This window comes from Comamonas sp. FG99, from assembly GCF_057808605.1.
The window spans coordinates 1-56,357 of record NZ_JBMDII010000026.1; the positions used below are offsets into that span (position 1 = coordinate 1).

The window sequence follows — 56,357 nt, forward strand, 5'->3', positions numbered from 1 at the left end:
GAACGCTCAGCCGGTCCGATTCCAGTGGAAGAGCTTCGACTTTCAAATGACTTGATCGTTAATGTTTTGATGAAACGATGTACTAGGTCGGATTTTTCCTGAAAACCCGCCGCCAGGCCAGCGCCGCATAGCCCGCCAGCCCCTGCGGGAACAGCAGCACCAGCGCCAGCATCACAGCGCCCAGCGCGGCGCGCCAGTAGTCGGTGTTGCGCGCCAGCGCATCGTGCAGCCAGGTGAAGCCGAACGCGCCCACAATGGGCCCGGCCAGGGTCTGCACCCCGCCCAGCAGCACCATCACCAGAGCGTCGACCGACTTGGCCACGCCCATGGCCTCGGGCGAGATGCTGCCCTTGGAGAAGGCAAACAAGGCCCCGGCCAGCCCGGCCACCGCGCCCGCCAGCACAAAGCCGCGCCACTGCAGGCGCGCCACGTCGATGCCGATCGCCTCGGCGCGCAGCGGCGAGTCGCGCCCCGCGCGCAGCGCATAGCCGAACGGCGCATGCAGCACGCGCCACAGCCACAGCACGCCCGCGGCCGCCAGCGCCAGGGTCAGCCCATAGAACCAGCGCCTGTCCGACAGCCATGCGGCCGGCCAGATGCCGGTCAAGCCGTTGCTGCCGCCGGTGACCGAATCCCACTGGAAGGCGGTGGCCCAGGTGATCTGCGCCAGCGCCAGCGTGAGCATCGAAAAATACACGCCCGACAGCCGCACCGCGAACCAGCCGAACACCCAGGCCCCGAGCGCGGCCACCAGCGGCGCCAGCAGCAGCGCCGCCTCCATCGGCAGGGCGCGCAGCAGCAGCGCCGCGCCGTAGGCGCCCAGCCCGAAATAGGCCGCATGGCCAAACGAATGCAGGCCGGCCGGCCCCATCAGGAAATGCAGGCTCACGGCGAACAGCGCGGCGGTCAGCAGATCAATCAGCAGCACCAGCGTGTACGACTGAGCTCCCGCCAGCCAGGGCGCGGTCGCCAGCAGCAGGGCCAGCAATGCACCGGCGGCCATGGCGCTGCGGCTGGGCGCGCGCAGCGGCTGCTCGGGCAGGCCCCGGTGGCGCTGCGGCGGCTGCGGCCGGCCCAGCAGCCCCCAGGGCCGCAGCACCAGCACCACCGCCATCACCAGAAAATCCGCCACCAGCGTGAGCTGCGGAAACGCCACCGCCACGCCCGCGATCTCGACCACGCCCAGCCAGATGCACAGCGACTTGACCAGCGACACCAGCAGCGCCGCCAGGTAGGCGCCAACCAGCGAGCCCATGCCGCCGACCACCACCACCACGAAGACCGCGCCTATGACCTGCAGGTCCAGCTCCAGCATCGCCGGCTCGCGCGGCAGCTGCAGCGCGCCGCCCAGCCCGGCCAGCAGCGCGCCCAGCGCGAACACCGCGGTGAACAGCCAGGCCTGGCGCACGCCCAGCGCCGCCACCATCTCGCGGTCCTGGGTGGCGGCGCGCACCAGCACGCCAAACCGGGTCCTGTGCAACAGCAGCCAGATCAGGCCCAGCACGCAGGGGCCGGCCGCGATCAGGAACAGGTCGTAGCTGGGAAAGGCCCGGCCCAGGATCTGCACCGCGCCCGCCAGCCCCGGCGCTCGCGGCCCGAGCAGCTCGTCGGGCCCGCACAGCCACAGCACCGCATCCTTGATGACCAGCACCAGCGCAAAGGTGGCCAGCAGCTGGAACAGCTCCGGCGCCCGGTAGATGCGCCTGAGCAGCACGATCTCGACCGCCGCGCCCAGCAGGCCCACGCCCAGCGCCGCCAGCGGAATCGCCAGCCAGAAAGCCCAGCCCTCGCCCAGGGGCAGCAGCGCCTCGGCCAGGCTGTAGGCCGCATACAAGCCCACCATGTACAGCGAGCCGTGGGCAAAATTGACGATGCGCGTAACGCCAAAGATCAACGACAGCCCGGCCGCCACCAGAAACAGCGACGAAGCCCCCGCCAGGCCATTGAGCAATTGAACCAACAGCCCCGAAAAGCTCATGGCGCGCCGACTCTTTTCAGCCCATGCGCGACAACATCACTCTCCACAGCCCTGGCACGCATGCAGCTGGCACAGCGGAATCTGCGGACACCGAGCAAGGGCCGCCCCGCAGCGGCGGTGTCGTCGGTTGCCCGCATGCCCCCCTCCCGCGCAGCGAGAGAGGGGGAAGCCGCGCAGCGGCTCAGGGGGTGCTTCATGGGTTCGGACGCAGCTTCTTGACCTCTTCGTCCGATGGCAGGTAATCCTTGCCGTCGCGGTAGACGTAGTCCACCATCTCGCCCTTGCCCTTGACCTTCTTGAGCTTGCCCACATAGGCGCCCATGGTCGACTGGTGGTCCTGGGCGCGGTAGGTGATCATGCCGAAGGGCGACAGCAGCTGCAGGCCCTCGAAGGCCTTGAGCAGCTTGTCGGTATCGGTGGAGCCGGCCTGCTTGATGCCCGCCGCCAGCGACTTGATGCCGGTGTAGCCCACCACCGAGCCCTGGCGCGGGTAGTCCTTGAAGCGGGCCTGGTAGGCCATGAAGAAGGCCTTGTGCTCGGGCGTGGCTATGGTGTGCACCGGGTAGCCGGTCACGATCCAGCCGTCGGGCGTCTCGTTCTTCAGCGTGTCCAGGTACTCGGGTTCGCCGCTCAGCACGCTCACCACCGGGCGGTCCTTGAACAGGCCCCGCGTGTTGCCTTCGCGCACGAACTTGGTCAGATCGGTGGCGAACAGCACGTTGAAGATCGCATCCGGCTTGGCATCGGCCAGGGCCTGCACCACGCTGCCGGCATCCACCTTGCCCAGCACCGTGGCCTGTTCGGTGACGAACTCCACATCGGGCTGCGCCGCCTTCATCTTGGCCTTGAAGGTGGCGATCGACGACTGGCCGTATTCATAGTTGGGATAGACGATGGCCCAGCGCTTTTTCTTGAGCTTGAGGGCTTCTTCCACCAGCATCGACACCTGCATGTAGGTCGAGGGCCGCAGGCGGAAGGTGTAGGCATTGCCATTGCTCCAGACCATCTTGTCGGTCAGCGGCTCGGTCGCCAGGTAGAAGAACTTGCGCTGCTTGGCAAAGTCGGTCAGCGCCATGCCGGTGTTCGACAGAAAGCCCCCTGCCAGCACGTCGACCTTCTCGCGCGAGATCAGCTCCTCGGCGACGCGCACCGTGTCGCCCGGATTGGCATTGTCGTCGCGGGTGATCAGCACCAGCTTCTTGCCGTTCACGCCGCCGCTGGCGTTGACCTCGTCCACCGCCAGCTCCATGCCGCGCTTGTAGGCCTCGAGGAAGGCGGGCTGGTTCTTGTAGCTGTTGATCTCGCCGATCTTGATCACGTCCTGCGCATGGGCCACGGGGCTGGCCAGGCCTGCGCCAGCCAGGGCGAACGCGGCGCCGGCCAGCCAGGCGCGGCGAACAAGCGATGTCTTCATGCGGATATCTCCAGAGCGATGCCAATCATGCGGCAGAACAGCGGCCGCCAGTTTCAAACCGCGCCATTGTCGCCGCTTCCGGGCTTTTGCGTTGCCCTTGCCGGCTCGTGGTTGTTGGCATGTCTTTTTTAATCTTTATACGATTATATATATTCGTATTTCATCTAATATTGATTTTATTGAGAGCGCTGCATCATGTGGACTTCGAACACATGGCATGGGTAGGCGCATGGAACTGGTTGAGCACTTGGTGGCGCTGCTTGGCGACAGCGCCGTGCTTCGCAGCCGCGAAGACATGGCGGGGCACCTGAGCGACTGGCGCGGGCGCTACCAGGGCCGCGCGCAATGCGTGGCCCTGCCATCCACGGCGGAGCAGGTGTCGGCCATCGCCACCGCCTGCCGGCAGGCCCAGGTTCCCATCGTCGTGCAGGGCGGCAACACCAGCCTGTGCGAAGGCGCCGTTCCGCGCGCCGACCGGCCCGAGACGGTGCTCGTCAACCTGGCCCGCATGCGCCATGTGCGCTCGGTGGATGTGGCCAACAACTCCATGGTGGTCGAAGCGGGCTGCGTGCTGGCCGCGGTGCAGCAGGCCGCCGCGGCGCACGAGCGCCTCTACCCGGTGAGCCTGGGCGCCGAGGGCTCGTGCCAGATCGGCGGCAATATCGCCACCAATGCGGGCGGCACCGGCGTGCTGCGCTACGGCAATACCCGCGAGAACGTGCTGGGGCTGGAGGTGGTGCTGCCCGACGGGCGCATCTGGAATGGCCTGTACGGTCTGCGCAAGAACAACACCGGCTTCGATCTCAAGCACCTTTTCATAGGCTCGGAGGGCACGCTGGGCATCATCACCGCCGCCACGCTGAAGCTGCACCCCCTGCCCACCGCGCGTGCCATGGCCTGGCTGGCGGTGGATTCGCCGCAGGCGGCGCTCAGCCTGCTGGCGCGACTCCAGCGCCGCTGCGGCGCAGCGCTGTCGGCCTACGAGCTGATGAACGATGTACAGCTGAACATCGTGCTGCAACATGTGAACGGCCGGCGCGCGCCACTGAACCCGGCGCATCCCTGGCATGTGCTGGTGGAGCTGTCGGACACCGGCGGCGAAGCCGTGCTGGCCACCGCGCTCCAGGAGGTGCTCGAGGCCGCCGCCAGCGAAAGCCTGCTGCTCGATGCGGCGCTGGCCACCAGCGGCCAGCAGCAGGCGGACTGGTGGGAGGTGCGCCATAGCGTCTCCGAGGGCAACAAGAAGGCGGGCATCGGCATCAACACCGACCCGGCGGTGCCGCTGTCTGCGGTGCCGGCCTTCATCGCGCAGGCCACCGAGGCGGCGCACCACGTGCTGCCGGGCGCGCCGATCATCGTCGTCGCCCACCTGGGCGATGGCAATGTGCACTTCATCCCGCAGGTCCCGTTCGCGCACTGGCAGGCGCTCACGCCCGGGCAGCAGGACCGCCTGTCGCATGCGGTGAAGCAAGCGGTGAACGAGGTGGCGCACACGCTGGGCGGCACCTTCAGTGCCGAACACGGCATCGGCCAGGTGCTAACCGAGGAAATGGCCTTGTTCAAGCCCCCGGTCGAGATCGACCTGATGCAGACCATCAAGCACGCGCTCGATCCCAAGCGGCTTTTCAACCCCGGGCGCCTGTTGCCCGCCCCCTCTTCCCATTGAAAGGAGTCCAAGATGACCGACATCCGCTGTGCCCAGCAAGCCTCCCAGGTTTCCCGCCGCCAGGCGCTCAAGGCCGCGGCCGCCGGCGCCGGGCTCATCGCCGCCCCTGCGGTGCTGCGTTATGCGCGCGCCCAGTCCAAGCGCATCGTGGTGCGCGACGACGGCGGCATCTACACCAAGGCCTATGGCGCGGTGTACTACAAGCCCTTCACGCAAAAGACCGGCATCGAGGTGGTCGCGGTGCAGGCCAGCGCCGAGCCGGTGGCGCAGATCCGCAGCATGGTGGAGACCAGAAACTACACCTGGGACATGGCCAAGATCAGCCAGCCGGCCATCCTGCTGCTGACCTCGGGCGGCAAGGTGATGCTGGAGAAGCACGGGCTGGAGAACGACCCCTTCGTCAAGACCATTCCCGCGCAGTACATGTCGCCCTATGGCGTAGGCACCAACGTCTACAGCACGGTGCTGGCCTACCGCAAGGAAGCCTTCAAGGGCCGGCCCGAGCCCAAGTCCTGGGCCGACTTCTGGAATGTGAAGGATTTTCCCGGCCGCCGCGCACTGCGCAAGCACCCCTTCGACACGCTGGAAGAGGCGCTCATGGCCTCGGGCGTGGCCAACGACAAGGTCTACCCGCTGGACCTGGATCGCGCCTTCAAGGCCCTGGACCAGATCAAGCCCAAGGTGGACGTGTGGTGGAACTCCGGCGCCCAGGTGGAGCAGATGCTCAAGTCTGGCGAGGTGGACCTGATCGCCACCTGGGTGTCGCGCCCGCAGTCGGCCAATGCCGACGGCGCCAACATCGGCATCGTCTGGAACCAGAACATCTGGGGCGTGGACAGCTGGTCCATCCTGGCCGGCACGCCCAATGCCGACGCCTGCCGCGAGTTCATCAAGTTCGCCTCCGAGCCGCAGCGCATGGCTTCGCTGGTGCAGTACTTCGCCGCTGGCGTCACCCAGCCCGAGGCCTTCAAGCACATCAAGCCCGAGTTGGCCCGGCACTGCCCCACCTTCCCCGACAACATCCAGAACGGCCTGCAGATCGACGCCAAGTACTGGCTGGCCAACCAGGCTGCGGTCATTGAGAAATTCAACGGCTGGGTCCTCAAATGACCCCCCCTGAGCGGCTGCGCCGCTTCCCCCCGAGGGGGACGACGGCCTTTGCTGCGGGGCGGCCCTTGCTGGCCGTCCCGCAGATGGGCAACGCCAGTTTCATGCGCCGCGAATGGTATGCAGCGCAATGGAGCAAATGAAATGAAGACTGTGAAACTGTCGATCGCCGGGCTCGCCAAGCGCTATGGCTCCTTCGTGGCCCTGCATCCCACCGACCTGCAGGTCGCCGAGGGCGAGTTCCTGACCCTGCTTGGTCCCTCGGGCTCGGGCAAGACCACGCTGCTGAGCATGATCGCCGGCCTCGCCGTGCCCGATGAGGGCCAGTTGCTGATCAATGGCCGGGACGTGACCTATGGCGCGCCCTACGAGCGCGACATCGGCATGGTGTTCCAGAACTACGCGCTGTTCCCGCACATGACCATCGCGGAGAACATCGCCTTCCCGCTGAAGATGCGCAAGCTGGACCGCGCCACCGCGATGCAGCGCGCCCAGCAGGCGCTGGAGCTGGTGCACCTGCCGCATGTGGCGCAGCGCTTTCCCAAGGAGCTGTCGGGCGGCCAGCAGCAGCGCATCGCGCTGGCGCGCTGCCTGGTCTACAAGCCCTCCATCGTGCTGATGGACGAGCCGCTGGGCGCGCTGGACAAGAAGCTGCGCGAGCACATGCAGCTCGAGATCAAGCGCATCCACCGCGAATCGGGCACTACCATCGTCTATGTCACGCACGACCAGGAAGAGGCGATGACCATGTCCGACCGCATCTGCCTGATGAACGGCGGCCGCATCGAGCAGCTCGGCTCGCCGGCCGAGCTGTACTTCCGCCCACGCACGCCCTTCGTGGCCGACTTCCTGGGCGAGAGCAACCTGCTCAAGGGCACAGTAGTGCAGGCCGCGGGCGGCCAAGCCGAAATCGCGCTGGCGGGCACGGGTGCGGCAATCCGCGCTTCGGCCCACCAGCCCTTGTCCGCCGGCTCGGCCGTGCAGGTGATGGTGCGGCCGCAGAACATCACCGTGGGCTGCGCCCCAGGTAACGCCCAGCAGTCTTTCACCGGCCAGGTGATGGACACCATGATCACTGGCGGGCTGACCAAGCTCTACCTATCGTCGGCGCAGCTGGGCAACAGCCCCATCGTGCTGTCCTTTCCCACCTCCGCCAGCACCCAGGGCTTTGGCATAGGCGCCGCCGTGAGCTTCGGCTGGTCCTGCGCCGACGCCGTGGCGGTGCCCGAGCCATCATGAGCCGCGCCGCCGCCCCCCGCCCCGCCTGGGTCAAGCCCGCGCTGATGGCGGCGCCGCTGGTGCTGCTGTTCCTGGTGCTGTTGGTCTACCCGGTGGGCCAGCTGCTGCTGCTCAGCATCTACAGCAACGGCGCCTTCACGCTGGGCAAGTACCAGCAGCTGTTCGCCTCGTCGGTGTACCTGGACACCATGCTGATCACGCTGAAGATCTCGCTGATCACCGCGCTGCTGTCCATCGTCGGCGGCTACCCGGTGGCCTACCTGGTCTCGTCGCTTGGCAAGGAGCGCAAGAGCCGCTGGGTGTTCTGGGTGCTGCTGTCGTTCTGGACCAGCTTCCTGGTGCGCGCCTTCGCCTGGATCGTGATGCTGGGCCGCAACGGCGTGGTCAACCAATTGCTGCTGGCGCTGGGCCTCGCGGATGCGCCGTCGAACATGCTCTACAGCTTCGGCGCGGTGCTGGTGGGCATGGTGCACGCGCTGATGCCGCTGGCGGTGCTGACCATGCTGTCGGTGATGGAGAACATCGACCGCAACCTGCCCCGCGCCGCGCTCACGCTGGGCGCGCGCCCCGGCACCGCCTTCTGGCGCGTGTACTTTCCGCTGTCCATGCCCGGCGTGGCCGCGGGCGCCATCATGGTGTTCGTGACCGCGGTGGGCTTCTTCATCGTGCCGCAGCTGCTGGGCGGCCGCAAGGAGACCATGATCACCCAGCTCATCATCGAGCAGGTGCTGCAGGTGATGAACTGGGGCTTCGCAGGCTCGATCTCGGTATTGCTCCTGGTGGTGGTGCTGGCGGTGTTCGCGCTCTACGACAAGGTGCTGGGCCTGTCCACCATGACCGGTGCGCAGTCCACCAAGTCCAGCCACGGCAGCGGTGCCATGCGCAACCTCTGCGACACGCTGCTGGGCTTGCTGGGCACGGCCAGCGACAAGCTGCTGGCACTGGTGCCACGCATCCCCGGATCGCGCCGCCGCGAGGTGCAGCAGGGCGACTCCACGCCGCTGCGCCTGGTGGTCATCGTGCTGTTGTTCTTCCTGAGCGTGCCGGCGCTGCTGATGATCCCGATGTCGTTCGCCGGCAAGTCGGGGCTGAACTGGCCGCCGCAGGGCTTCACGCTGCAGCACTACCAGGACATGCTGGCCTCGCCGCTATGGCTGTCGGCCACGCTGCGCTCCTTCACCGTGGGCTTCTTCGCGGCACTGGCGGCACTGGCGGCCATGGCCGTCGGCACGCCGGTGGCCTTCCTGCTGGTGCGCGGCCAGATGCGCGGCAAGGCGCTGGTGCTGGGCTTCGTGCTCGCGCCGCTGATCATCCCGCGCATGATCATCGCCGTCGGCATGTTCTATTTCTTCGCCAAGGTGGGCTTGGTGGGCACCTCGCTGGGCCTGGTGCTGGGCCACACGGTGATCGCCATCCCCTACGTGGTGATGACCATGATGGCCGTGCTGCGCAACTACGACACGCGGCTGGACCTGGCCGCGCAAAGCCTGGGCGCACGGCCCTGGCAGACGCTGCGCTACGTGACCTTCCCCATCATCGCCGCGGGCCTGACCTCGTCCTTCCTGTTCGCCTTCGCGACCTCGTTCGACGAGCTGACGATCTCGCTATTCGCCTCGGGCGGCCTCAGCTCCACGCTGCCCAAGCAGTTCTGGGACGAGGTGACGCTGCAGATCTCACCGGTCATCGCCGCGGTCTCCACCTGCCTGTTCGCCTTCATCGGCATCCTGATCACCTGTGCGGACTGGCTGCGCCGCCGCACCTCCGCTTGACGCAAAGAACCACCATGACCCAACGCATCACCTCGCAAACCCTCAAGGGCATCTTCCCGGCCCTGGCCACGCCGGTCACCGCCGACGGCCGCATCGACGCCGCCGCGCTCAAGGCCTTGCTGGCCCACCTGGCGGGCAGCGGCATCCGAGGCACCGTGCCGCTGGGCGGCACCGGCGAATACGGCGCGGTGTCGCGCAGCGAGCGCGCCCGCATGGTGTCGCTGGTGCGCGAGCACCTCGACCCCGGCCTGCCGGTAATCGCCGGCGTGCTCGACCCGGGCTTTCATGACGCGATGGACGCGGGCCAGGCCCTGGCCGCCGCCGGCGCCGACGCGCTGATGGTGCTCACGCCCTACTACACCACGCCCACCCAGCAGGGCATACGCGACTACTTCCTGCGCTACGCCGACGCATCGCCGCTGCCGGTGGTGATCTACGAGATCCCGTACCGCACCCGCATCGCCATCGCTCCCGAGGTGCTGCACGAGCTCTCGCGCCACGAGAACATCATCGGCATGAAGGCCTGCAACACCGACATGTACCACTTCCTGAAAGTGGTGGCCGGCGTCTCCAGCGACTTCTCGGTGCTCAGCGGCGAAGACACGCTGCTGCCCGTGCACATGGCAGCCGGCGCCCAGGGCGGCATCGTCGTCACGGCCAACCTCATTCCCAAGACCTGGAACGCCATGTACCAGCTGCTGGCCCAGGGCAAGACGCCCGAGGCGCAGCGGCTGCACCGCGAGCTGATCCCGCTGATGGACATGGCCTTCGCCGAGACCAACCCCGGCCCGATGAAAGCCGTGTGGGACCTGGTGGGCGTGCACGCGCCGCACCTGCTCGCACCGCTGGTGACCTGCGATCCCGCACTGGCCACGCGGCTGCGCGCCGAGCTGCAGCAGCGCCTCGCACATGAGCAGACACTCTGAGATGCTGCCCGCCGTCAAGGACTACCGTGCGCTGGCGCGCCGGCGCCTGGCCCGCTTCGCGTTCGACTACCTCGAAGGCGGCGCCGAGGACGGCCACGCCATGGCGCGCAACCTCGCCTCCTGGGGCCGGGTCACCTTTCAGCCCCGGGCGCTGGTCGATGTCTCCGAGGTCGATACCGGCATCGAGCTGTTCGGCCGCCGGCAGGCGCTGCCGGTCTTCGTCGGCCCCACGGGCCTCAATGGCCTGTACTGGCCGCGCGCCGAAGAGGTGCTGGCCCGCGCCGCGCAGCAGGCCGGCGTGCCCTTCGTGCTGTCCACCGCCTCCACCTCGCTGATCGAGGATGTGCGCGCCGCCAGCAGCGGCGACCTGTGGCTGCAGCTGTATGTGCAAAAAGACCGGCGCATCGCCGAAAGCATGATGGCGCGCGCGCAGGCCGCGGGCTTTTCCGCGCTGATGCTCACCGTGGACACCATGGTCCACGGCAAGCGCGACCACGACATCCGCAACGGCTTTCGCATGCCGATCCCGTGGACCATGCGCTTGCTCGCCGATCTGGCGACCCACCCGCGCTGGTGTCTGCGCATGCTGCGCCAGCGCGGCTCGCCCCAGCTCGTCAACCTGGCGCGCAGCTCGGGCATGGCCGCCAACCTGCAGCAGCAGGCCGCCGCGATGAGCCGCCAGATGGACATGGCCCTGACCTGGGACGACCTCGCCTGGGTGCGCCGGCACTGGCAGGGCCCGGTGATCGTCAAGGGGCTGCTCACCGTGCCCGATGCCATGCGGGCGCTAAGCGCCGGCGCTGACGGCATCGTCATCAGCAACCACGGCGGGCGCCAGCTCGACGGCGCGCCCAGCCCACTGGAGCAGCTGCCCGCCATTGCCGGCGCGCTTCATGGCAAGATGCGCATCTTTGTCGATGGAGGCATACGCCGCGGCAGCGATATCGCCAAGGCGCTGGCGCTCGGGGCCGACGCGGTGCTGCTGGGGCGGGCGCCGCTGTATGGCCTGGCCGCGCGCGGGCCGCGGGGCGCGGCCGAAGTCCTGGCCATCCTGCACAGCGAATTCGAAACCACGCTGCGCCTGCTGGGCGCGGTACAGGCCGCCCGCCTGGATGCCAGCTACATCGCCTGAAAAAACATGAGCTGCTGGCGCTTACCCTGATTGAAATTTAGATATTTTTCGCTTTGAATGTATTGATATACAAGCGCCAGCAGCTATGATTTTTAAGAACAACCCTTGCCGATCCGAGCACTGATGCGCCACCCCAGAACCACTGCCACCGCCGAGGCCGACCCCCGCGAATCGTCCCTGTTCGTGGGCTCGGTGGCCAAGGCCTTCCAGGTGCTGGAAGCCTTCCGCGACACGCACCGCGAAATGTCCATCGCCGAGATCGCCCGCGCCGCCGGGCTGGACCGCAGCGCCACCCAGCGCATCATCTACACGCTGGAGCACCTGCACTACATCCGCCGCCTGCCCGGCACCAACCTCTACGGCCTCGCGCCCGAGGTGCTGAGCCTGTCGTACAACTACCTGCGCTCGCGCCGCATCATCGATCGCGCCTCGCCCTACCTGGTCGAGATGACGCATGTGCTCGGCGAAACCTCGAACCTGCAGGAGCTGGACGGCTACGAAATCGTCTTCATCGCGCGCATCCCGGGCCGGCACCTGTTCAACTCCGACTTCACCGTGGGCTCGCGCCTGCCGGCGATCTACTCCGCCTCGGGGCGGGCCATGCTCGCGCGGCTCGACCCGGCCATGCGCGAGCAGATCATCGCCGCCACGCCCATCGCCCGCATCACCGCCCAGACCGAGACCAATCCCGAGGTGCTGATGCGCCACATCGAGCAGGCCGAAAAAGACGGCTTCGCCATCGTGCAGAACCAGACGGTGATTGGCGACATCTCGGTCGGCGCGCCCATTACCGGCCACAACGGCCTGCCCATCGGCGCGATCAACATCTCGGTGCCGTCCACGCGCTGGACCGCGGCCAAGGTCGAAGCCGAGCTGCTGCCCCATGTGCTGCTGGCATCGACCTCCATCTCCAAGATCCTGGACAACTTCTGACACTCTAGGATTGCACGCAGTTTGATCTGGCGCAGCTTCCAACCCGCGGATATTCCCTTATAACATCTATGTTGTAGGAATCGGGAACAATAGCGTTTATAGATATACAACCTGCTTGCTCTCCAGGTTTACCCGGGCAAGCCGTTCCATCCGTTTCACATTGCCAGAGTCACTGCCATGAGCGCTTTTCTCGAAGAACGCGTGCTGTCCGTCCACCACTGGACCGACCGCCTTTTCTCCTTCACCACCACCCGCGATCCGGCGCTGCGCTTTTCCAGCGGCCACTTCACGATGATCGGCCTGAAGGTGGATGGCAAGAACCTGCTGCGCGCCTACTCCATCGCCAGCCCCAACTACGAAGACCACCTGGAGTTCCTGTCCATCAAGGTGGACAACGGCCCGCTGACCAGCAAGCTGCAGCACATCCAGGTCGGCGACACCGTCATCGTCGGCAAGAAGCCCACCGGCACGCTGCTGATCGACTACCTGCTGCCCGGCAAGAACCTGTATTTGATCGGCACCGGCACGGGCCTTGCGCCCTGGCTGTCGGTGGCGCGCGACCCCGAGACCTACGAGAAGTTCGAGAAGGTGGTGGTGGTGCACGGCGTGCGCCATGCGGCCGAACTGGCCTACCAGCAGCTGTTTGAAAAAGAACTGCCCGAACACGAGCTGCTGGGCGAGATCGTGCGCGAGCAGCTCATCTACTACCCCACGGTCACCCGTGAGCCCTTCCGCAACCACGGCCGCATCTCCAACCAGATCAACGCCGGCACCTTCCCGCAGAACATCGGCCTGCCGGAGCTCAACCCCGAGACCGACCGCATCATGCTCTGCGGCAGCCCGGCGATGCTGGCCGAACTCAAGGAGCTGCTCGAAAAGCGCGGCTTCAAGGAAGGCAATACCACCACCCCCGGCGACTTCGTGGTCGAGCGCGCCTTCGTCGAGAAGTAAGCGCTTCGCCCGGCTCAGCGAGCCGGTGCGGCGCGTTCGCCGCGAAGGGCCTCGGCACCTTAACGAGCATGGCCGCGATGAAGTCGTGGCCATCGCCGCGGAGGAATTCCAACGCCTGCAGGGCAAGCGCACCAGACAGCCGCTGGTGGCGACGCTGCAAGTCTCACCGCATCGGGACTTCGCCCCATGTTCGAGAACCGGACGCTGCCGGTCGGCGAAGACACCATGCTCAACCGGCGGATACAGCCCCGGGATTACCCAGATACTTTCACCCAGATTGTTATCGACATCGGAACAATGAGTTCTGATTCAGGTGATTTATCTTCGGCCGTCCCAAATCTATACTTTCTCCATCGTTGAACGAAAAGCACAAAAAGCTCAACGCTCCAGCTCAACGAAGCGATCGACCATGGGGCCGACCGCCACTGTGGAAAGGATTGAAAAATGTTGAACGCACGTATTGCCACCATTGCCGCCGCGCTTGCACTGGGCGCCGCCGCTGCCCAGGCCGGCTCGATCTTCGAAGGCGAAGGCTCCTACGCTCCCCCGGTTGCCACCACCAGCACGCTGACCCGCGCCCAGGTCCAGGCCGAGGCCATCGCCGCCCAGCGCAACGACACGCTGCCGGTGGTCGGCGACCGCATGAACTTCCCCGACACCCGCACCCCCTCCACGCTGAGCCGCGAGACCGTGCGCCAGGAAACCATCCAGGCCATCCGCTCGGGCCACCTGGTGGTCGGCGAAGGCAATTATGGGGAATAATCACCGGGCGCCGCAGCCACGAGCGGCGCACAGTGAAAGGCGCGGGCCCTGCGCACACTCCAAGGGCCCGCGCCGATGAGAAAGAAAAAAAGCTGCTGATGCACTCAGCAGCTTTTTTTTTCTTGCCTGGCCCGCGCTACAGCGGATGCTCGGTATAGAAGCGCCCGCCGTGGTACAGCAGCGGCGGCACGCCGCTGCGGTGGGTGCAGTGCAGCACCTCGCCGAGAAAGATCACATGGTCGCCCGCATCCAGCTGGCTGTGGCTGCGGCACTCGAAAGTGGCGATCGCGCCCTCCAGCAGCGGCGTGCCGCCAGGCCCCGGCAGATGGGCCACGCCGGCCCAGCGGTCCACATCCCGGCGGGCGAACTGCTCGGCCAGCGGCAGCTGCTCGGCCGACAGCACGTTGACCGCGAAATGCCCCACCGCGCGAAAGGCCTGCAGCGAGGACGAGGTCTGCATCAGGCTCCACAGCACCAGCGGCGGTGCCAGCGACACCGAGTTGAAAGAGCTGATGGTCAACCCCAGCTTGTCGCCTGCGGCGGAGACGGCCGTGACCACCGCCACGCCGGTGGCAAAGCGGCCCAGCGCGTCGCGGAACTCGCGCGAATCGAAGGGCGCAGCGGTTGCGGCGCCATGCAGCAGGTGCTTGGGAGGAGGGAGATTCACTCGGAGAGCTCCGCGCTCAAGCGCGGAAGGTTGCGGATAGTGGCGAAAAATACTGGGCTATTATCGACCCTGCCTCTTTGCCTTGGTGCGGGTGGGTGCATACCCGCCGCCGCGCCACATCCGTCCATGCCTCTTCTTCCCACCTTCGCCATGCTGGGCAGCGGCCCCGCCGTGCTGCTGCTGCACGATGCCGACAGCGACCATCTGGGTTTCGCCCCGCAAGTGGAGCTGCTGGCCAGCCAGGGCTGGCGCGCGATTGCCTGGGACATGCCGGGCTACCGCAACGGCCCGCCGCCGGCCAGCGGCTACAGCCTGCAGGCATTGGCGGCCACCGCGGCCGGCCTGCTGGAGACCCTGCAGATCCCCCATGCCCATGTCGTGGGCCATGGGGTAGGCGCGATGGTGGCGCTAGAGCTGGCGCTGCGCCATCCGGCCCTGGTGCGGCGCCTGGTGCTGGTGGCCGGCGGCCCGGCGCTGGATGCCGACAGCCGCGGCCACTGGGTGGACACCCGGCTGCAGCTGCTGGCGCAGCACGACAAGGAGCCGTCGCTGGCCCGTTTTGCCGAGCAGCTGGTGCTGCAGCAGACCGGGCGCAAGGCCCTGCCCGCCGGGCAGGCGCTGGCGCGCCATGCCATCACCCAGCTGCAGCCGCTGGCCTACCAGCGCGTGCTGCAGATGCTGGCCGAATGCCAGGAACCGGTGAGCCGCTACCGGCAGCTGGGCCAGCCGGCGCTGCTGGTCAGCGGCGGGCAGGATCTGTGCATGCCACCGGCCCTGGTGCAGACGCTGGCCAACACACTGCCCGATGCGGTGCACATGAGCCTGCCCGAGATCGGCCACTGGCCGCAGATGGAGAACCCCGAAGACTTCGAAGGGCTGCTGCTGAGTTTTCTGGCCGCCCGCGGCCAGCCCGCGCTGCACTGACGAGGCGATCGCCGCCTGGCCTATGCCAGCGAGGCCTGCTTGCTCCACCGCGCGGCCGGCGGCGGCTCACAGCCGTAGAAGCCGAACGGCATCTCGGGCCTGCGGCCGCTGATCAGCTCGGCCATGGCCTTGCCCGAGCCCGCGCCGTGCGTCCAGCCCAGCGTGCCATGGCCGGCGTTGATCCACAGCTTGCCGATGCCGGTGCGGCCGATGTAGGGGATGTTGGTGGGCGTGGCCGGGCGCAGGCCGGTCCAGAACTGCGGACTGCCGCCCTGCTCGGGCAGGCGGGTGTCGCAGACGCCGGGCATCAGCTCCTCGATGCGGCGCACCAGCATGCGGCAGCGCGCCTGGGCCAGCGGGCTGCTCAGCGAGGTGTCGAAGCCATTGAGCTCGATGGTTCCGGCCACCCGCAAGGAGTTGCCCAGCCGGCTCATCGCCAGCTTGTTGCCATCGTCTATGCACGAGACGAAGGGCGCGGCCTCGGGCCGCAGGATGGGCAGCGTGGCGCTGTAGCCCTTGCCGGGGTAGATGGCCACGTTCACGCCCACCGAGCGCAGCAGCGGCGCGCTATAGCTGCCGCAGGCCACCACCACCGCGTCGCCGCGCAGGGTCCTGGCCTCGCCGCCACCCTCGCCCCCTTCGCCGCGAGCGCGCACCGTGACCGACTCGATCGCGCCGCCGGCCTGGTTCAGCCGCACCACGTCATGGCTGTACAGGAATTGCACGCCGCGCGCCGCGCACAGCCGCGCCAGCTGCTGGGTGAACACGCGGGCATCGCCGCTCTCGTCCGACGCGGTGAAGGTGCCGCCCTTGATGTGTGCCGCATAGGGCTTGAACGCGGGCTCGATGGCCAGGAACTCCTCGGTCGTCACCATGCGGCGGTGCACGCCGTGCTGGCGCATCAGCTCCACCGCATAGGCCGCATCGTCCACCGCCTGCTGCGAGGTGAAGAAGTGGGCAATGCCGCGCTCAAGCCGGTTGAAGCTGATGCCCGTCTCGGCCACCACCTGCTTGAGCGCCGCATGGCTGTACGCCCCGAGCGCCACGATCTGCTGCACGTTGCGGGCAAAGGCCTGGTCGTTGCACTGGGCCAGGAACTGCAGGCACCAGCGCCACTGCGCGGGGTCGAGCTGCGGGCGCAGCAGCAGCGGCGCCTCGGAATCGAACATCCACTTCAGCGCCTTGAGTGGCGCATGCTTGTTGGCCCAGGGCTCGCAATAGCTCACCGAGATCTGCGCCGCATTGGCAAAACTGGTTTCCAGCGCCGCATCGGGCTGGCGGTCGACAACGACCACCTCGTGCCCCGATTGCAGCAAATGCCAGGCGGTGCTGGTGCCGATGATGCCTGCGCCAAGAATGATGACTTTCATGCGCCACAGTGTGCTACAGCGCCATCAAATACAAAAGTAGGATTAAACTTTCAGCAAATTCATCAGATCAGCTAATACTGCAGACGTGGTCCCCGGCCGCTAGCGGCGGCGGCGCGAGGCGGCCGCGCCGGCCAGCAGCAGCGCCAGCACGGCCTGCATCGCACTCGCCAGGCCGGGTACCGGCGTGGGCATGGCGGCGGGCGGGATCGCCGGCCCGTCCTCGGGCAGGCCCACGGCCACCGGGTCCACGATCACGCCATTGGCCTGCAGGTCGCTGTCGCCCAGCTGGCCGTCGGCGACGCTGAACGCCACCGAGCGGCGGTCGGCCGCAAAGCCATAGCTGGCGGCGGGCAGCTGGTACCAGTGCGCGCTCGGCTGATCGGCGGTGGCGCCGAACTTCCACAGCACGGCCTGCGCGGGCGCGGCCTCGGGCAGCTGCAGCGTGACCGTGGCCGTGGAGCCCGCGGCCCCGCCCACCAGCACGAAGCCCAGGCCGCCATACGGAAAGCGCTGGCCCTGGGGCAGCGCCGGCTGGGTGGGCAGCGCGCCGTAGCCGGGCGAGTTGGAGGCAAACTGCCACTGACCACCTTCGCCGCCTCCGCTCACGCTGGCGCTTTGGCCATTGCTGCCGGGCAGGCTCGTGCCTATGGGCGTGGGCGCGGCGATGGCCTGCTGGGCCAGCGCGCTGGCCCAGCCCTCGGGCGAGACGGAGACCGCATAGAGCTTGTACGCCACGCCCACCGCCAGCCCGGCAATGGCCAGCGGCTGGGCGCTGCCCGCCGGCACAGCTTGCGCGGCGCTGGCCCAGGCGGCGGCCTGGCCGTCGGCGCCCTGGCCGGCCATCACCTGCTCCCAGCTCGGCGCGGGTGCGCTGGCGGGCAGGGCCACCGCGCGCAGCGTGCCGGCGGCGCTGGCCGTGGCGGTGAATTGCGCGCTGGTCTGCTCGTCCGCCTGCTGCTGCAGCGCCACGCTGGACAGCGGCGCCATGGCCACGGTGTCGCCGCGGAACTTCTTCCAGGCGGCGTATTGCAGGTCCTTGGCGGCCTGGCCGTCGTTGTAGAAGTCGGCATCGCCGCAGTCGCTGATGATCTGCACGCCGCCGCCCGCAGCCAGGCTGGCCGGCAGCGCGCCTATGCCTTCGGCCGCGCATTCGGTGGCGGGCTTGGTGAAGGCGCCGAGATCGGCGTTGCGCAGGCGCAGGTTGGTGGCCAGGCCGGCGGCGTTGGCGCTGCCATCCCAGCTGTAGAGCTGAAAGCTCAAGCCCGCGCCCGCGGAAGGGCCGGCGATGATGAGGTATTCGCCCGCCGCGTTCTTGCGGATCTCGCGGATGGCGCGGCCCTGCAGGTCGAGCCGGATGGGCGCGCCAAAGACCGCCGCCCCCTTGGTGCCGCCGTTGGCCGCGATGGCGAGATCCCTGTAGTTGCCGACCGGCACGATGAGCGCGTGCGTGCGGCCGCTGGCATCCGCGGGCGTGACCGCCGGGGCGCCGGGCGCGGCGACCATGGGCGCGCGAAAGCCGAACCAGGCGGCCGAGTCATCGGGGCTGGTGCTCATGCCCTCGATGGAAAAGCCCGCCAGCGTGGCGCTCTCGGGCTCCTGGTTGGCGCCGCCGCTGGAGCTGGCCACCAGGCCGAAATAGTCTGCGCCCAGGCCGTGCTGGTTGGCGCTGTCCCAGCTGCGCAGGTCTTCGCGCAGCCACTGGTAGTAGCCCTGCACCTGCAGCTGCGTGTCCCGGCCCGCGCCGCTGGCGTCGGCGGCGAAGAAGCGCCAGCGGTCGGCCCGGCTGTTGCCGCTCTTGCTGTTGGAATGCGAGCCGCTCAGGTAGATGCGCCCACCCAGCGCGAAGCTGGCTTCGATGTCCACCTCGCCATCGGCCTTGCAGCTGGCCAGGCCGGTCGCGCCCGCCGGGCAGCTGCCGCTGCTGATGCCCAGGCCGCTATCCACCAGCAACGGCGCCAGCGGCAGGCCCGACTGGTCGACCGCCCAGCCGAACACCGCATTGCCGTCGGGCGCCATGCCGGCGTTGCCGGAAAGATCGGGGTCTTTGGGGCCTTCGTCGTCGCCTACCAGCATGGTGCTGCCGCCGTCGCGCAGGATGGCGGTGGAGCCGTCGGAGCGGCCCGCGTACCAGCGCGTGCCGTCGCTGTTGCCCACATTGGCCGATGCGGCGTACTTGATGGTGCGCGTGGCGGTGGCGCCGGCGGCATTGCCCAGCGTGACGGTGATGTCCGCATAGCCCACGCCGGCAGGCGTGATCCTGAGCGTGGCCGCGCCATCGTTGTTGCCGGCCTGCAGGTTGGCGTCGGGCACCACCGCCTGATTGCTGGAGGTGGCGCTGATCTGCACCGCGCCCGCGCCCAGCGCGTCGCCAACCGTGAACGACAGCCCCTGGCTGGCCAGCGCATCGTAGGGATCGCCCACCACGCCGGAGTATGCCGACAGCGGCGGCAGCCCGGTGGTGGGCGCCGCCGCGGCGGTGAACGGCTGCGGCGTGGTGCTGGCGCTGCCGCCCACGCTGTTGACGGCGCGCACACGCAGTTGATGCTCACCTACGTCCAGGTTACTCAGCATCGCCTGACTGGCAGCCACCACGGCGGTCTGGCCCACGCCAGTGGTGAAGTCCGTGCCCACCGACACTTCCACCACGTAGTAGGCCGCCCCGGCCATGGCATCCCAGCTCGCGCTGACACTGTTGCCGCCCGGAGTCACCGACAAGTGCGCCGGCGGCTGCGGGCGCTGCGCGGGCGGCTCGGCTTCGGGCGCGAGCGCCAGGCCGTAGAACAGATTGCCGCTGGCCTGCGGCGCGCCGACCAGGGTCTCGAAAGCCCCGGCCAGTGCCTGGCCCTTGCCCGAGCGGTCGAACAGGCGCTGCACCTGGGATGACTTCTCGGTGGTGACCAGCAGCATCACATTGCCCTCGCCCGTATCCACGGCCACCAGGCCGTGGATGCCGCCCAAGGCCAGCGTTCCCGCCGCCAGCCACTTGGACTGGGCCGCGCTCCAGGCGTACTTCACGAGCTGGTCGCCGCCATTGTCCGCGCCATAGAGCGTGTCCAGGGCGCCGTCGCCATCCAGGTCCAGAAAGGCGATCCCGCGCAGGTTGCCCGGCGCCTTGTCGAAGGCCAGCGCCTTGGGCTTGCCCGCAGCCGTGGGCGGCGCGCCATCAAAGTAATTGAGCGTCTTGTCCGCATAGGCATAGAGCTGCCCCGCGGCCATCGTGAGTCCCTGGGCCTTGCTTTTGTATATCTGGGTGCCGCTGGTACTTCCGCTGGCGCCATACCAGGTTCCGCCCTGGTTGGCCGTGCCCTCGTCGCCGCTGGCCCAGGCAGCGCTGCAATCCTGGGTGGCGGCGCTGCGGATAGCCCCTTTGTCGATGGCCGAGGAACCCAGGCCTGCCACCCCGCCGATGCCGCCATCCGCCGCCACGAATGCCACAGCGCGCGGCGCATTGCTGGCAGCTTCGCCATCGAGCGCAGCCTTGGAATAGCTGGCCTCGACCGCATAGCCCGGCAGGGCCAGGCAGCGGCGGTCGGCAGAGCGGTTGAGCAGCCCTTCCGAGCCCTTGGTGCCAGCCATGAAAGCCTTGGCACCGGCGGCATTCGCCGTCGGCAACGCAACCGCCTGTACCCAGGTGCCGTCGGGTTGGTACTCGTCCACATAGATCGGCAGCGGGCCCGATCCCGAGGGGGCGACCCGGTATGCCACGAAATTGCCCTGAGTGAAATCCTTGGCCCCGGCCGCGCCGCACAGCACCATGCAGGCGGCGGCCACCGCGCCCCTGCTCCAGACCATTGCATATCCGCGCATTGCTTCTCCCATCCACGTCCGGCAAATCGCGCGACTGTAGAAGCCCCAGGTGACAGGCCTGTGACAGGCTTGCACACGCCCGCCCCCAGGCGGCCTGCCGCTACACTGCGGCTCCATGAGCAATTTGGACCCCGCCGCGCTGGAATGCTTGGCCGCCATCGTCGAGGAAGGCGGCTTCGAGAAGGCCGCGCTGCGCCTGCATGTGACGCAATCGGCCGTGTCGCAGCGCCTGCGCGCGCTGGAGGCGCAGGTGGGCTCGGTGCTGGTGGTGCGCAGCCGGCCGCTGAAGGCCACCGCTGCCGGGCAGCGCCTGCTCAAGCATGTGAAGCAGCTGCGCCTGCTGCGCGCCGATCTGGAGCGCGACCTGCAGGAGCTCGCGCCGCTGGCCCATGGCGACCAGGACAACGAGCGCATCTCCATCGCCATCAACGCCGACAGCATCGCCACCTGGGCGCTGCCCGCGCTGCAGGGGCTGGCGCAGCAGCGCCTGTCCCTGGAGGTGATCGCCGACGACCAGGATTTCACGCAGGACTGGCTGCGCTCCGGCGAGGTGCTGGGCTGCGTGACCACCCTGTCGCAGGCGCTGCGCGGCTGCCGCATGGTACCGCTGGGCGCGATGCACTACGTGGCGGTGGCCGCGCCGGGCTACGCCGCGCAGCATGTGCCGCAGGGCCTGTCGCGCGGCAATTTCCGCGACCTGCCCTTTCTCTCGTACAACCGCAAGGACGACATGCAGGCCGTGTTCGTGGCCCAGGCCATGGGGCTGCCGCGCGTGGACCTGCAGCACCTGTACCTGCCCAGCTCCGAAGGCCAGCTGCGCGCGGTGGCCGCCGGCTGGGGCCTGGGCGTGGTGCCCGAACTGCTGGCCCGCCCCGGCCTGGCCGACGGCAGCCTGGTCAACATCGCGCCCGCGCACGTGCTGGCGGTGGACCTGTACTGGCACTGCTGGAACCTGCAATCCGGCCTGCTGCAGGCGCTGACCGAGGCCATGCTGAGCACCGCGCGCGCCAGCCTGGAGCCGTCAGGGCAAACAGCCCCGGCGGCATGCTGAAACTCAGCGAATCAACAGCACCGGCACCTTGCTCGCCGCCAGCACCTGGGTGGCCACCGAGCCCACCACCAGCTTGGCCAAGGCACCATGGCCGCGCGTGCCCATGACCAGCAGGTCGTAGCCGCCCTCGTCCGCCACCCGGCTGATGGTCTCGCCGATCGGGCCGACCTTGCTCAGGCACTGCACCGCGACCTGGTGGCCCGCCAGGAACTCGCGCACCGGCGCCAGCACCTTCTGCGCCTCCTCGTCGAAATAGTCGGCCACCAGATCCTTGCTCAGCATCTTGGCGGCATGCGGCGGCAGCGGTGCGCTCACCGTGAGCGCGGTGTATTCGTTGCCCGCAGCCGCCCAGTTCGGATGGCTTACGAGGTATTCCAGCATTTTCTGGGTGTAGGCACTGCCGTCGACAGCCAGCAGAATTCGCATGTTCATGACTCCTGGGTTGGTGGGTGACCCACCAAGCATAGTCGCAAGACGGCGCCGCTGCGTTGATTCACGTCAGCTTCCAAGGGCATAGCATGCCTGATCCAGCCATGCAAGGCTATCGCGGCTCTTCATATGTCTCGAAGGCAAGATTGGCAACGCTGTTATCGGGATAGCTTCTCTTGTAATGGAAGGCCGTGTCTTTCAAGCGCGCCAGCGCATGCGGCCCCAGATGGCCCTCCAGCTCACTTTTGGGGAAGGAGTACATCATTGCGACGATCTCTCGGGGGTCCTCAAGATTATTGGATATAAGATCATTCAAATACACATGGAAATTGGCATCACTTCCATGAAAAACCCTTATCGCCTGCAGCCAGCTTCCATATGTGGAGATGGATGAAATACCCAGCTCACTAACAATGGGAGAAAACTTAGGCCGAGCATTCCCCAATAAATCCAGCACATCCGCGCTTTCTGCCATGGACAGTCTTTCGTATATTCCCATGGGGATCGAAAGATGAGAGAGCAGGACTGTCTTGCCGTATAAATTGTCAGAATTAAATATTTCATCAATAATTTCCTTGGGTTGACCGTAGTCAATTGACAAGACATGCGCCAGCTCGCCATAGTATTCATCGGAACTGATCAGATCCTTTTCATAGGCCTTTTTTATCAAGCCGACCGTGTCTTCGTAATTACCTGAGCGCCAATAATCAAAGAGCACGGCCCGAATTTCCGCGCGATCATCTCCCGTGCTGATTTTTTCGATCCTGTCATTCAACGCCGCCCCATCAGGCCCATCTCCATGGATACCGGAATTGCGCATGTAGAAAATGGCCAATGCAATGGCAGCCCCCATCAATAGGAAATAGATTATTTTCCTGGTCGTCCACATAGCAGTCTCCCTCCCTCGAATATTTCAACTGCGATTGCCCCGCGGGGCATACCAGCCCGCGCATCAATCCACGACCTCCGCCGAGGCGCGGCGTCAAGAACAATCCATCGGCGGCCGTGCGCCGCCCGCGCTCCTCCCCTCAAGGCTCAGACCGCCACGGTGAAGCCTGGCCGAAACCCCTCCTGCTCGCCCTTGCGCGCATAGCCCAGCGGGTTGGCCACCACGCGGCAGCGCCAGGGCCGGCCGTCGGCATGCGTGCCGCTGGCCACATAGTCGCTGGGCGCATGCAGGTGGCCGTGGATCCACAGGTCGGCATGGGGCAGCAGCGCATCGAGCTGGTTGCAAAAACCGGCCGTGCCCGGCGTGAGGCCGTAGCGCGGATCGGCGCTGCGCAGGCTGGGCGCGAAATGGGTGACCGCCACCGTCGGCCCGTCGAAGGGTTGGAGCAGCGCCGCGCGCAGCCAGTCCTGGCACCGCAGGGCCTCGTCGCGGATCTGCGCCGCCAGAAAGGGCTCGCCATGGCGCGTGGTGGCGGTCTTGCCCAGGTAGAAGTTGGCGGCCTTGTAGGCCTTCTCGCGCTGGCGCAGCAGGCTGCCCACGTCCTGCACGCCCGAGTGCAGCGCGATCGCGTCGAAGTCGCTCCACAGCGCGGTGCCGGCGAAGCGCACGCCGCCCAGCACATGCACGCCGCGCTCCAGCAGCACGATGCCCAGGCGCTCGCAGCAGGCGGCAAGCCGCTGGTAGGCCAGATCGAAATCCATGCCGTCGAACTCGTGGTTGCCCGGCACCATCAGCACCGGCACGGGCCAGCGCCCGCCGGCCGAGCGCGGGCTGAATTGCGCCAGCCCGAAATCATCGCCCGGCAGCCGCGAGCCGGGCTGGTATGAGCCGATGTCGCCGGCGAGCACCAGCACATCGGCGCCGGGCGCCGGCACGGCGCGGAAATGCGGATCGGTCTCCAGGTGCAGATCAGAGAGGACTTGCAGCTTCATGCCGCCATGCTAACCGCTGCTACAGCGGCAGCTCCTGGTCGGGGAAAGCGGCCTTGGTGGCGCGCTCCAGCGCCAGCAGCATCCACGCCAGCGCCGGCGCCGGGATATGCCGGCTGCGCGTGCGCCACAGCGCGTCCACGTGCACCGCCTCCACGCGCAGCGGCAGCGGCCGGCAGGCCAGCTGCCCGGCCAGGCCGATGATGGGCACGATGTGCCGCGGCAGCACGGTCAGCAGGTCGCTCTGGGCCGCCACGCGGGCGGCGGTGAAGTACTGGTTCACCGTCATCACCACGCGGCGCTTGCGGCCGATGGAGGCCAGGGCCTCGTCCAGAAAACCGAAGGGCTGGCCCGAGAAGCTCACCAGCAGGTGGCGCGCGCCGCAGTAGCGGTCGAGCGTGAGCAGGCCTTCGGCCAGCGGGTGGTCCTGCCGCATCACGCAGATGTATTCGCCGTCGTACAGGCGCCGGCTTTCGAAGTCGACCAGCGCGCCGGCCTGCGCGCGCGCGGTCATCTCGGCCAGCACGAAGGGGAAATAGCCCACGGCCAGGTCGGCCGATTCGGCGTCGAGCATGCCGCGCGGATCGCGCGTGGTCAGCGGCTGCACCTGGACGGAGACATGCGGCGCCTCGGCCTCCAGGATGTCCACCAGGTGCGGCAGCAGCGTGGCGGTGGTCGCATCGGCCATCGCGAGCACGAAGGCCTGGCGGTCGCGGGCCGCATCGAAGCTCTCGGGCGCAAAGGCCTGCTGCAGCCGGGCCAGCGATTCGCGCACCGCCGGCCACAGCGCATTCGCCAGCGGCGTCGGCGCCACGCCCTGGCCGCTGCGCACCAGCAGCTCGTCGCCCAGCACGTCGCGCAGGCGGCGCATCGCATTGCTGACCGCCGGCTGGGTGATGGCCAGCTTGTCGGCGGCGCGCGTGAGGCTGCGCTCGGTCATCACCTCGTCGAACACGCGCAGCAGGTTCAAGTCCAGGTTGCGGAACTGGTGGGTTTGCATGGCGGGCTCCTGGCGGGAAGGCCTATTCTCCCCTAATCATCACCAACATGAATGACAAGAATTCAAAATATAAATTTGAGATTGCATAGGGTAAACCCTAGAATACTTTCATCGCTTCCAAGGAAGCACTTTTTTGCAGGCCCGCAGGGCTTGCCCAGACATCATGAGCAACCATTTCTTCTACACCGATATCCCGACCGAGCACACCGGCGTGCAGCGTGTGGAACGCGCCGCCGAACATCTGCACGACACCTTCGCCAGCAAGCGCAGCGGCACCCGTCTGGTGCTGGCGGCACTGGTGGCCAGCGTGCTGGTGGCCAGCGAGTGGATCACCTCGATGGCGGGCAGCCAGCACTGGGTCGCCGGCTGGGCGCTGCTGTGGGTGGTGGCATTCGCCTCGATCGCCCTGCTGGCCGAGCCCGCACGCTCGCTGAGCGAAGGCCTGCGCGCCGTGCGCAAGAACTGGAACGAGCAGACCCGCCGCGCCGAGGAAGACGACCGTACCTGGAGCTACGCGCTGCTGGACGCCCGCCTGATGGCCGACCTGAACCGCGCCATGAGCGACACGGCGGTGAGCTTCAGCAACAAGTCCCGCGACTGAGTTTCAGCCGCCATCCTTGTAAAAAAGCCGCGGCCTGCCGTGGCTTTTTGCTATCCGTGCCCATCCTGGCCGGCACGGTATTGCGGTGGCGGCACGCAGCCGGGCTGCGCCAGCAGCCATTCGCAGAACCGGTCCAGCCGGGGCTGGCCGCGGCCGCCATCGCCCGCGCGGCGCTGCACCGCATAGTGGTAGCCCGAGGGCTGAAAGCCCCAGGGTGCCAGCAGCCGGCCGGCCGCCAGCTCGTCCATCACCAGGTGCCAGGGCGCGACCGCGATACCCAGGCCGCGCACCGCGGCCTCCAGCGTGAAGTAGTAATGCTCGAATTCGGTCCCACTGGCGGCGGTGGGCAGGTCCAGCGCCATCGAGCGGCACCACATCTCCCAGGCATTGCGCCGGGTGCGGGTGTGCAGCAGGGCCTGGCCGGCCAGATCGGCCGGCCCGCGCAGCCCGAGCCGCCCTGCCAGCGGCGGCGCCAGCACCGGGCCCAGCCACTCGGCGAACCAGGGCTGGCTGGCGATGTGCGCGCGCTCAAGCCCATCGTCCACCGTGATCGCCAGGTCGCAGCCGCCCTGCGCGGTATCCACTGGGGTGGTGCGCAGCCGCACCTCGATGCCTGGATGCAGGGTATGGAACGAAAAGAGCCGGGGAATCAGCCATTTGACGGCAAAAGTGCTGAAACAGCTCACATCCAGCGGCCCGCCGTCGTCATCGCTGATCTCGCGCACCGCGCTGTCGATCTGCCCGAAGGCCGCCGTCAGCGCCGGCAGCAGGCGCTGGCCGGCGGCGCTGAGCCGGGGGCGGCTCTTGCGGCCCTCGAACAGGGCCACGCCCAGGCTGCGCTCGAGCTGCTGCACCTGGCGGCTGACCGCGCCGGGCGTGACCGAGAGCTCCTCGGCGGCCGCCGTCATGCGGCCCAGCCTTGCGGCAGCCTCAAAGGCACGCAATGCGTTCAGGGGAGGAAGGCGATGCATCATTGAGTTTATTGCACATAGAAACTGCAAAGATATCGCTTTTGTGGCGGCGGGAATCTACAGAGAATCACGGCCTTGTTGCCATCCGGCGACAACGCCTTCCCAGAAAGACCCAGCCATGCCCTTCATCCGCACCAACCTACCCCAGGACACGCCGCAGGCCCAGCGCGAAGCCATCGTGCAAGGCATACACCAGGCGCTGGTCGACAGCATCGGCATGCCGCCCGACGAGCTGTTCAACATGGTCGCCGACTATGCCCCCAACCAGTTCTGGTGCAACCGCAGCTTCAACGGCATCCAGCGCTCGGAGCGGGTGGTGGTGGTCGAGATCACCATGCGGCGCGGCCGCAGCGACGCGATGAAACGCGAGCTCTATGCCGCCATTGCGCGCAACCTGCAGGCCGGTGCCGGGGTCGAGCCGGCGGACGTGCTGATCTTCACCCACGAGAACGACTATTCGGACTGGTCGGTCGGCCTGGGCCAGTTCGCCATGGGCCTGCACCAGCGGGTCGGCGGGGCCGATCCCCGCTGAAAAATGGCCCCCACGCTTGCTCACTGCGTGTAGCCGCTGCCCCCTGGAAAAACTGCTGGCCAGGGGCATCCCCGGGCAAGCACACCGGACTGATATTTCATAGCGACCGGGGCAGCCAGTATGCCAGCGAGGACTTCAGGGGCGTGCTGACAGAGTACGGCATCCAGACGCCCATGAGCCGGCGTGGCAACTGTTGGGACACGCCTGCAGCAAGACGCTGTTCGCTTCGTTGAAAGTGGAGCGGCTGCACAGCCAGCGCTTCGGAAAACGGCGCCAGGCCAAGGACGAGGTCATCGTCCTGGGTACTCTGGTACAACCGCGCCCGGCTACACTGCACGCTGGCGTATGTCTGCCCGATGCGGTTTGAGCAAGACTGGCATGCAGCTCAGGCTAAGCAAGCCAATTCGTAGCTCGGCGATGGGATACGGAATTCAGGGCAAGGTCACACAGGGCATCCGGTCCTGCTGCGGATGTGGGACAAGCGTCAGCGCAGCTACCGCGTCATGGGCTATCGAATCGAGGGAAGGCAATGACGATCACGAACCATAAGCTCCCCATCAACCTCACCGACCTGCTGCGCCAGCGCACGGTCGAGGGTGAGCGTATCGAGTACAAGGCCGGATGGAACCCGGACCCGATCATCCGCACGCTGTGCGCCTTCGCCAACGATTTCGAGAACCTGGGCGGTGGCTACGTGGTGATCGGCCAGGACTGCGACGCCAACGGCCAGCCCATCTTCCCACCGGTCGGCTTGCCCGACAGCCAACTCGACAAAATCCAGCGCGAACTGCTGGCGCACTGCCAGTTGATCCAGCCGCCGTATTTTCCGGTGTTGAGCCTTGAAGTCGTCGATGGCCGCAACCTCATCGTGCTGCAAGCGCCGGGCGGACAGACGCGGCCTTACAAGGCGCCGGAAGCGGTCACCGCGAACAAGAAAACGTGGCGTTACTACATCCGCCGCTACAGCAGCACGGTCGAGGCCAAGGGCGACACCGAGCAGGAGTTGCTGAGCTTGGCGGCCAAGGTGCCGTTCGACGATCGCTTCAATCAGTTCGCGCGTGTCGATGCTCTCTCCAAACCCTTGATGCAAGAGTTCTTGCAGGAAGTTGGCAGCGCGCTGCCGGCGGATGCGCCTGGGCTTTCCATCGAGGCGCTGGCTCGACAGATGAATGTGGCGGGCGGCCCCAGCGAATCACCGTGGCCCAAGAACGTGGGGCTGCTGTTCTTCAGCGAAACGCCGGAGCGGTTCTTCCCCGGCGTGCAAATCGACGTGGTCTGGTTCCCCGAAGGTGCGGGCGGCGCCCGCTTCGACGAGAAAATCTTCAAGGGGCCGCTGGCGCGGATGACGCGCGAGGCGCTGGGTTACATCCAGCGCAACTATCTGCACGAAACCGTCATCAAGCATCCGGATCGCGCGCAAGCCACCCGGCTCTGGAGCTTCCCCTATGCCGCCATCGAGGAGGCCGTGGTCAACGCGGTCTACCACCGGTCCTACGAGGAACGCGAACCCATCGAAGTGCGTATCAGCCACGATGAACTGACGGTCGTCAGCTACCCCGGCCCGGACAGATCAATCCGCATGGAAGACCTGAAGGCAGGCCGCGCCGTCAGCCGCCGCTACCGCAACAGGCGCATCGGCGAGTTCTTCAAGGAACTGGAGATGACCGAAGGCCGCTCCACCGGCATCCCGAAGATCCTGAAGGAGATGGCCGCCAACGGCTCGCCCGCACCGCTGTTCGAGACGGATGACGACCGGCTGGCGTTCGTCATCCGGCTGCCAAGGCACCCTCTGTCCCTCGTTCCATCTCCCGAAGTAACCCCCGAAGTAACCCCCGAAGTAACCCCCGAAGTTGGTCGTCTGCTGGCGGTGCTGCATGGCGAAATGAGCCGCGAGCAAATCATGACACTGCTGGGCCTGAAGGACGAAAAGCACTTCCGCGTCCGGTACCTGCAAGCCGCGATTGCTGCTGGCCTGATCGAAATGACGCTGCCCGACAAACCCCGCAGCAGCAAGCAACGCTACCGGCTGACAGCCATCGGACGGCAATGGCTGGAAGCGCATTCCAGCAGAGATTCGGACTGAAGCATCTACCAATCCTTGGTATGCAGCGCCAGCCTTCAGAGCGTGTAGCCGCTGCCCCCCGAGGGGCCGCTTTTTGCCTTGGGGCGGCCCGGCGGCAAAAAAAGCCTGCGCAAGGCAGGCTTGGTGCCGATGGGCGGGGCGGCGCAAAGCCGCCGTCAGGCCGCCAGGCGCTTTTCGAGGGCGGCCTTGGTGTCCAGCAGTTCCTGCGGCAGGCGCTGGGCCAGCTTGTCGAAGTGCTCGGTGTGCGACACCAGCTCCTCGGCCCACACGGCCTGGTCGATGCCGGTCACGGTCTCGAACTGCTCGGCGCTGAAATCCAGGCCGCTCCAGTTGATCTCGGCATAGCGGGGCGCCACGCCGAACGCGGTCTGCTCACCTTCGGCCTGGCCTTCGATGCGGTCCAGCATCCACTTGAGCACGCGCATGTTCTCGCCGTAGCCGGGCCAGACGAACTTGCCAGCCGCATCCTTGCGGAACCAGTTGGTGGTGTAGATGCGCGGCAGCGTCGCGCCGGCGGCCTGCAGCTTCTTGCCCAGGTTCAGCCAGTGGGCGAAGTAGTCGCTCATGTTGTAGCCCATGAAGGGCAGCATCGCGAACGGGTCGCGGCGCACCACGCCCTGCTGGCCGGCAGCGGCGGCGGTGGTCTCGGAGCCCATGGTCGCGGCCATGTAGACGCCTTCGGTCCAGTTGCGCGCCTCGGTCACCAGCGGCACGGTGGTGGAGCGGCGGCCGCCGAAGATGAAGGCATCGATCTTCACGCCGGCCGGATCGTCCCAGGCATCGTCCAGCGCCGGGTTGTTGGTGGCGGCCACGGTGAAGCGGGCATTCGGGTGCGCGGCCTTGGCGCCGGTTTCCTTGGCGATCTGCGGCGTCCAATCCTTGCCCTGCCAGTCGATCAGGTGCGCGGGCAGCGCCTTGCCCGGCGCGTCGGCCTCCATGCCTTCCCACCACACGTCGCCGTCGTCGGTCAGCGCGACGTTGGTGAAGATCACGTCCTTGTCCAGGCTGGCCATGCAGTTGGGGTTGGTCTTGTAGTTGGTGCCGGGCGCCACGCCGAAGTAGCCCGCCTCGGGGTTGATGGCGCGCAGGCTGCCGTCGGCCTGCGGCTTGATCCAGGCGATGTCGTCGCCGATGGTGGTGACCTTCCAGCCATCGAAGCCGGCCGGCGGCACCAGCATCGAGAAGTTGGTCTTGCCGCAGGCGCTGGGGAAGGCCGCGGCCACGTGGTATTTCTTGCCCTGGGGATTGGTCACGCCCAGGATCAGCATGTGCTCGGCCAGCCAGCCCTGGTCCTTGCCCATGGTGGAGGCGATGCGCAGCGCGAAGCACTTCTTGCCCAGCAGCGCATTGCCGCCGTAGCCCGAGCCGTACGACCAGATCTCGCGCGTCTCGGGGTAGTGCACGATGTACTTGGTCTTGTTGCAGGGCCAGCTGGTGGCATCCTTCTCGCCCGGCTGCAGCGGCGCGCCCACGGTGTGCACGCAGGGCACGAACTCGCCCTCGGCGCCGATCACGTCGTACACCGCCTTGCCCATGCGGGTCATGATCTTCATGTTCACCGCCACATAGGCGCTGTCGGACAGCTCCACGCCCACGTGGGCGATCGGGCTGCCCAGCGGGCCCATCGAGAACGGCACCACGTACATGGTGCGGCCTTTCATACAACCGTCAAAAAGCGGCTGTAGAGTAGCGCGCATCTCGGCAGGGTCCATCCAATTGTTGGTCGGGCCGGCATCGTCCTTGCGGGCGGAGCAGATGAAGGTGCGGTCTTCCACGCGAGCCACGTCCGACGGATCGGACCAGGCCAGGTAGCTGCCCGGGCGCTTGGCGGGATTGAGCTTCTTGAAGGTACCCGCGTCGACCAATTGCTGGCACAGGCGCTCGTACTCCTCTTGCGAGCCGTCGCACCAGTAGATGCGTTCGGGCTTGCACAGGGCCGCCATGTCGGCCACCCAGGCGATCAGCTTGGGGTTCTTGACGTAGGCGGGGGCTTGGATATCCACGCCGGGCTTGAAGCTTGCGTTCATCGTGATGCTTTCAAAAGTTGGAAACGGTTCATCAAAAACCGCCCGCAAGCGTTCACAGCATGAAAGAAGCAGGCCCTTTGATCAACCGTTTGGCCTCCGGCAAGCGGAGTCGGGCCCTCGATTCTAGGCCGGGCGCCTAAAAATGGTACAGCGGCATGGTCAAAATCTATGCATTTTATGCATTGATATATGCATTAATCTACACAGGCAAAATACCCCGGAAATGCCTGGAAAGGGCGCAAAAAAACCCGCCGAAGCGGGTGGTTCTGCTGCGGGCAGCAGGGCCGGATCAGGCCATGTGCACCGCGATGAAGGCCAGCAGGAACATCATGATCGCGCCGACCACCGGGATGACCACGGGAATGACCGGCACGATGGCCTCGACGGCGTCTTGCGGCTGGTGTTCGGGGGCATGGTCGTGGGACATCGGGCGTTCTCCAAATCTGGTTGTAGGCGCAGCGGCAGCTGCTGCATGCCGGCCATTGTAGCGAGCCGGGCCCGCGCATGCCAGCCCCAAGCACCGGCATCACGCGCCCACATCACGCCCGCAGCACCGGATAAAGCGACAGCACCAGCAGCGCGGCCATGCACCAGTTGAAGCGCTGCAGCGCCTGCGGCGTGCGCAGGGCCCGCCCCACCGCGCTGCCGAACAGCGTCCAGACGCTGACGCTGGGGTAGTTGACCGCGCCCAGCACCAGCGCGGCCAGCAGCAGGTTGGCGGCATAGCCGTCGCGCGGGGTGTAGGTGGCCACGATGCCGATGGCCATGATCCAGGCCTTGGGATTGACCCACTGGAAGGCCGCGGCCTGCCAGAAGCCGAAAGGCCGGGCGCCCGCCTGGCCCGCGTCCACGCGGCCGGCGCGGGCGATCTTCCAGGCCAGCCACAACAGATAGGCCGCGCCCAGGTATTTCAGCCCGAGGTAGACCCGGGGCTCGCGCTCGAACACCACCCCCAGGCCCGCGCCCACCAGCAGCAGCATGACGACCACGCCCAGGCTGATGCCCAGCATGTGCGGCACGGTGCGGCGGTAGCCGAAGGTGGCGCCGGAGGCGGTGAGCATCACATTGTTGGGGCCCGGCGTGACCGAGCTGACAAAGGCGAACAGGGCCAGGGGCAGGACAAAGGCGGCGGTATCGGGCAGCAGGAGCATGGCAGCAGGCGAAAAGAGGGAAAACAAGCGCAACGGCTTGCATGCTATGCGCATTCATCGGTACAGTTACAGTACACTTTTCCGGTTCAATCCATGAATTGGCCTGCCACTATGACCCAGACACTTTCCCCGCCCCACGCTGCGGCCGCCTGGGGCTGGCAGCCGGTGCGCACCGGCAGCCAGCCCCTGGTCGAGCAGTTGGTGGAACATTTTGGCGGCCGCATCCGCAACCACGGGCTGCGCGCCGGCATGCGCCTGCCGTCGGTGCGCGCGCTGGCCGGGCAGGCCGGCGTGAGCCGCGACACCGTGGTGCAGGCCTACGACCGGCTGGCCGCCCAGGGCCTGGTGCAATCGCGCCGCGGCGCGGGCTTTTTCGTCTGTGCGCAGCGGGCGGTGCCGGTGGCCGCGCCAGCGCCCGCGGCCACGCTGGCCCAGGGCGCGGCCTTTGATACGGCCTACCTGCTGCGCGGCATCTTCCGCGAGGACGCCGACGGCTCGGGCCATACTGGCAGCGCGGGCTGCCTGCCCGCCAGCTGGATGGACGAGGGCCTGATCAGCGCGGCGCTGCGCTCCATCCTCAAGCAGGGCCCGCGCGCGGAGCGGGGCCTGCTCGGCTACGGCCTGCCGCAGGGCTTCGCGCCGCTGCGCCGGCAGATCGCGTCCACGCTGCAGGCGCAGGAGGTGCCGGCCCACCCCGAGACGCAGCTGATGACGGTAAGCGGCGTCACCCACGGGCTGGACCTGATCGTGCGCTGTTTCCTGCAGCCCGGCGACACGGTGCTGGTCGAGGACCCGGGCTGGTTCCTCATCTTCGGCCGCCTGAACGCGATGGGCGTGAACGTGGTGGGCGTGCCGCGCCTGCCAGGCGGGCCCGACGTGCAGGCGCTGCAATCACTGGCGCAGCGGCACCGGCCCAAGCTCTTCATCCTGAACACCGCGGTGCACAATCCCACGGGGCTGAGCCTGTCGGCCGGCGTGGCGCACGAGGTGCTGCGCATCGCCGAGCGCCACGACTTCCTGCTGGTGGAGGACGACACCTATTCCGAGTTCCTGGGCGCCATGCCGCTGCGCCTGGCGGCCATGGACCGGCTGCAGCGCGTGCTGCTGGTGGGCGGCTATTCCAAGACCTTGTCGGGCGGGCTGCGGGTGGGCTATGTGGCGGCGCGGGCCGAGTTCATCCACCGGCTCACCGACCTGAAGCTGCTGGGCGGTCTGACCTCGGCGCTGCCCAGCGAGCAGATCGTGCACCGCATCCTGGCCGACGGCGCCTACCGCAAGCACGTGGACCGCCTGCGCGAGCGCGTGGACAAGGCGCGCAACCGCTGCCTGCGCCAGCTGGAGGCGCTGGGCTGCCCCGCGGTGCACGAGCCGGTGGCCGGGACCTTCGCCTGGGTCGACTGCGGCATGGATTCCGAGCAGCTGGCCCGCCAGGCCACCGAGCACGGCCTGCTGCTGGCCCCGGGCCTGCTGTTCTCGCCGCGCCAGGCGCCGTCGACGCTGCTGCGGATCTCGGTTGCCATGGCCGAGCAGCCCGCGGCCTGGAACACGCTGGAGCGGCTGCTCGGCAGGACCGGCCGGGCGTATCAGCGCGGCGCATAGCGCAGCGTGAGCATCAGGTTGCGCGGGTTGCCGTATTCGTTGCCGCCGTCGGTATAGTTGTAGCCCGGAATGTAGTAGCGCTTGTCCAGTAGGTTGTTCAGGTTCAGCGCCAGCTGCAGCTCGGGCGTGGCCTGCCAGGCCAGCCGCGCGTTCCAGATGGCGAAGCCGGGCACGGTGAACGAGCGCTCGTCCCCCACGGTGTGGCTTTGCGCGGTGACGCCGCCGCCCACGGACCACTGCTGCCATGCGCCGGGCGGGCGGTAGCTGCTCCATACGCGCAGCAGGTGGCGCGGCGTCCACTGGCTGAAGACCTTGCCCTGGTTGTCGGGATCGCTCAGGAACCGGGTGGTGTTGTAGGTGTAGCCCGCGGCCAGCTGCAGGCCGCGCAGCAGCTCGCCGCTGACCTCGGTCTCCACGCCCTGGCTGCGCACCTTGCCGGAAGACTTGGAGCAGTACCAGTCGTCGCAGGCGTAGCCGCTGCCGTAGTCGGTGACCGCGCGGTTGCGGTGGTCGTAGCGGAAGAAGGCGAGCGAGGTGTTGACCTTGCCACCCATCCATGCGCCCTTGACGCCCACCTCGTAGTTGCGGCCCACGATAGGCTTGAGTACCTCGCCCGCGGCGGTGCGCGCCGATTGCGGCTCGAACACGTCCGAATAGCTGGCATAGGCCGACCATTCGGGGGAGAGCGCGTAGATCGCGCCCAGATAGGGCGAGACCTTGGCGCTTTCCCGCATGGTGTTGGCGTAGCTGCCGTCCGCATAGGCATAGCGGTAGTCGTACCAGCTCAGGCGCGTGCCCGCCACCGTGGTGAGCCGGGGTGTGAGCTGCATGCGCCAGGTGCCATACACCCCCTTTTGCACGATGTCGTATTGCGTATGCCAGGAGCGCGAGGAGCTGTCGGCGTTCAGGCTGTCCCAGTCGATCTCGGGCCGGTCGTGGTCGATGGCGAAGATGTTGCCGCCATTGGTGAAGCGGCGCACATACAGGTCGTCGGAGCTGAAGTGCGCATAGTTGCCACCCAGCACCAGCTCGTGGCGCAGGCCGAAGGCATCGACGCGGCCGTCGATGAACGCATCCAGCCCCCAGCGCTTGCTGTGGAAGTTGGTCACCCAGTCGGCATAGGTCATGCCGCTGCCGTCGGCCAGCGCGCCGCTGCCGGTGGCATGCATGCGCTGGTGGGCCGAGCCGTTGCGCTCGCTCAGGTGCACCGCGGCGAACTTGAATTTCCAGGCATCGTTGAAGCGGTGGGCCAGGTCGGCGAACAGCATGGTCTGGTCGTTGGCCGCGCGATTCCACCAGGCGCCGGTGAAGGTGGAGCGCGGCAGGCCGATGTCGCTGCCGTCGTCGTAGCGCGGCAGGCCGCGCATCATCGGTCGGCCCCGGTTGCGGGTGTAGGCCAGGCCCAAGCCCAGCGTGGTGTCGGCGCCGATGTCCCAGTCCAGCGCGCCATAGAAGGTGCGCGTGTTCTGGTTCACATAGTCCACGAAGGAATGCCCGCGGTCCTCGCTGAGGATGGCGCGCCCGCGCAGGCTGCCGCTGGCGTTGAGCGGCCCGCCGGCATCGAGCTGCAGGCCGTAGCGGTCCCAGGAGCCGGCCTTCGTCGTCAGCGAAACCTGCCGCTGCGCGGTGCCGCGCTTGCGCACCAGGTTGACCGCGCCGCCCGGCGAGCCGGTGCCCTGCAGCAGGCCCGAGGCGCCGCGCAGCACCTCCATGCGGTCCCAGAAGACCATGTCCTCCGTGCTCCAGTTGCCCAGCGAGTAGATGTTGCGCGCAATGGGCACGCCGTCGTACTGCCAGTCGTCGATCTGGAAGCCGCGCGCGGTCAGCACCATGCCCGGCCCCACGCCCTTGGCGCCGACCACGCCGGTGACCGTGTTGGCGGCCTCGCGCAGGTCCACCACGCCCTGGTCGTCCATCTGCTGGCGCGTGAGCACGCTCACCGACTGCGGGATCTCCTGCAGCGCATGCTCGCCCTTGCCGATGGAGATCGCCGCCGCCGCATAGGACGCGCGGCCCTCGGTGGTGGCATTGGGCTCGGCCTGCGCCGTAACGCGCACCTCGGCCAGCATGGCGCCCGCGTCCACAGCTGCAGCGGGGCCGGCCTGCGGCGCGCGGCGCAGCGCAAAGCTGCCGCTGGCATCGCGCACCGCTTCGAGGCCCGAGCCCGCCAGCAGGCCGGCCAGCGCCTGCGGCACGCTCAGGCTGCCGCTGGCGCGGCCCAGCCCGGGCGTGCTCAAGCCGGCCACGAGTTCGGGCGCGAAGGTGATGAGCACCCCGGCCTCCCGCCCCAGGCGGTTGAGCGCCGCGCCGAGGGGCCCGGCGGGGATAGCGTAGCCGCGCACGGGCTCGGCGGCAGATGGCGCCGGCTGGGCCGCGGCGCTGCGCGGCAGGACGGCGCAGGTGGCCAGCCCGGCGCAGAACAGGGCCAGTACCGTGCCGCGCGGCACGGCGAAGAATGGGTGGTGGTGCATAGGCGTCCCTCGGATGATTTGCTGGTGGATGGATTCCGCAGGGCTTGACACGCGGCGCGGCCAGAATGGCCACCCGTGCCGGCGCCCCTGGCTCAAAATGGCCAGCAAAAACCTGGTGACCTACGCTTTACGCTATCTAATCAATAGCTATCCGCGATGCTCCACCACCACCCACCAGTGCGTGCGCCTGTGGATCTGCACCGGCAGCGAGCGCGTGAGCGCGGCCAGCACGCGGTCGGTATCGGCCAGTGGGTAGCTGCCCGAGACACGCAGCGCCGCCGCATCGGGCGCGCAGCGCAGCACGCCCGGACGGTGGCGCGCCAGCTCGGCAAGAAAATCGGCCAGCGGCATGCCGTCGGCCACCAGCATGCCTTCGCTCCAGGCTCCGGCGCCTTCCGGCAGCGGCTCGGCGGGGCGGACTGCGGCTGCGGTGAAGCCGCCCTGCTCGCCAGCCGCGAGGCGCTGCGCCGCCAGCGGTGCCTGCGCGGGCTGCAGCTCCACCGCGCCTTCAAGCACGGCCACGGTGGTCAGTCCCCCGCGCTGGCGCACCGTGAAGCGCGTGCCGATGGCACGCACCGTGCCCTCGGCCGTGCGCACGCGCAATGGGCGCCGGGCGGCATCGGGCGCGCTGCGCACCAGGATCTCGCCGGCGCGCAGCACGATCAGGCGTTCGGCATCGGTGTAGCGCAGGTCCACCGCGGTTGCGGTATTGAGCAGCAATTGCGTGCCGTCGGCCAGCACGGTTTCGCGCCGCTCGCCGGTGGCGGTGGACAAGTCGGCCGCGAGCTGCTGCCAGGTGCCGGTATGCCGCGCGGCCAGCAGCCCGCCCGTGCCGGTGGCAAGCAGCACCGCCAGCCGCACCGCGTGGCGGCGCGCGAGGCCGGGCGCCGCCAGGGTGCGCAGCGCGACGGGGGCGCCGACGCTGCGCAGCTGCCCGTCGACTTCGGCGATGCGCTGCCAGGCGCGCGCGTGCAGCGGATCGGCATCCATCCAGGCCTGCCACTGCCGGCGCGCTTGCTCGGTGCCGGCATCAAGTTCGAGCAGCCAGTGCACCGCCTCGCGCGCGACCTGCGGCGGGATGGGCGCGGTATCGGCGGGCGCCATTCAGCCGGCTTCTGCGAAGTAGCAGCGCTCGGCGGCGGCGGCCAGGTGGCGGCGCACCGTGGTGCGCGAGATGCCGAGCTGCGCGGCGATCTCCTCCTGGGTAAGCTCCTCCAGCCGCCACAGCAAAAAGGCCTTGCGCGCCGCCAGGGGCAGCCCGTCCAGCAGCCGATCCAGCGCGCACAGTGTCTCCAGCACCATCAGGCCCGCCTCGGGCGGCGGCGCCACCGGCTCGGGCAGCGTGGCCAGGGCGTCGAGGTAGGCACGCTCGATCTGCCGGCGCCGCAAGTGGTTGGACAACAGGCGCTGCGCAATGGTGGTGAGGTAGGCGCGCGGCTCGGCCACCTCATCGAGGCGCTGCCCGGTGGCGCTGAGCACGCGCACGAAGGTGTTCTGCGCCAGGTCGGCCGCATCCCAGGCGCAGCCGAGCTTGCGCCGCAGCCGCGCCACCAGCCAGCCGTGGTGCTGCAGGTACAGGGCCTGGGTGGCCCGGGAATGGACGGAGGAAGGCGCGGACATGGCGGGCGGCAATAATGAGAATGAATCTCATTTTATCCACGACTGCGCGCCGGGCACCCGCGCCGCCAGCCGGAGCGCCCAGCGGTTTCCCGGTCAAGGCGAGAACGCCTCATGCCTTGAGCCCGAGCCGGCGCGCCAGCTTGTGCAGGTTGCTCGCATCGATGCCGAGCGCGCGCGCCGCCTGCGCCCAGCTGCCGCCATGCTGCTGCAGCGCGGCGCGGATGCAGTCGCGCTGGCAGGCATCGACCGCGTCGCGCAGTGGCATGCCTTGCACCGCCTGCGGCGCCACGCCCTGCGGTGCCGCAGGCGGTGCCATGCCGGCATCGAGGTCGAGCAGCTCGGCGTCGAGCGTGACGATGTCGCTGCGCAGCGCGCCGCGGCTCAGCGCCTTGAGCGCGGCGCGGCTGATCACATGCTCCAGCTCGCGCACATTGCCGGGCCAGCGGTAGCGGCGCAGCAGCTCGTCGGCGGCGGCCGACAGGCGCAGGCCGCGCAGGCCCAGGCGCGCGCGGTTGAGCTCCAGGAAGCGCCCGGCCAGCAGCAGCACGTCGCCGCCGCGCTCGCGCAGCGGCGGAATCGGTATCGGGTATACCGACAGCCGGTGGTACAGGTCGGCGCGAAAGCTGCCTTCCTGCACGAGCTCGCGCAGGTTGCGGTTGGTGGCGGCGATCACGCGCACATCCACCTTGCGCGGCCGGTCGGCGCCCAGGCGCTGGATCTCGCCGTTTTGCAGCGTACGCAGCAGCTTGGCCTGGATGGACAGCGGCAGCTCGCCCACTTCGTCGAGGAACAGCGTGCCGCCCTCGGCCGCCTCGAAGCGGCCGGGCCGCTCGCTCAGCGCCCCCGAGAAGGCGCCGCGCGCATGGCCGAACAGCTCGCTCTCGGCCAGCGATTCGGGCAGGGCCGCGCAGTTCACATGCACCAGCGGCCGGCCGCCGCGCCGCGACAGGCGGTGCAGGCGGTGGGCGAACAGCTCCTTGCCCACGCCGGTCTCGCCCAGCAGCAGCACCGGCAGCTCGGTGTCGGCCACCAGCTGCAGCTCGTGCAGCAGGCGCGCCATGGCCTCGCTGTGGCCCACGATCTCGCCATCCTCGCGCGAGGGCGCTCCGCCCGCCGCTGCAGCGCCGGACTGCTGCGCGGCGCGCAGCGCCATCTCCAGCCGCGACACCCGCACCGCCGCCTCGATCAGCGGCCGCAGCTGCGCCAGCTCGCGCTGCGCCGCCGCGTCGAAGGTGCCCACGGTGAGCGCATCCAGCGTCAGCACGCCCCAGCGCTGGCCTTCCACATCCAGCGCCACGCCCATGCAGTCGTGCACCAGCAGCGGCTCGCCGGGGCGCTCGATCACCAGGCCGTCGTACGGATCGGGCAGGCCGCTGTCGTGGTGAAAGCAGGTGACTTCGCGCCGCTGCAAGATGGCCGCCAGGCGCGGGTGCTCCTTGATCGCGAAGCGCCGGCCCAGCGCATCGCCGACCAGGCCGTCCACCGCCATGGGCCGCAGCAGCTCGCCTTCGCCATCGAGCCGCAGCAGGGCCACCGCGCCGCAGCCAAAATGCAGGCGCAGCGTCTCGACCAGCCGCTGCTGGCGCACGGCCATGGGCAGTTCGGCGGCCAGGTCGGCCAGCAGCAAGACGTCTATCGCTTCCATGGTAATAAATACCCTTCAATGGTCTATTTAACCAATATTGCCAAAGGTGATTTTTACCATTAATTTTTCAGATCGTTGAATATACAGGTATTTTTTCTGGCGCGGCGATTGCATAGGTATGGATGTCAAGCCATTCATTCACCTGCGAGGAGTACCTGCCATGACCTATCTGGATCAATCGCTGGGCCAGCTGGCCCGCCGCATTCCCGGCGCCACGCGCCTTTTTGACCAGCACCACCTGGATTTCTGCTGCGCCGGCAACCGCACGCTGCGCACCGCGGCGCAAGAGGCCGGCATCGCGGCCGAGCCGATTGCCGATGAGCTGCAGGCGCTGCAGCAGCGCATGGACGACGCCGCGCCGCGGGACTGGAGCGCGGCCACCGACACCGAGCTGGTCGACCACATCCTCGCCCGCTACCACGCGGTGCACCGCGAGCAGCTGCCCGAGCTGATCCGCCTGGCGCGCCGCGTGGAGCAGGTGCACGGCGAGCGCGAGGACTGCCCGCACGGCCTGGCCGACCACCTGCAGGCCATGGCCCAGGAGCTGGAGAGCCACATGCGCAAGGAGGAGATGGTGCTGTTCCCGCTGATCGCGCGCGGCCAGGGCCGCATGGCCGGCATGCCCATAGGCGTGATGCGCATGGAGCACGACAGCCACGGCGCCGAGCTGCGCCGCCTGGAGGAGCTGACCAACCACATCACCCCGCCGCAAGCCGCCTGCACCACCTGGCGCGCGCTGTACCTGGGGCTGCGCACTTTCCGCGAAGACCTGATGGCGCACATCCACACCGAGAACAACATCCTGTTCGAGCGCTTCGCGCCCGCGCAGGTGCACTGAGGAGCACGCCATGGGTGCCTACAAAAAGCACTGGTTCACGCTGATCGCGCTGTGCATCGTGATGTTCTCGCTGCTGGGCTGGTTTGGCGCCGACATCTACCGCTCGGCGCCACCCATTCCGGCGCAGGTGGCCAGCAGCAGCGGCAAGGCCTTGTTCACCAGGGACGACATTCTCGACGGCCAGACCGCCTGGCAATCGGTGGGCGGCATGCAGCTGGGCTCCATCTGGGGCCACGGCGCCTACCAGGCGCCCGACTGGACGGCCGACTGGCTGCACCGCGAACTCGCCGCCTGGCTCGACCTGGCCGCGAAAGCGCAGCACGGCAAGCCCTATGCCGAGCTGACCGAGGGCCAGCAGGGCGCGCTGCGCGCCGAGCTGAAGGCCGAGTACCGCGGCAACCGTGCCGACCAGGCCGGCCGGCTGGTGGTAAGCGAGCGCCGCGCCCAGGCCATGGAGCAGACCGCCGCATACTACGAGCAGTTGTTCTCGGATGCGCCCGCGCTCCACAAGAGCCGCGAGAGCTTCGCGATGAAGGAGAACACCCTGCCCAGCGCCGAGCGGCGCCGCCAGCTCACGCATTTCTTCTTCTGGACCGCCTGGGCCGCCGCCACCGAGCGCCCGGGCACGCATGTGACCTACACCAACAACTGGCCGCACGAGCCGCTGATCGGCAACACGCCCAGCAGCGAGAACGTGGTCTGGTCGATCGCCAGCGTGGTGGTGCTGCTGGCCGGCGTGGGCTTTCTGGTGTGGGGCTGGTCCTTCCTGCGCCGCCACGATGAGCCGCAGCCCGCCGCGCCCGCACGCGATCCGCTCACCGCCTTCGCCCTCACGCCTTCGCAGCGCGCGCTGGGCAAGTACCTGTTCCTGGTGGTGGCGCTGTTCGTGTTCCAGGTGTTCATCGGCGGCTTCACCGCGCACTACACGGTGGAGGGCCAGCAGTTCTACGGCATCGACGTGTCGCAGTGGCTGCCCTACGCGCTCACCCGCACCTGGCACATCCAGAGCGCGCTGTTCTGGATCGCCACCGGCTTCCTGGCGGTGGGCCTGTTCCTGGCGCCGGTCATCAACGGCGGCAAGGACCCGAAATTCCAGAAGCTCGGCGTGGATGTGCTGTTCTGGGCGCTGGTGTTCGTCTGCGTGGGCTCGTTCGTGGGCAACTACCTGGCGATCGCGCAGAAGATGCCGCCCGAATGGAATTTCTGGCTCGGCCACCAAGGCTATGAGTATGTGGACCTGGGCCGGCTGTGGCAGATCCTCAAGTGGGTCGGCATTCTGCTGTGGCTGGTGCTGATGCTGCGCGGCGTGCTGCCCGCCCTCTTTGCCCGCCACGCACCGGGCAAGAAGGAGGACAAGAACCTGCTGGCGCTGCTCACCGCCTCGGTGGGCGCCATCGGCCTGTTCTATGGCGCCGGCCTGTTCTATGGCGAGCGCACCAGCCTGTCGGTGATGGAGTACTGGCGCTGGTGGGTGGTGCACCTGTGGGTGGAGGGCTTCTTCGAGGTCTTCGCCACCACCGCGCTGGCCTTCGTGTTCAGCAGCATGGGGCTGGTGTCGCGGCCCATGGCCACCTCGGCCAGCCTGGCCTCGGCCTCGCTGTTCCTGCTGGGCGGCATTCCGGGCACCTTCCACCACCTGTATTTCGCGGGCACGACCACGCCGGTGATGGCGGTGGGCGCGGCCTTCAGCGCGCTGGAGGTGGTGCCGCTGATCGTGCTCGGCCACGAGGCCTGGGAGAACTGGCGCCTCAGGGGCCGCGCGCCCTGGATGGAGAACCTCAAGTGGCCGCTGGCCTGCTTCGTGGCGGTGGCCTTCTGGAACATGCTGGGCGCGGGCGTCTTCGGCTTCATGATCAACCCGCCGATTGCGCTGTACTACATCCAGGGCCTGAACACCACGCCAGTGCATGCGCATGCCGCGCTGTTCGGCGTCTACGGCTTCCTGGCGCTGGGCTTCACGCTGCTGGTGCTGCGCTATGTGCGCCCGCAACTGGTGTTCAGCGACACGCTGATGAAGACCGCCTTCTGGGGCCTGAACGCCGGGCTGGTGCTGATGATCGCCACCAGCCTGCTGCCCATCGGCATCATCCAGTTCCACGCCAGCGTGAGCGAGGGCCTGTGGTGGGCGCGCAGCGAGGCCTTCATGCAGCAGCCGCTGCTGCAGACCCTGCGCTGGGTGCGCACCTTCGGCGACGTGGTGTTCATCGTGGGCGCGCTGGCCATGGCGCTGCAGGTGGTGCGGGGGCTGGCGGGCGGCGCGGCCCGGCCGCATGCGCCCGGATTGCGGCTCGAAGGCGCGCGACATTGATCCAGATCCAAGCCGCGCCCGCCGCGGTTTGGCAAACTATGCGTTTGCCTGCTTTTTCAACCTGGGAGAAAAACCATGAAATTCCGCACCAACCTCGCCCTGCTGCTGGGCACGCTGCTGGCCGCACCCGCCGCCATGGCCGCCGCCTGCGACGTGGCGATCGAGGGCAATGACGCGATGCAGTTCAACAAGACCAGCATCGCGGTGCCGGCCAGCTGCAAGCAGTTCACGGTGAACCTCAAGCACGTGGGCAAGCTGCCCAAGGCCGCCATGGGGCACAACTGGGTGCTCACCAAGGCCGCCGACATGCAGGCCACCGCCACCGACGGCATTCCCGCCGGGCTGGACAAGGACTATGTGAAGCCCGGCGACAGCCGCGTGATCGCACATACCAAGGTGCTCGGCGGCGGCGAGTCCGCCTCGGTGAGCTTCGACGTGTCCAAGCTCAAGAGCGGCGAGAACTACGCCTGGTTCTGCTCGTTCCCGGGCCACTCGGCCATCATGAAGGGCACGCTCACGCTGGCGAAGTAAGCGCCCCTGCACCTTTCGGGGACGCATCGCGGGCCGTCAGCCGCGCCCGCGCCCCTCGGTCAGCAGCACCGCCGCCTGCACGCGCGAGGAAAGGCCGAGCTTGCGCAGGATGTGCTGCACATGGATCTTCACCGTGGTCTCGGCGATCGCCAGGCTGCGGGCGATCTCCTTGTTGCTGGCGCCGGCCGCGATCTCGCGCAGGATCTCGTGCTCGCGCGGCGACAGCTGCTCCAGCGGGTCCGCCGGCGCGGCGGCCGGCTCAGGCGCCGGCGGCTGCGGCTGCCGGGCCTGCAGCGCGCTGACCAGCTTGTCCGTCATCTCCATGCTCACCGTCGACTGGCCGCGCAGCGCGCGCTCGATGGCCGCGACCAGCACCTCGCTGTCCGCCGTCTTGAGCAGGTAGCCGTGGGCGCCGCGCTGCAGCGCCAGGGCCAGCGTGTCGGCATCCTCGCTGACGGTGAGCATCAGCACCCGCGCGGCCGGCGCGGCCTCGCGCAGGCCGGGCAGCAGGTCCACGCCGCTGACGCCGGGCAGGTGGTGGTCGAGCAAAATCACGTCGGGCTGCAGCTGCGCCGCGCGGCGCAGCGCCTCGCCGGCATCCGCCGCCTCGCCCACCACCTGCAGCTGCGGCTGGGTGGCCAGCAGCGCGGTGACGCCGCGCCGAAACAGCGGGTGATCGTCGACCACCAGCAGCCGTATGGCGCTGGCCCGGGGGGTCTGCATGCTCATGGCGGCATCCTTTCCGATTCGGCCAGTGCGGCCGCGGGCTGCGGGCCCGGCAGCGGCGGCAGGCTCAGGGTCACGCAGGTGCCGGCGCCGGGCACCGAGGCGATATCGAGCGCGGCGCCGATGCTGGCGGCGCGCTCGCGCATGATGCGCAGGCCCACATGCGTCTCGTCCAGCGCCGGGGCCGCGTCCTCCATGCCACGGCCGTCGTCGCGCACCTCCACCACCCACTGCGGCGCCTGCTGCACGTCCACCCACACGGCATGCGCCTGGGCATGCTTGCGCACGTTGGACAGTGCCTCCTGCACCACGTGCAGCACCTGCACCTGCACGTCGGGCGGCAGTGCCATGCCCTCGCCCTCGATGCTCAGCTGCGCGGGCAGCCCGGTCTGGTGCTCGAACTTGGCCAGCGTGGTGCGCAGCGCGGGCGCGATGTCCTCGGCATTGGTGCGGGTGCGAAAGTGCAGCAGCAGCTCGCGCACGTCGGACAGGCTCTCGCGTATGCCCGCATCCAGCTCCGCCAGCCGGCCCTGCACGCGCTCGCCAGCCTCGGGCGCACGGGCGATCTCGTCGCGCAGCAGCGCGGCCTGGATCTTGAGAAAGGCCAGGCCCTGCGCGATCGAATCGTGCAGCTCGCGCGCCAGCAGGCCGCGTTCATCGGCCACCGCCGCCTCGCGCTGCAGGGCATCGGCGCGCAGGCCCTCCATGCCGCCGGCCAGGTGGCTGGCCAGCGCATCGAGCAGCGCGCGGTCGTCGGCCGCCAGCTCGGTGGGCGCGCGGAAGAACAGGTCGATCTCGCCCAGCATGCGCTCGTGCAGCCGCACCGGCACGCTCAGCACGCAGGCGAAGCCGGCGCGTCGGCATTGCCCGGCATCCGCCCGGCCGGCGCTCCAGGGCGCGCCGCCGCGCCAGTCGTGCAACGCCACCAGCCGGGTCCTGGCCTGCGCCTGGGGCTGGCCGCAGAAGCAGTCGCCGGTGGGCACGCAGTGCTCGGCCGCGACCATCTCGTGCGGCAGCCCTTCGGACGCCAGCAGCACATAGCGGCGGTTGTCTTCGTCGCACCAGCGCACGGCCACCGCATCGGCCCGGGCGACGTAGCGCGTCTGCGCGGCAAAGCCCTGGGCCAGCGCCTGCAGCGAGTCGGACTGGGCCACCAGCGCCGCGCCCTCGTACAGCGCCGCCAGCCGGGCGCGCTCGGCCTGCAGGCGCTCGGTCTTTTGCTGCACGCGGCGCTCCAGGCTGGCATACAGGTCCTGCAGGCGCACCGCCATGCGGTTGAAGCCCCGGGCCACCGCGCCGAACTCGTCGCCGCCATCGGCCGGCACGCGCGCGGACAGGTCGCCCGCCTCGACGCTCGCCAGCGCGCCCTGCAGCCGCGACAGCGGGCCAAATACCAGCAGCTGCGCCGCATACAGCAGCGCCATGGCGGCCACGATGGCCAGCGCCATCATCGCGAACTGGGCGGTATTGAGCAGCGTGGTCCAGCGCGCCAGCTGCCTCTCTATGGTGCTGACCAGGCGGTCGATGCCGCCCACGAATTCCTCGGCCTGGCGCGCAACCGCGGCCGACTGCGCCGCATCGCCGCCCGCGGGCTGGGCAGGCAGCTGCCGCCAGGCGGCACGCAGCTGCTGCCAGCGCTGCTGCACCGCCGCCAGCGCGGCGCGCGAGGCCTCGTCGCGCGGCACGGCGAGCGGGCGCACGGGGTCGCCCGCCTGCAGCAGGGCCAGGCTGGCGTCGAAGCGGCGCAGCAGCGGCTCCAGGCGCTGCGGATCGCCCGAGGGCAGCGCCTGCGCCAGCTGCCAGGTCTGCATGCGCATGCGCCCGGCTTCGTTGATCGCGGCGGCGCCGCCTTCGAGCGACCAGGTGAGCCGCAGCGTCAGGCCGATGGCGGCCAGCGCCAGCACCAGCAGCGCGCAGCCGATGGCGCCGATCTTGACCGCCAGCGGGCGCCGTGGCGCCTCGGTGCCGTCCGCGCTCATGGCGCCGCGTCCGGGTAGCGGGCGCCGCGGCGGCGCGCCATGTCGCGGCCCATCGCGGCCTGCTCGGGCAGGCCCAGGCGCGAGCGCGCCTCGGGGTAGGCCAGGGCCTCTTCGACCTGGATGTGGCGGGCATAGAGCGCCGCGAACTCCGCCCAGCGCCGGCGCGCCGCCGCCAGCGCCGGGCCCTGCGGCGCATGCCCGGCCTGCACCGCCTGCAGGTCGGCGCGGATGCCGGGCCACAGCAGCGCCATCTGCTCGTGCTCGGCATGCAGGGCATCGGCCAGCGCGGCCTGGCCGGCGGCCCTCAGCGCGGGAAACACATGCCGCTCCTCGTCGTCGTGGTGCAGCGGCGCGGCCAGGTCGAAATAGCGCTGCACGTCGGCCGCCGCGTCGCGGGCCTGCCCGTCGGCATCCTCGCTGCCACGCTTGGCAAGGTGTTCGCCCAGCCGCTGCAGCAGTGCCAGCGTGCGCTGCACCCGGCCGTGGCAGGCATGCAGCATGCCGAACGGCTCGTCGAAGCCGGCGGCAGGAGGGGTATGCAGTTGCAGGGTCACAGCCATGGATTGTCGCTGCCGGCCGCTGGATCAGGCGCGGGGCGAGCGCCGCGGCTGATCCAGATCAAAACCATGCGCCGGGCGGGCGCGCACAGTGGGATTGTCCTCTTCATCGCCCGCCATGGCCAAACGCTTTCCGATCAACCCCGCCCACCCCGAGCGTACCTGCTGGGGCTGCGACCGCTATTGCGCCGCGAACGCCATGGCCTGCGGCAACGGGTCGGAGCGCTCGCCGCATCCAGCCGAGCTGTTCGGGCCCGATTGGGCGCAGTGGGACCCGCTGGCTTCGCCGGCGGCGGAAGCTGCCGATGGGGCTGGAGAGTCCTGAAACGATAGCTTCCAGCGCCTTACCAGCAATGTTTTCCATATGAAAAATATTTGAATTCATTGATTTACGTGCGGTAGCAGCTATCTTTTTTCATACCATTCCCCGCCCTCACGAGGCCTACTGCACCAGCGGCGTCTCCACCCCCTCCAGATCCACGCCCACCAGCTGCGCCCGCCCCGCCAGCAAGCGCAGGTACTGCGACAGCGCCGTGGCGAAGCTCTGCTGGCGCAGCTGCTGCAGCACCGCGGCGCGCACTTGCTCGTAGGGCGGCACGGTGCCGCTCTCGCGCGCCAGCACTTCCACCACATGCAGGCCGAAGCGGCTGTGCACCAGGCGCGGCAGCACGCCGACCTCGGCATGGCCGAACAGCTCGCGGGCGAACTCGGGGGCGCAGTCTGCCACCTGCAGCCAGCCCAGGTGGCCGCCTTCGGCTGCGCTTGGGCAATTGCTGCTGGCCTTCGCGGCGGCGGCGAAGCGGTCGCCCGCGGCCTGCTCTTCGGGCGTGGCGCTGCGCACGTCGAGCAAACAGGCTTCGGCGCGCTGACGCAGCGCGTTCACATCCACACCGGGCGTGACCGCGAACAGCACATGGCGGGCCCGCACGCGCTCGCCCCGGGCATAGCGCGCCGCATGGGCCGCATGGTGGCGGCGGCCGGCCTCGTCGCCGGGCTCGGGCAGCTGCAGCGCGGTGTCGAGCAGGCGCTCGATGGCCATGCCCGCCGCCTCGCTGATGGCGCCGGCGTGGGGCGCCGGATCGTCGGCCGCCAGCAGCCCCTCGCCCATCGCGGCCTGGCGCAGCAGCTCGGTGCAGGCGCGCTGGCGCAGCTCGGCGGCATCAAGCAGTTCGCCGGCATCGCACAAGGCGATGCCGTTGACCCGCGGCGCAGGCGGGGCAGCGCGCGCCGCGCCCAGCGGCGCCTCGATGCGCGGCAGGCTGGGCGCCTCGCTCTCCTGGCAGCTGCAGGCGTGGCTGCCGCAGCCTGCGGTGGAATGCTGTGCTGCGCTCATGCCTGGCCCCCTTCCCGGTTCTCGGGCAGGTTCAGCCGCCGCGAGCGCACCAGCTGGTAGGGCCGCGCCAGGTAGGCCACCGAGGCCAGGCCGCTCCACACATGCACCAGCCGGCTGAACGGGAACAGCAGGAAGATGGTCATGCCCAGCACCATGTGTACCTTGAACGGCCAGGCCAGCGCCACCAGGCCCGAGGCGTCGGGGCGGAAGGTGACGATGCGCTGCGCCCAATCGGCCAGCACCAGCATGGCGCTGGCGTCAGCCCGGTGCGAGAACGATGCCGGCAGCGTGGCCAGGCCCAGCACCAGCTGCACCCACAGGATGACGAGGATCGCCAGGTCGGTGCGGTGGCTGGTGCGGCGGATGCGCGGGTCGGAAATACGCCGGTGCAGCAGCAGCGTGAGGCCGATGAAGCACACCAGGCCGGCAATGCCGCCCGAGACGATGGCCAGCATCTGCTTTTGCGGCGCGGTGATCAGCCAGCCATACATGAAGTGCGGCGTGAGCAGGCCCACGGTGTGGCCGAACAGCAGGAACAGGATGCCGATGTGGAACAGGTTGCTGCCCCAGCGCAGCTGGCCCGAGCGCAGCAGCTGCGAGGAATCGCTCTTCCAGGTGTACTGGTCGCGGTCGAAGCGCGCGAGGCTTCCCATCAGGAAGACGGCGAGGCAGATGTAGGGGTAGACGACGAACAGGAAGTTGTGCACGGCGAGTGGCATGGCGGGCTCCTCGGGTTTCAGCGGGCGGCGCCGGCCGGTGGCTGGCGCCGCATGAGGTGGACGGGTTGCGGCGTGCCCGGCGCGGCCTGGCCCTGGCTGCTGCAGCCGCCGAAGGCGGCGGGCTCCTCCCAGCTCGCGTCGAGCGGCTCGTCGGCCGGGGCGGCGGCGGGCGCCCCGGCCGCCAGCGGCTGGCCCGCCAGGTCGAGCACCGCGGCCAGCGCCGCGGCATAGTCGCTGTGGCGGCGCGCGAGTGCCGCGGCAATCGATTGCAGGATGTGCGCGAACTCGCCGATGAAGGCGCGCGCCTGCTGCGTGGGCTGGGTCGAGGCGAACTCCAGCAGCACGGTCAGGTGGTCGGGCAGCTCGGCGGGGTCGAGCAGCAGGCCGGCCTGCTCGTAGGTTTTCACCAGGTCGACCATGGCCGGGCCACGCTCGCGCGAGTCGCCGTGCACATGCTCGAACAGGTGCAGCGCGGTGCCACGCCCGCGGTCGAACAGGTCCACATAGACGGCCTCGGCATCCAGGCCCTCGGCCAGCAGCCGGTCCATCAGCGCGTCGAGCTCGGCGCGGCGCACGCGGCCGATCGCGTCTTCGGCGTTCAGCGCGGCATGGATGTCGGGCAGGTGGGCGCGCATCGCGGCGTCGGGGTAGCGCAGCAGGTGGGCCAGCGCGCGCAGGGTGAAGCTGATGCTGTCGTGGTCTTTCATGTCTTGCTCCTCACAGCGTGGCCTGGATCGGGATGGTGCGCTTTTTCTCGCTGCCGAACAGGCTGGTTTCGGTCACGCCCTCGCTGCAGCCGTTGCCGAACGAGAAGCCGCAGCCGCCGCGCACGTTGAAGGCGTTCTCGGCGTATTCGCGGTGGGTGGTGGGGATCACGAAGCGATCCTCGTAGTTGGCGATGGCCATGATCCGGTACATCTCCTCGGCCTCGGCCACGCCGAGGTTCGCCTGCTGCAGCGCGGCCTCGTTGGGCTGGCCGTCCACATGCTTGCCGCGCTGGTAGGCGCGCATGGCCAGCATGCGCTCCAGCGCCCGCACCACCGGCTGGGTATCGCCGGCCGTGAGCAGGTTGGCCAGGTATTTGACGGGGATGCGCAGCTGGTTCACGTCGGGCAGCTCGCCGTTCGTTCCCTCCTTCGACTGGATATGGCCGGCCTGGGCCGCCGCGGTGATCGGCGACAGCGGCGGCACGTACCAGACCATGGGCAGCGTGCGATATTCGGGGTGCAGCGGCAGCGCCACCTTCCAGTCCACCGCCATCTTGTAGACCGGGCTATTGCGCGCCGCGATCAGCCAGGCCTCGGGTATGCCGTCGCGGCGCGCCTGCTCGATCACCGCCGGGTCGTGCGGGTCGAGGAAGATGCCGAGCTGGGCCTGGTACAGGTCCTTGTCGCGCTCCACGCTGGCGGCTTCCTCGATGCGGTCGGCGTCGTACAGCAGCACGCCCAGATACCGGATGCGGCCCACGCAGGTCTCGGAGCAGACGGTGGGCTGGCCGGCCTCGATGCGCGGGTAGCAGAAGATGCACTTCTCGGCCTTGCCGCTCTTCCAGTTGTAGTAGATCTTCTTGTACGGGCAGCCCGAGACGCACATGCGCCAGCCGCGGCACTTGTCCTGGTCGATGAGCACGATGCCGTCTTCCTCGCGCTTGTAGATGCTGCCGCTGGGGCAGCTGGCCACGCAGGCGGGGTTCAGGCAGTGCTCGCACAGCCGCGGCAGGTACATCATGAAGGTGTTCTCGAACTGGCCGTAGATGTCCTTTTGCACCTGCTCGAAGTTCACGTCCTTGCTGCGCTTGCTGAATTCGCCGCCGAGGATTTCCTCCCAGTTCGGCCCCCAGACGATCTTGTCCATGCGCTGGCCGGTGATCAGGCTGCGCGGGCGGGCGGTGGGCGCGGCCTTCATCTCCTTGGCGCTTTGCAGGTGCTCGTAGTCGAAGGTGAAGGGCTCGTAGTAGTCGTCGATCTCCGGGAGGTTGGGGTTGGCGAAGATCTTCATCAGCAGCGACCACTTGCCGCCCTGGCGCGGCACGATGGAGCCGTCGGCCTTGCGGCTCCAGCCGCCATTCCAGCGCTCCTGGTTCTCCCATTCCTTGGGGTAGCCGATGCCGGGCTTGGTCTCGACGTTGTTGAACCAGGCGTATTCGACGCCGGGGCGGCTGGTCCAGACGTTCTTGCAGGTGACGCTGCAGGTGTGGCAGCCGATGCATTTGTCCAGGTTCAGGACCATGCCGATTTGTGCGCGGACCTTCATGGGCGACTCTCCGTGGGGGTTTGTTGTGGATGGGGGGCGAACAGGAATACCAGCGCGGATGCGGCCTCCTGCGCATGCACCGCATGGGGCTCGCCGGCGGCGATATGGCACAGGTCGCCGGGCTGCATGGCCAGGCGCCGTCCCATGGTTTCGAACACGAAGCGGCCCTCAATGCACTGGATGAGCATGCGCTCGGGCACATGGTGCGTATGCAGCGACTGGCCGGCCTGCAGCACCAGGCGGAAGATCTGCAGGCCAGGCTCGCGCACCAGGGTGTGCGAGCCTGCGTCGCCCAGCGCGGATGCCAGGGGCCGGACGGAGACGATCTCGCCGGCGGGGGTGTGGGGCAAAGCCATGGCGTGACTCCTCGGCGGCGCTCAGGGGTTCTCGCCCTGCGACTGGTAGGCGGCGGCCAGGTGGTCGCCGCGCGGCGTGTCGAGCCAGTCCACCTTGGCCATCTTGCGCACCACCACGAACTCGTCGCGGTTGGTGCCTATGGTTCCGTAGTAGTTGAAGCCGTAGCTGTACTGCGCGTAGCCGCCGATCATGTGCGTGGGCTTGAGCACGATGCGCGTGACCGAGTTGTGGATGCCGCCGCGCACGCCGGTGATCTCGCTGCCGGGCGTGTTGATGATCTTCTCTTGCGCGTGGTACATCATCACCATGCCGGGCTTGACGCGCTGGCTCACCACCGCGCGCACCGCCACCGCGCCGTTGAGGTTGAACATCTCCATCCAGTCGTTGTCCTCGATGCCGGCGCGCCGGGCGTCTTCCTCGCTGATCCAGGCGACCGGGCCGCCGCGGTTGAGCGTGAGCATCAGCAGGTTGTCGGTGTAGGTGCTGTGGATGCCCCACTTCTGGTGCGGCGTGATGAAGTTCAGCTGGATCTCCGGATGCCCGTTGGGCTTGATGCCCTGCATGCCGGCCGTGGCCTTCATGTCCACCGGCGGGCGGTAGCTGGTGAAGCCCTCGCCGAAGGCGATCATCCACGGATGGTCCTGGTAGAACTGCTGGCGGCCGGTGAGCGTGCGCCACGGGATCAGCTCGTGCACATTGGTGTAGCCGGCGTTGTAGCTCACCGTCTCGCTCTCGATGCCGCTCCAGGTGGGCGAGCTGATGATCTTGCGCGGCTGCGCCTGGATGTCGCGGTAGCGGATCTTCTCGTCCTCGCGGTACAGCGCCAGGTGCTTGTGCTCGCGGCCGGTGAACTTCTCCAGCGCCTCCCAGGCCTTGACCGCGACGTGGCCGTTGGTCTCGGGCGCGAGCTGCAGGATCACCTCGCAGGCGTCGATGTCGCTGACGATGCGCGGGCGGCCCTCGCTCACGCCGGGCTCGGCGGTCAGGCCGTTCAACTGGCCGAGCTGCTCGACCTCGGTGCCGGTCTGCCAGCCGATGCCCTTGCCGCCGTTGCCCAGCTTGTCCATCAGCGGGCCGAGCGCGGTGAAGCGCTTGTAGGTGTTGGGGTAGTCGCGCTCGACCACCGTGACCTGCGGCGCGGTCTTGCCGGGGATCAGCGCGCATTCGCCCTTCTTCCATTCGGCCACGCCATGGGGCTGGGCCAGCTCGGCCGGCGTGTCGTGCATCAGCGGCGTGAGCACGGTGTCGCGCTCCACGCCCAGGTGGCCCACGCAGACCTCGCTGAAGGCCTTGGCGAAGCCCTTGTAGATCTCCCAGTCCGAGCGCGACTCCCATACCGGGTCGACGGCGGCCGACAGCGGGTGGATGAAGGGGTGCATGTCGCTGGTGTTCAGGTCGTTCTTCTCATACCAGCTCGCGGTGGGCAGCACCACGTCCGAGTACAGGCAGGTGGTGCTCATGCGGAAGTCCAGCGTGACCAGCAGATCCAGCTTGCCCTGCGGCGCCTGGGCATGCCAGGCCACCTCTTCGGGCCTGGCGTCCTGCGGGCCCAGGTCCTTGCCCTGCACGCCGTTGTCGGTGCCCAGCAGGTGCTTGCAGAAGTACTCGTGGCCCTTGCCGCTGGAGCCCAGCAGGTTGCTGCGCCACACGAACAGGTTGCGCGGCCAGTTCTCGGGTGCGTCCGGGTCCTCGCAGCTCATCTGCAGGCTGCCGCTCTTGAGGCCCTGGGCCACATAGTCGCGCGGCGCCAGGCCCGCCGCATCGGCCTGCGCGGAGATCGAGAGCGGATTGCTCTTGAGCTGCGGCGCGCTCGGCAGCCAGCCCATGCGCTCGGCGCGCACGTTGTAGTCGATCATGCTGCCGCCGTACTGGCTGCGGTCGGCCAGCGGACTGACGATCTCCTCCATGCCCAGCTTCTCGTAGCGCCACTGGTCGGTGTGCGCGTAGAAGAAGCTGGTGCTGTTTTGCTGGCGCGGCGGCCGCGCCCAGTCGAGCGCGAAGGCCAGCGCGGTCCAGCCGGTCTGCGGGCGCAGCTTTTCCTGGCCCACGTAGTGCGACCAGCCGCCGCCGCTTTGGCCAATGCAGCCGCACAGCATCAGCAGGTTGATGACGCCGCGGTAGTTCATGTCGCAGTGGTACCAGTGGTTCATCGCCGCGCCGATGATGACCATGGAGCGCCCGCGCGTCTTGTCGGCATTGGCGGCGAACTCGCGCGCCACGGTGACGATCTGCTCGCGCGGCACGCCGGTGATGCTCTCGGCCCAGGCCGGGGTGTAGGGCGCATCGTCGTCGTAGCTGGCGGCGCCGCTGCCCATGCCACGGTCGATGCCGTACTGCGCGGCCTGCAGGTCGAACACGGTGGCCACCAGGGCCTCGCGGTACTCGCCGTCGCAGCCCAGGCGCAGGCGCACCGCCGGCACGCGGGCGCGGCTCACGTCGCCCTGCTGCTCGTTGGCGGTGAAGTGCGGCGTGGCGATGCCGCCGAAGTAGGGAAAGCCCACCTCGACGATCTCGTGCGCCTGCGTGCCCTCCTCCAGCACCGAGAGCTTGAGCTTCACCTCGCCGCCGTGGCGCGCCTCCCTGGCCTCCAGGTTCCACTTGCCGGCGTCGCCGCGGCCTGCGTCCGAGTCCTGGCCCCAGCGAAAGCCGATCGAGCCATGCGGCAGCACGGCGCGGCCGTTGCTGTCGAAAGCCATGGTCTTCCACTCGGGGTTGTTGCCCTGGCCGAGCCGGCCGTTGAAGTCGCTGGCGCGCAGGTAGCGGCCCGGCGCCTGCACCGTGCTGCCGTCGGGCAGCTGCTTTTCCTCCAGCAGCACCAGCATCGGCAGGTCGGTGTAGCGGCGCGCATAGTCGTCGAAGTACTCGCTGCGGCGGTCGAAGTAGAACTCCTTGAACGCCACGTGGCCCATGGCCATGGCCAGCGCCGCGTCGGTGCCCTGCTTGGGGTGCAGCCAGATGTCGGAGAGCTTGGCCACCTCGCTGTAGTCGGGCGTCACCGCCACGGTCTTGGTGCCCTTGTAGCGCACCTCGGTGAAGAAATGCGCATCGGGCGTGCGCGTCTGCGGCACGTTCGAGCCCCAGGCGATGATGTAGCCGGAGTTGTACCAGTCGGCCGATTCGGGCACGTCGGTCTGCTCGCCCCAGACCTGGGGGCTGGCCGGCGGCAGGTCGCAGTACCAGTCGTAGAAGCTCATGCATACGCCGCCGATCAGGCTGAGATACCGGCTGCCGGCCGCGTAGCTGACCATGCTCATCGCCGGAATGGGCGAGAAGCCGATGATGCGGTCCGGCCCGTGCCGCTTGATGGTGTAGACATTGGCCGCGGCGACGAGCTGGTTGACCTCGTCCCAGCTGCTGCGCACGAAGCCGCCCATGCCGCGCACGCCCTGGTAGTCGCGCCGCGCGGCATCGTCCTCGGCGATCAGCGCCCAGGCATGCACCGGCGACTTCGCCACCTTGAGCGCGGCGCGCCAGCGCTCCAGCAGCCGGCCGCGCACCATCGGGTACTTGACGCGGTTGGCGCTGTACAGGTACCACGAATAGCTGGCGCCGCGGGCGCAGCCGCGCGGCTCGTGGTTGGGCATGTCCCAGCGGGTGCGCGGGTAGTCGGTCTGCTGGGTTTCCCAGGTGACGATGCCGCCCTTGACATAGATCTTCCACGAGCATGAGCCCGTGCAGTTGACGCCGTGCGTGCTGCGCACGATCTTGTCGTGCGACCAGCGCGCGCGGTAGGCGTCCTCCCAGGTGCGGTCTTCGCCGGTGGCGCGGCCGTGGCCGCCGGCAAAGCTCTCCCGGGGCAGCCGGAAGTGGGTGAGACGGTCGAGGAAATGGCTCATGGCGGTTCTCTTTCTCGTGGGTATCTAGCGGTGGCCTAGCAGGGCATGGCCGCATGGCGGCGGGCATAGCACCACCAGGCGACGGCGGCGCACAGCAGGTAGAAGATGGCGAAGATCCAGAGGGCCGCCTCGGGCCCGCCGGTGGCGGCGATCGAGCTGCCATAGCTCTTGGGAATGAAGAAGCCCCCGTAGGCGCCGAGCGCGCCGGCAAAGCCCACGGCGGCGGCGCCCAGCACATTGCCTTCCCGCGCCGCATCGGCCTGCGCCTGCCGGCCGGCGCCGGCGCCGCGCATGGCCAGCTGGTTGAAGATCACCGGGATCATGCGGAAGGTCGAGCCGTTGCCGATGCCGGTGGTGACGAACAGCACCAGGAACATCAGGAAGAAGCCGCTGAAGCTGCCCGCCTGCGGCCCGAAGGCCAGCGCGTAGCTGCCCGCGCCCTTGGGCAGGAAATACAGCACGCCCAGCACCGCCAGCGCCATGACCAGGAAGTTCCAGAAGGTGACCACGCCGCCGCCGATCTTGTCGGCCAGCCAGCCGCCGAAGGGCCGCACCAGCGCGCCGACCAGCGGCCCCAGCCAGGCATAAGCCAGCGGGTTCACCTCGGGAAACAGCCCCTTGATCAGCAGCGGAAAGCCCGCCGCGAAGCCGATGAAGGAGCCGAAGGTGCCCAGGTACAGCAGGCACATGATCCAGTTGTGCGGCTGCACGAAGATCGCCGCCTGCGCGGCCACCGAAGCCTTGGCGTCGGCCACGTCGTTCATCGCGAACCAGGCGACCGCCGCGGTGATCGCGATCCACGGCACCCAGATGAAGGCGGCGTTCTGCATCCACACCTGCACCTGGGCACCGCCCTTGGCGATGGTCTGCGGCTCGCCGCCGAAGATGCCCAGCAGCCCCACGGTAACCACGATGGGGCTGAGGAACTGCACCACCGACACGCCCAGGTTGCCCAGGCCGGCGTTCACGCCCAGCGCCGAGCCCTTGCGGTCCTTGGGGAAGAAGTAGCTGATGTTGGCCATGCTGGAGCTGAAGTTGCCCCCGCCCAGGCCGCACAGCAGCGCCAGGATCAGCATGGTGGGGTAGGGCGTGGCCGGGTCCTGCACCGCGATGCCGATGCCGATGGCCGGAATCAGCAGGCTGGCGGTGGAGATCGCCGTCCAGCGCCGCCCGCCCACCAGCGGCACCATGAAGGAGTAGAAGATGCGCAGCGTGGC

General features: G+C 68.4%; 46 protein-coding genes and 1 pseudogene (1 of these 47 running past the window's edge). 20 read left to right on the plus strand and 27 right to left on the minus strand.

Going from position 1 to position 56,357, the window contains the following annotated elements; all coding sequences use genetic code 11:
* Nucleotides 1-82 precede the first annotated feature (82 nt).
* Together ACODRX_RS17240 and ACODRX_RS17245 are read right to left on the minus strand one after the other, a co-directional pair.
* On the minus strand, nt 83-1,978 hold the full coding sequence (locus ACODRX_RS17240) for an ABC transporter permease (RefSeq protein ID WP_488872765.1): 1,896 nt from the start codon (nt 1,976-1,978) through the stop codon (nt 83-85).
* A 193-nt stretch (nt 1,979-2,171) separates the two neighbouring features.
* Entirely contained in the window at nt 2,172-3,392 is a 1,221-nt protein-coding gene (locus tag ACODRX_RS17245; protein WP_488872766.1) for an ABC transporter substrate-binding protein, read from the minus strand.
* 229 nt (nt 3,393-3,621) lie between these two features.
* Between ACODRX_RS17245 and ACODRX_RS17250 the strand changes: the two genes are divergently transcribed.
* The 9 genes from ACODRX_RS17250 to ACODRX_RS17290 all read left to right on the plus strand — a co-directional run bounded on the left by ACODRX_RS17250 (nt 3,622) and on the right by ACODRX_RS17290 (nt 13,877).
* A complete protein-coding gene (locus ACODRX_RS17250) occupies nt 3,622-5,058 on the plus strand; it encodes an FAD-binding oxidoreductase (protein ID WP_488872767.1) in 1,437 nt (478 codons plus the stop codon).
* Between the two features lie 12 nt (nt 5,059-5,070).
* Nucleotides 5,071-6,168, plus strand: a complete 1,098-nt coding sequence (locus ACODRX_RS17255) for an ABC transporter substrate-binding protein (protein WP_488872768.1) — start codon at nt 5,071-5,073, stop codon at nt 6,166-6,168.
* Between the two features lie 141 nt (nt 6,169-6,309).
* Nucleotides 6,310-7,404, plus strand: coding sequence for an ABC transporter ATP-binding protein (locus ACODRX_RS17260; protein ID WP_488872769.1), 1,095 nt, complete (start codon nt 6,310-6,312; stop codon nt 7,402-7,404).
* A complete protein-coding gene (locus ACODRX_RS17265) occupies nt 7,401-9,173 on the plus strand; it encodes an ABC transporter permease subunit (protein WP_488872770.1) in 1,773 nt (590 codons plus the stop codon). The genes ACODRX_RS17260 and ACODRX_RS17265 overlap by 4 nt, the downstream gene beginning before the upstream one ends.
* A 14-nt stretch (nt 9,174-9,187) precedes the next feature.
* Entirely contained in the window at nt 9,188-10,099 is a 912-nt protein-coding gene (gene dapA / locus ACODRX_RS17270; RefSeq protein WP_488872771.1) for a 4-hydroxy-tetrahydrodipicolinate synthase, read from the plus strand.
* A gap of 1 nt (nt 10,100) precedes the next feature.
* Complete coding sequence (locus tag ACODRX_RS17275; RefSeq protein ID WP_488872828.1) at nt 10,101-11,231, plus strand: alpha-hydroxy acid oxidase; 1,131 nt, start codon at nt 10,101-10,103, stop codon at nt 11,229-11,231.
* 123 nt (nt 11,232-11,354) lie between these two features.
* The gene (locus ACODRX_RS17280) at nt 11,355-12,164 is read left to right on the plus strand and encodes an IclR family transcriptional regulator (protein ID WP_488872772.1); all 810 of its coding nucleotides are present in this window, start codon (nt 11,355-11,357) and stop codon (nt 12,162-12,164) included.
* A gap of 177 nt (nt 12,165-12,341) precedes the next feature.
* Nucleotides 12,342-13,115: a ferredoxin--NADP reductase gene (locus ACODRX_RS17285; RefSeq protein ID WP_488872773.1), complete on the plus strand. Its 774-nt coding sequence runs from the start codon at nt 12,342-12,344 to the stop codon at nt 13,113-13,115.
* Nucleotides 13,116-13,559: 444 nt separating this feature from the next.
* Entirely contained in the window at nt 13,560-13,877 is a 318-nt protein-coding gene (locus ACODRX_RS17290; protein WP_488872774.1) for a DUF4148 domain-containing protein, read from the plus strand.
* A gap of 136 nt (nt 13,878-14,013) precedes the next feature.
* On the opposite strand, the gene ACODRX_RS17295 is transcribed toward ACODRX_RS17290, so the two are convergent.
* Entirely contained in the window at nt 14,014-14,544 is a 531-nt protein-coding gene (locus ACODRX_RS17295; protein ID WP_488872775.1) for a flavin reductase family protein, read from the minus strand.
* A 126-nt stretch (nt 14,545-14,670) separates the two neighbouring features.
* On the opposite strand from ACODRX_RS17295, the gene ACODRX_RS17300 reads away from it, so the two are divergent.
* Complete coding sequence (locus tag ACODRX_RS17300; protein ID WP_488872776.1) at nt 14,671-15,468, plus strand: alpha/beta fold hydrolase; 798 nt, start codon at nt 14,671-14,673, stop codon at nt 15,466-15,468.
* A gap of 20 nt (nt 15,469-15,488) precedes the next feature.
* Here ACODRX_RS17300 and ACODRX_RS17305 read toward each other — a convergent pair whose 3' ends face one another.
* Together ACODRX_RS17305 and ACODRX_RS17310 are read right to left on the minus strand one after the other, a co-directional pair.
* A complete protein-coding gene (locus ACODRX_RS17305; RefSeq protein ID WP_488872777.1) occupies nt 15,489-16,838 on the minus strand; it encodes a D-amino acid dehydrogenase in 1,350 nt (449 codons plus the stop codon).
* A 99-nt stretch (nt 16,839-16,937) separates the two neighbouring features.
* Nucleotides 16,938-20,630 carry a choice-of-anchor U domain-containing protein gene (locus ACODRX_RS17310; protein WP_488872778.1) on the minus strand — a complete coding sequence of 1,231 codons (3,693 nt, stop codon included), beginning with the start codon at nt 20,628-20,630 and terminating at the stop codon, nt 16,938-16,940.
* A 130-nt stretch (nt 20,631-20,760) separates the two neighbouring features.
* Between ACODRX_RS17310 and ACODRX_RS17315 the strand changes: the two genes are divergently transcribed.
* Nucleotides 20,761-21,696, plus strand: coding sequence for a LysR family transcriptional regulator ArgP (locus ACODRX_RS17315; RefSeq protein WP_488872779.1), 936 nt, complete (start codon nt 20,761-20,763; stop codon nt 21,694-21,696).
* A 3-nt stretch (nt 21,697-21,699) separates the two neighbouring features.
* Here the strand turns inward: ACODRX_RS17315 and ACODRX_RS17320 are convergent, their stop codons facing one another.
* From ACODRX_RS17320 to ACODRX_RS17335, 4 genes are all read right to left on the minus strand, one after another.
* The gene (locus ACODRX_RS17320) at nt 21,700-22,122 is read right to left on the minus strand and encodes a universal stress protein (RefSeq protein ID WP_488872780.1); all 423 of its coding nucleotides are present in this window, start codon (nt 22,120-22,122) and stop codon (nt 21,700-21,702) included.
* Nucleotides 22,123-22,237: 115 nt separating this feature from the next.
* On the minus strand, nt 22,238-23,014 hold the full coding sequence (locus ACODRX_RS17325; RefSeq protein ID WP_488872781.1) for a hypothetical protein: 777 nt from the start codon (nt 23,012-23,014) through the stop codon (nt 22,238-22,240).
* 146 nt (nt 23,015-23,160) lie between these two features.
* Nucleotides 23,161-24,006, minus strand: a complete 846-nt coding sequence (locus ACODRX_RS17330; protein WP_488872782.1) for a metallophosphoesterase — start codon at nt 24,004-24,006, stop codon at nt 23,161-23,163.
* 19 nt (nt 24,007-24,025) lie between these two features.
* The gene (locus ACODRX_RS17335) at nt 24,026-25,003 is read right to left on the minus strand and encodes a LysR family transcriptional regulator (RefSeq protein WP_488872783.1); all 978 of its coding nucleotides are present in this window, start codon (nt 25,001-25,003) and stop codon (nt 24,026-24,028) included.
* A gap of 163 nt (nt 25,004-25,166) precedes the next feature.
* Between ACODRX_RS17335 and ACODRX_RS17340 the strand changes: the two genes are divergently transcribed.
* The gene (locus ACODRX_RS17340) at nt 25,167-25,604 is read left to right on the plus strand and encodes a hypothetical protein (protein ID WP_488872784.1); all 438 of its coding nucleotides are present in this window, start codon (nt 25,167-25,169) and stop codon (nt 25,602-25,604) included.
* Between the two features lie 50 nt (nt 25,605-25,654).
* Here the strand turns inward: ACODRX_RS17340 and ACODRX_RS17345 are convergent, their stop codons facing one another.
* Entirely contained in the window at nt 25,655-26,578 is a 924-nt protein-coding gene (locus tag ACODRX_RS17345) for a LysR substrate-binding domain-containing protein (RefSeq protein WP_488872785.1), read from the minus strand.
* 115 nt (nt 26,579-26,693) lie between these two features.
* Between ACODRX_RS17345 and ACODRX_RS17350 the strand changes: the two genes are divergently transcribed.
* The 3 genes and pseudogenes from ACODRX_RS17350 (at nt 26,694) to ACODRX_RS17360 (ending at nt 29,190) form a co-directional block, all read left to right on the plus strand.
* Nucleotides 26,694-27,107: a tautomerase family protein gene (locus ACODRX_RS17350; RefSeq protein ID WP_488872786.1), complete on the plus strand. Its 414-nt coding sequence runs from the start codon at nt 26,694-26,696 to the stop codon at nt 27,105-27,107.
* Nucleotides 27,108-27,184: 77 nt separating this feature from the next.
* A pseudogene (locus tag ACODRX_RS17355) lies at nt 27,185-27,517 on the plus strand (IS3 family transposase); the annotation flags it as partial.
* 119 nt (nt 27,518-27,636) lie between these two features.
* Nucleotides 27,637-29,190, plus strand: coding sequence for an RNA/DNA-binding domain-containing protein (locus ACODRX_RS17360; protein WP_488872787.1), 1,554 nt, complete (start codon nt 27,637-27,639; stop codon nt 29,188-29,190).
* A gap of 155 nt (nt 29,191-29,345) precedes the next feature.
* Here the strand turns inward: ACODRX_RS17360 and ACODRX_RS17365 are convergent, their stop codons facing one another.
* The 3 genes from ACODRX_RS17365 to ACODRX_RS17375 all read right to left on the minus strand — a co-directional run bounded on the left by ACODRX_RS17365 (nt 29,346) and on the right by ACODRX_RS17375 (nt 32,368).
* Nucleotides 29,346-31,217, minus strand: coding sequence for a phosphoenolpyruvate carboxykinase (GTP) (locus ACODRX_RS17365; RefSeq protein WP_488872788.1), 1,872 nt, complete (start codon nt 31,215-31,217; stop codon nt 29,346-29,348).
* Nucleotides 31,218-31,506: 289 nt separating this feature from the next.
* Entirely contained in the window at nt 31,507-31,644 is a 138-nt protein-coding gene (locus tag ACODRX_RS17370; RefSeq protein ID WP_488872789.1) for a hypothetical protein, read from the minus strand.
* A 112-nt stretch (nt 31,645-31,756) separates the two neighbouring features.
* Nucleotides 31,757-32,368 (minus strand): LysE family translocator, encoded by a 612-nt coding sequence (locus tag ACODRX_RS17375; RefSeq protein WP_488872790.1) that lies wholly within the window; start codon nt 32,366-32,368, stop codon nt 31,757-31,759.
* Nucleotides 32,369-32,479: 111 nt separating this feature from the next.
* Here ACODRX_RS17375 and ACODRX_RS17380 point away from each other — a divergent pair, with 111 nt between their 5' ends.
* The gene (locus tag ACODRX_RS17380) at nt 32,480-33,967 is read left to right on the plus strand and encodes an aminotransferase-like domain-containing protein (protein ID WP_488872791.1); all 1,488 of its coding nucleotides are present in this window, start codon (nt 32,480-32,482) and stop codon (nt 33,965-33,967) included.
* Here the strand turns inward: ACODRX_RS17380 and ACODRX_RS17385 are convergent.
* From ACODRX_RS17385 to norR, 4 genes are all read right to left on the minus strand, one after another.
* Nucleotides 33,952-36,438, minus strand: a complete 2,487-nt coding sequence (locus tag ACODRX_RS17385) for a TonB-dependent siderophore receptor (RefSeq protein ID WP_488872792.1) — start codon at nt 36,436-36,438, stop codon at nt 33,952-33,954. The genes ACODRX_RS17380 and ACODRX_RS17385 overlap by 16 nt on opposite strands.
* A gap of 147 nt (nt 36,439-36,585) precedes the next feature.
* Nucleotides 36,586-37,542, minus strand: a complete 957-nt coding sequence (locus ACODRX_RS17390) for a FecR domain-containing protein (RefSeq protein ID WP_488872793.1) — start codon at nt 37,540-37,542, stop codon at nt 36,586-36,588.
* Nucleotides 37,543-38,058, minus strand: a complete 516-nt coding sequence (locus tag ACODRX_RS17395; RefSeq protein ID WP_488872794.1) for a sigma-70 family RNA polymerase sigma factor — start codon at nt 38,056-38,058, stop codon at nt 37,543-37,545.
* 109 nt (nt 38,059-38,167) lie between these two features.
* Entirely contained in the window at nt 38,168-39,703 is a 1,536-nt protein-coding gene (gene norR, locus ACODRX_RS17400) for a nitric oxide reductase transcriptional regulator NorR (RefSeq protein WP_488872795.1), read from the minus strand.
* A 160-nt stretch (nt 39,704-39,863) separates the two neighbouring features.
* On the opposite strand from norR, the gene ytfE reads away from it, so the two are divergent.
* From ytfE to azu, 3 genes are all read left to right on the plus strand, one after another.
* Nucleotides 39,864-40,541 carry an iron-sulfur cluster repair protein YtfE gene (gene ytfE / locus ACODRX_RS17405; protein WP_488872796.1) on the plus strand — a complete coding sequence of 226 codons (678 nt, stop codon included), beginning with the start codon at nt 39,864-39,866 and terminating at the stop codon, nt 40,539-40,541.
* 10 nt (nt 40,542-40,551) lie between these two features.
* A complete protein-coding gene (locus ACODRX_RS17410; protein WP_488872797.1) occupies nt 40,552-42,849 on the plus strand; it encodes a nitric-oxide reductase large subunit in 2,298 nt (765 codons plus the stop codon).
* A 75-nt stretch (nt 42,850-42,924) separates the two neighbouring features.
* A complete protein-coding gene (gene azu, locus ACODRX_RS17415; protein ID WP_488872798.1) occupies nt 42,925-43,380 on the plus strand; it encodes an azurin in 456 nt (151 codons plus the stop codon).
* A gap of 36 nt (nt 43,381-43,416) precedes the next feature.
* On the opposite strand, the gene ACODRX_RS17420 is transcribed toward azu, so the two are convergent.
* The 3 genes from ACODRX_RS17420 to ACODRX_RS17430 are packed head-to-tail and all read right to left on the minus strand — an operon-like array spanning nt 43,417 to nt 46,645.
* Nucleotides 43,417-44,109 carry a response regulator gene (locus ACODRX_RS17420; protein ID WP_488872799.1) on the minus strand — a complete coding sequence of 231 codons (693 nt, stop codon included), beginning with the start codon at nt 44,107-44,109 and terminating at the stop codon, nt 43,417-43,419.
* Nucleotides 44,106-46,085: a type IV pili methyl-accepting chemotaxis transducer N-terminal domain-containing protein gene (locus ACODRX_RS17425; RefSeq protein ID WP_488872800.1), complete on the minus strand. Its 1,980-nt coding sequence runs from the start codon at nt 46,083-46,085 to the stop codon at nt 44,106-44,108. The genes ACODRX_RS17420 and ACODRX_RS17425 overlap by 4 nt, the downstream gene beginning before the upstream one ends.
* Nucleotides 46,082-46,645, minus strand: a complete 564-nt coding sequence (locus tag ACODRX_RS17430) for a hemerythrin domain-containing protein (protein WP_488872801.1) — start codon at nt 46,643-46,645, stop codon at nt 46,082-46,084. The genes ACODRX_RS17425 and ACODRX_RS17430 overlap by 4 nt, the downstream gene beginning before the upstream one ends.
* A gap of 115 nt (nt 46,646-46,760) precedes the next feature.
* Between ACODRX_RS17430 and ACODRX_RS17435 the strand changes: the two genes are divergently transcribed.
* The gene (locus ACODRX_RS17435) at nt 46,761-46,967 is read left to right on the plus strand and encodes a DUF3079 domain-containing protein (RefSeq protein ID WP_488872802.1); all 207 of its coding nucleotides are present in this window, start codon (nt 46,761-46,763) and stop codon (nt 46,965-46,967) included.
* A gap of 117 nt (nt 46,968-47,084) precedes the next feature.
* Here ACODRX_RS17435 and ACODRX_RS17440 read toward each other — a convergent pair whose 3' ends face one another.
* The 7 genes in view from ACODRX_RS17440 to ACODRX_RS17470 are tightly spaced (at most 35 nt apart) and all read right to left on the minus strand, a layout consistent with a single transcriptional unit that may run on beyond the window.
* Nucleotides 47,085-47,975: a peptidylprolyl isomerase gene (locus ACODRX_RS17440; RefSeq protein ID WP_488872803.1), complete on the minus strand. Its 891-nt coding sequence runs from the start codon at nt 47,973-47,975 to the stop codon at nt 47,085-47,087.
* Nucleotides 47,972-48,694, minus strand: coding sequence for a respiratory nitrate reductase subunit gamma (gene narI / locus ACODRX_RS17445; protein WP_488872804.1), 723 nt, complete (start codon nt 48,692-48,694; stop codon nt 47,972-47,974). The genes ACODRX_RS17440 and narI overlap by 4 nt, the downstream gene beginning before the upstream one ends.
* Before the next feature lie 17 nt (nt 48,695-48,711).
* Nucleotides 48,712-49,401: a nitrate reductase molybdenum cofactor assembly chaperone gene (gene narJ, locus ACODRX_RS17450; RefSeq protein WP_488872805.1), complete on the minus strand. Its 690-nt coding sequence runs from the start codon at nt 49,399-49,401 to the stop codon at nt 48,712-48,714.
* A gap of 10 nt (nt 49,402-49,411) precedes the next feature.
* A complete protein-coding gene (gene narH / locus ACODRX_RS17455; protein WP_488872806.1) occupies nt 49,412-50,947 on the minus strand; it encodes a nitrate reductase subunit beta in 1,536 nt (511 codons plus the stop codon).
* Nucleotides 50,944-51,303 carry a cupin domain-containing protein gene (locus ACODRX_RS17460; protein ID WP_488872807.1) on the minus strand — a complete coding sequence of 120 codons (360 nt, stop codon included), beginning with the start codon at nt 51,301-51,303 and terminating at the stop codon, nt 50,944-50,946. The genes narH and ACODRX_RS17460 overlap by 4 nt, the downstream gene beginning before the upstream one ends.
* 21 nt (nt 51,304-51,324) lie before the next feature.
* On the minus strand, nt 51,325-55,140 hold the full coding sequence (locus tag ACODRX_RS17465) for a nitrate reductase subunit alpha (protein ID WP_488872808.1): 3,816 nt from the start codon (nt 55,138-55,140) through the stop codon (nt 51,325-51,327).
* A gap of 35 nt (nt 55,141-55,175) precedes the next feature.
* Nucleotides 55,176-56,357: the 3' portion of an MFS transporter gene (locus tag ACODRX_RS17470; RefSeq protein ID WP_488872809.1), read on the minus strand. 252 nt of this gene lie beyond the right edge of the window; the window shows 1,182 of its 1,434 coding nt (coding positions 253-1,434); its start codon lies off the right edge, out of view; the stop codon is at nt 55,176-55,178.

Excerpts from the sequence above, each read along its gene's own strand:
- ACODRX_RS17240 (WP_488872765.1), bottom strand. The coding sequence starts at position 1,978 with ATGAGCTTTTCGGGGCTGTTGGTTCAATTGCTCAATGGCCTGGCGGGG.
- ACODRX_RS17245 (WP_488872766.1), bottom strand. The coding sequence starts at position 3,392 with ATGAAGACATCGCTTGTTCGCCGCGCCTGGCTGGCCGGCGCCGCGTTC.
- ACODRX_RS17250 (WP_488872767.1), top strand. The coding sequence starts at position 3,622 with ATGGAACTGGTTGAGCACTTGGTGGCGCTGCTTGGCGACAGCGCCGTG.
- ACODRX_RS17255 (WP_488872768.1), top strand. The coding sequence starts at position 5,071 with ATGACCGACATCCGCTGTGCCCAGCAAGCCTCCCAGGTTTCCCGCCGC.
- ACODRX_RS17260 (WP_488872769.1), top strand. The coding sequence starts at position 6,310 with ATGAAGACTGTGAAACTGTCGATCGCCGGGCTCGCCAAGCGCTATGGC.
- ACODRX_RS17265 (WP_488872770.1), top strand. The coding sequence starts at position 7,401 with ATGAGCCGCGCCGCCGCCCCCCGCCCCGCCTGGGTCAAGCCCGCGCTG.
- dapA (WP_488872771.1), top strand. The coding sequence starts at position 9,188 with ATGACCCAACGCATCACCTCGCAAACCCTCAAGGGCATCTTCCCGGCC.
- ACODRX_RS17275 (WP_488872828.1), top strand. The coding sequence starts at position 10,101 with ATGCTGCCCGCCGTCAAGGACTACCGTGCGCTGGCGCGCCGGCGCCTG.
- ACODRX_RS17280 (WP_488872772.1), top strand. The coding sequence starts at position 11,355 with ATGCGCCACCCCAGAACCACTGCCACCGCCGAGGCCGACCCCCGCGAA.
- ACODRX_RS17285 (WP_488872773.1), top strand. The coding sequence starts at position 12,342 with ATGAGCGCTTTTCTCGAAGAACGCGTGCTGTCCGTCCACCACTGGACC.
- ACODRX_RS17290 (WP_488872774.1), top strand. The coding sequence starts at position 13,560 with ATGTTGAACGCACGTATTGCCACCATTGCCGCCGCGCTTGCACTGGGC.
- ACODRX_RS17300 (WP_488872776.1), top strand. The coding sequence starts at position 14,671 with ATGCCTCTTCTTCCCACCTTCGCCATGCTGGGCAGCGGCCCCGCCGTG.
- ACODRX_RS17305 (WP_488872777.1), bottom strand. The coding sequence starts at position 16,838 with ATGAAAGTCATCATTCTTGGCGCAGGCATCATCGGCACCAGCACCGCC.
- ACODRX_RS17310 (WP_488872778.1), bottom strand. The coding sequence starts at position 20,630 with ATGGTCTGGAGCAGGGGCGCGGTGGCCGCCGCCTGCATGGTGCTGTGC.
- ACODRX_RS17315 (WP_488872779.1), top strand. The coding sequence starts at position 20,761 with ATGAGCAATTTGGACCCCGCCGCGCTGGAATGCTTGGCCGCCATCGTC.
- ACODRX_RS17320 (WP_488872780.1), bottom strand. The coding sequence starts at position 22,122 with ATGCGAATTCTGCTGGCTGTCGACGGCAGTGCCTACACCCAGAAAATG.
- ACODRX_RS17325 (WP_488872781.1), bottom strand. The coding sequence starts at position 23,014 with ATGTGGACGACCAGGAAAATAATCTATTTCCTATTGATGGGGGCTGCC.
- ACODRX_RS17330 (WP_488872782.1), bottom strand. The coding sequence starts at position 24,006 with ATGAAGCTGCAAGTCCTCTCTGATCTGCACCTGGAGACCGATCCGCAT.
- ACODRX_RS17335 (WP_488872783.1), bottom strand. The coding sequence starts at position 25,003 with ATGCAAACCCACCAGTTCCGCAACCTGGACTTGAACCTGCTGCGCGTG.
- ACODRX_RS17340 (WP_488872784.1), top strand. The coding sequence starts at position 25,167 with ATGAGCAACCATTTCTTCTACACCGATATCCCGACCGAGCACACCGGC.
- ACODRX_RS17345 (WP_488872785.1), bottom strand. The coding sequence starts at position 26,578 with ATGATGCATCGCCTTCCTCCCCTGAACGCATTGCGTGCCTTTGAGGCT.
- ACODRX_RS17350 (WP_488872786.1), top strand. The coding sequence starts at position 26,694 with ATGCCCTTCATCCGCACCAACCTACCCCAGGACACGCCGCAGGCCCAG.
- ACODRX_RS17360 (WP_488872787.1), top strand. The coding sequence starts at position 27,637 with ATGACGATCACGAACCATAAGCTCCCCATCAACCTCACCGACCTGCTG.
- ACODRX_RS17365 (WP_488872788.1), bottom strand. The coding sequence starts at position 31,217 with ATGAACGCAAGCTTCAAGCCCGGCGTGGATATCCAAGCCCCCGCCTAC.
- ACODRX_RS17370 (WP_488872789.1), bottom strand. The coding sequence starts at position 31,644 with ATGTCCCACGACCATGCCCCCGAACACCAGCCGCAAGACGCCGTCGAG.
- ACODRX_RS17375 (WP_488872790.1), bottom strand. The coding sequence starts at position 32,368 with ATGCTCCTGCTGCCCGATACCGCCGCCTTTGTCCTGCCCCTGGCCCTG.
- ACODRX_RS17380 (WP_488872791.1), top strand. The coding sequence starts at position 32,480 with ATGACCCAGACACTTTCCCCGCCCCACGCTGCGGCCGCCTGGGGCTGG.
- ACODRX_RS17385 (WP_488872792.1), bottom strand. The coding sequence starts at position 36,438 with ATGCACCACCACCCATTCTTCGCCGTGCCGCGCGGCACGGTACTGGCC.
- ACODRX_RS17390 (WP_488872793.1), bottom strand. The coding sequence starts at position 37,542 with ATGGCGCCCGCCGATACCGCGCCCATCCCGCCGCAGGTCGCGCGCGAG.
- ACODRX_RS17395 (WP_488872794.1), bottom strand. The coding sequence starts at position 38,058 with ATGTCCGCGCCTTCCTCCGTCCATTCCCGGGCCACCCAGGCCCTGTAC.
- norR (WP_488872795.1), bottom strand. The coding sequence starts at position 39,703 with ATGGAAGCGATAGACGTCTTGCTGCTGGCCGACCTGGCCGCCGAACTG.
- ytfE (WP_488872796.1), top strand. The coding sequence starts at position 39,864 with ATGACCTATCTGGATCAATCGCTGGGCCAGCTGGCCCGCCGCATTCCC.
- ACODRX_RS17410 (WP_488872797.1), top strand. The coding sequence starts at position 40,552 with ATGGGTGCCTACAAAAAGCACTGGTTCACGCTGATCGCGCTGTGCATC.
- azu (WP_488872798.1), top strand. The coding sequence starts at position 42,925 with ATGAAATTCCGCACCAACCTCGCCCTGCTGCTGGGCACGCTGCTGGCC.
- ACODRX_RS17420 (WP_488872799.1), bottom strand. The coding sequence starts at position 44,109 with ATGAGCATGCAGACCCCCCGGGCCAGCGCCATACGGCTGCTGGTGGTC.
- ACODRX_RS17425 (WP_488872800.1), bottom strand. The coding sequence starts at position 46,085 with ATGAGCGCGGACGGCACCGAGGCGCCACGGCGCCCGCTGGCGGTCAAG.
- ACODRX_RS17430 (WP_488872801.1), bottom strand. The coding sequence starts at position 46,645 with ATGGCTGTGACCCTGCAACTGCATACCCCTCCTGCCGCCGGCTTCGAC.
- ACODRX_RS17435 (WP_488872802.1), top strand. The coding sequence starts at position 46,761 with ATGGCCAAACGCTTTCCGATCAACCCCGCCCACCCCGAGCGTACCTGC.
- ACODRX_RS17440 (WP_488872803.1), bottom strand. The coding sequence starts at position 47,975 with ATGAGCGCAGCACAGCATTCCACCGCAGGCTGCGGCAGCCACGCCTGC.
- narI (WP_488872804.1), bottom strand. The coding sequence starts at position 48,694 with ATGCCACTCGCCGTGCACAACTTCCTGTTCGTCGTCTACCCCTACATC.
- narJ (WP_488872805.1), bottom strand. The coding sequence starts at position 49,401 with ATGAAAGACCACGACAGCATCAGCTTCACCCTGCGCGCGCTGGCCCAC.
- narH (WP_488872806.1), bottom strand. The coding sequence starts at position 50,947 with ATGAAGGTCCGCGCACAAATCGGCATGGTCCTGAACCTGGACAAATGC.
- ACODRX_RS17460 (WP_488872807.1), bottom strand. The coding sequence starts at position 51,303 with ATGGCTTTGCCCCACACCCCCGCCGGCGAGATCGTCTCCGTCCGGCCC.
- ACODRX_RS17465 (WP_488872808.1), bottom strand. The coding sequence starts at position 55,140 with ATGAGCCATTTCCTCGACCGTCTCACCCACTTCCGGCTGCCCCGGGAG.